The organism is Kitasatospora sp. NPDC050543 (genome assembly GCF_044457565.1).
Classification (GTDB): domain Bacteria; phylum Actinomycetota; class Actinomycetes; order Streptomycetales; family Streptomycetaceae; genus Kitasatospora.
Window position 1 is genome coordinate 6919 of record NZ_JBITGZ010000016.1, and the last position, 57671, is coordinate 64589.

Genomic DNA, 57671 nt, shown 5'->3' on the forward strand with positions numbered 1-57671 from the left:
CGTCCCGTGGGCGCGCAGGCGCCGGGGTGGGGTGGGGGGGGGGGGCCCGCCCCGCCCCCCCCCCCGCCCGGCCCCGCGGCGGGCCCCCCCCCCCCCCCCCCCCCCCCCCGCTCCGATGTGTGCCGGGGGGTGGGGCCGGGTAGGGTCGCGCCGGGCCGGCCGCACTCTCGGGTGGGATCGCTCTTCGGCCGCCGCGACACTTACAACCTGCTTATGGATCCATTACCTGGATGAGGGAGCGTCAGCCACCAGCGTCGGTGGGGTAGCCGGTCCAGCCAGGTTGGTGAGCGTGAGTCAGATGGGCAGCGGGGAGTTCAGGATCGACCTCCAGGAGGTCGAGGCGGCCGCGAGGAAGATCCGGAGCCTGGTCGCGGAACTCGAACCGCACACGGCCGAGGTCGAGGCCGCGGTGCAGGGGGTCTCCCGATCCGCGTACGGCACCGATCCGGTGGGCGCCGCCCTGCTGGGCGGCGGGTCCGGGGCCGGCGGTCTGGTCGAGCACCAGCAGCAGGCCGTCGAGGGCATCCGCCGCTACCTCCGGAACTCCGCCGCGATGGCGGACAATCTGCTGCTGATGTGCCGTCACTACCGCGAGGCCGACGACGGCCATGCCGCCGAGCTGCTGGGCATCCTCGGGGAGTCCGGCGGGCAGTCTCCGGGGGGCGAGGTTCCGGGTGGGCAAGTCCCGGACGGGCGGGTCCCAGGTGTTCAGGCTCTGCCGCTCGCGCAGCCCGCGCGGCCCGTGTCCGGGAATCCGGCGGTCTAGCCCGGTTCGGTGCCGATCGGCACGGCCTTCGCCTGCCCGTACCCTCCTCTGTCTCTCCATGGCCGGATGTCCCGGTTCACCCCAGAAAGTGACCAGTCATGATCGAGCTGCCCGCCGACCTGGCCGAGGTGCTCAAGACCGTCCAGAGCAGCCCCAACGGATCGGGCATCGCCTTCCCGGACGCCGACGAGGCCCGACTCGCCGAACTCGCCGCGGCCTGGGAGGCGTGGAACACCGCGGCCGACCCCCGGGTGCGGAGCATCGTGGCGAGCGCGCAGCAGGCGATGGCCCACATGTCCGGGGCGGCCGCCGACAACTTCCAGCAGTACCTGGAGAAGTACGCCGGCCGCGACGACGCCCACGCCGTCACCACGCTGGAGGCCGGACTGACCATGGCCCGGTGCCTGCGGGGAGCGGCGGAGACCGTCACCCAGGCGAAGACGGCGATGGTGCAGCAGCTCAGCTCCACCAAGGAGTACCTGGACGCCGGCCTGCCCGGCGCCCTGCCCGAGGTCGCGGCCCGGTCCGAGGGCGTGCGGAAGACCGCCGACTCCTGCAAGGAGTACGCCGGACAGGTCGGCGCCGATGTCGATTCGATGCTTCGTCAGAGTGCGGGCCAGGTCGAGCGTATGACGGGTGCCGGCAAGGTCTGCCTGCTCGGCGGGGTGGGCACGGCCTACTCGGCGACGGCCGCCGCCGGCGAGGACAGCCCGGTTGACGGCGCCGCGGGCGGGGCCTCGGCCGTCGCGGCCCGGCCCGTGCTCGCCGGGCTGGGTGGGCCCGGCACGTTGCGGTCCGAGTTCGCCTCGGCGGAGGTGCCCGGGGCTGCTGCCTGCCGGCCGGGCACCGGCGCTCCGCCCGGGCTGAACCTGGCGGGCTTCTCCGGTGCCGCCGGCGGTGTGGGGCCGGGCTCGGGAGTGCCGGGGCCGACCGCCGGAGGTGTCGGTGAGGCGCCCGGCGTCGGGGTGTCGGCCGCGGGCACTCCGGGAGCAGTTGCGGCCAGGGCGGGCGGCGGGGCGCACGGCGTCGGAGGGTCCGGTGGGCTTGGCGGGGGCCGGGCCCGGGCGGGTGTGCCGTCGTTCAGCGGGTCCGGGGCGTTCGGTGGTGCGTCCGGCGCGTCCGCGCTCGCCGGGGCCGCGGGCGCGGCGGCCCGGGCCGGGACGGTGGGGCAGGCGGCCGGTGCCGGCTCGACCCGGCAGAGCATGGCCGCCGGCGCGGGGACGGGGACGGGCGCGAAGGCCGGGCCGGGCATCGGTGCGGGCGCGGCCGGCCGTAGCGGCATGGGCGGCATGCCCGGCGGCGGACACGGGCCGGCCGGCATGGGCGGTTCGCACGGCAAGGGCAAGCGCGCAGGCGGGCGCGGCTCGGCCCGCTCCAACCGATTCGGCCAGGAAGTCCCCGAGGACGAGGACGAGATCCTCACCGACGCGGGCGTCCAGGGCCTGGCGGCGCAGGCACCCGCCGGCGACCGCGAGGCGCAGCGGGCGCGCCGGCGCTGGCTGGACGAGGCCCGTGCCGACGCGGCCGGCGGGCGGCACTGGACGGCCGATGCCGCGCCTGCGGCGGCGCAGGAGGAGCGGCCGCCCGCGGCGGGCAGTGACCTGCTCACCCAGCTGACGAGTGTGGTGCTCGGTCCCCAGGCGGCGGGGGCGGCGGGGGCGGCGGGGGCGGCTGGGGCGGCTGGGTCCTCGGGGGCGTCGGGGGGCGGGCCGGGAGGTGGTGAGCGGTCGGCGGAGGCCGCCTACCTGGCCCAGCTCCAGGCCTCGGCCGGCCGTGGTCGCGGCGAGCCCGAACCGGGCGTGGGCGCTGCGGCCTCGGCGAAGGCGCCCGGCGGTGCGGCGGAGTCAGGTCAGCGGGCCCCGATCCGGGAGGAGGGCGGCTACCAGGTGCCGAGCCCCACCCTGCGGGCGGCACTGGCGAAGCTGGCGGCCTCCGGCGAGCTGGACAAGCCGCTGCCGGCCCCGGCGCCAGGAGCGGGGTCGAGGCCGGCACCGGCGGCGGGGGACGCGCCCCGGTCGTGATCGGCCGTACGGAGAACAGGTAACGGGCGCCGTCGGCCGTAGGCCGCCACCCGCGCAATTCCCGCCCGCCGGTCGTCCGACCGGTCCGCGGCTCAAGTCGGTAGGGAAAGTCGAGTCATGGAAGATCAATTCCGTACGAAGGTGCATGAGTTCGGCCGGACGGGGACGCCGGTCCAGCCGCGGGGGCTGGACACGGCGACGGCGGTGGTCGGTGGGGGACCGGGGCCCGGGATGGCGACGTTGACCGAGGTTGCGGGTCCGCCGGGGCCCGGGATGGCGACGGCGGTGGTCGGCGGGACGGCGAGGGGTGCGGCCACCCCTGCGGCCCAGGCTGCGGCCCAGGCTGCGGCCGCTGCCGAGGCCGCGAGTGCGAAGGCCAACGCCGGGACGGGCTTCGAGGTCACCCCCGAGCAGTACCGGGCGGCCGTCTCCCCGATGCTCGCCGCCTCGGACCGGGTCTCCACCGCGTACCTCGCCCTTGACAGCTTCCTGACCAGCATGAACGCCACCCACCCCTGGGGCAACGATCACGCGGGGCACCAGTTCGCCGAGGGCGGGAAGGGCTACCTCGCGTACAGCGCCGGCACGCTCAAGGGCCTCAAGGGCCTCCCGGCCGCGCTGCGCCGGGTGGCGGACGGTCTGAAGCTGATGGCGGAGAACTACGAGACCACCGAGCGGCGCGTCGTGGGGACCCTCAAGGGCCGCAAGGAGGAGCTCGACACGTACCGTCCCATGAACCCGCTCCCGGCGGCGGACGCGCTGCCGCAGGCGCCCGTACCGGTGGCACCGACCCTGCCCGCCCCCCACGTCGGCCCGATCGTGCACACCGGCGGGAGGCGCTGACCGATGGCTACCGAGCTTCCCGAGTCCCTCCAGTGGGTCCTGCTGCTGCTGGCCGGTACGCGTTGGCCCGAGGCCGACGAGGACAACCTGCGGAGCATGGCCGAGCACTGGCGCACCATGGCCCAGACCCTCAAGGACGTCGAGGAGTCGGCCGACGCCGCCGTCAAGCGCGCGTTGGTCGGCCAGGTCGGCGTGGCGGCCACCGGACTGTCCCGGTACTGGGACAAGTTCACCGTCGGCAAGGGCGAGGCCGAGCCGGGCGTCCTCCCCGGCCTGGCCAAGGCCTGCGAGGGCATGGGCGACATGCTGGAGTCGATGGCCAACTCCGCCGAGACGGCGAAGATCCAGATCATCGCCCAGCTGGGCATTCTCGCGGTCGAGATCGCCACCGCCGAGGTGGAGGCGCCGTTCACCGCGGGCCTGTCGCTGGCCCAGATCCCGGTCATGGTCGGCATCAGCCGGACGGTCGTCCAGCAGATCCTGAAGAAGCTGGCCATGGAGGCGATGAAGTTCGCCGCCAAGCAGGCCGTCCAGATGGCGGCCATCAACCTGCTCGCGCAGAGCATCCAGGTCCTGGAGGGGCACCGCAAGGGCCTCGACCTGAAGGAGCTCGGCCAGAACGCGGCGGGCGGCGCCGTGGCGGGCGCCTCCGGCAACCTGCTGGGCAAGGGCATCGGCGCGGCCGGTTCCAAGCTGGGCGTCGGCAAGGCGCTGGGGACCGTCCCGGGCAAGATGGCTACCGGCGCGGCGGTCGGCGTGGGCGCGGACGTCATCACCCAGGCCGTCACCACCGGGACGGTGGACAGCCACAGCCTGCTCGGCTCCGGTCTCAGCGGAGCGAGCGCCGCCGGTCTGCACGCCGCGGGCGCCGCGGTCAACGAGCACTTCAAGGCACCGGTGGTGGACGTCCCGCACGGCGGGAGTCCGGGTGCCGGAGGCCCGGAGATCGCCGCCGGGGCGCACGGGCCGGAGCAGTCGCCGTCGGCGGCCTCGGGCAACTCGGCCGGCGCGGCCGGGGCGGAGGGCGGTGCGGGCACCGGTGGCAGCCGTGCAATGCCTGCGGCGTCCGAGCACGCGGCCGGGGCGGAGGCTCCTGCGGCGGCGGCCCATAACGCACCTGCGGGCGGTACGCACGAGGGCGTGCCCGCGGGCGGCGGTCAGCACCCGGCGGCGGGTGAGGGGACGGGCCCCGCTGCTGCGGGTGGTGCGCACGCGTCGGCGGCGGAGCCGGCCGGCGGCGCGGGTCATCCGGCGCAGCACGCGGCCTCGGGCGGCGGGGGCGCCGCACAGTCCCAGGCCCCGTCCCAGGCCCATCCGACGGCTCCGACGTCGGAGCACGGCGGTACGGGCAGTGGCTCGCCGGCGGCGGCTGCGGGCCACGGCGGTGAGGGCAGCACACCCGCGCATGCTCCGGCGGTTGCGGCGGACGGCGCGCCCCCCGCGCACGCCGGGGCCTCGCCTGGCCACGACGGTGGCACGCACACCCCGGTGGCGGAGGCGACGCCGTCGGGATCGCACGCGCCGGTGTCCGAGGGGACGCCTGCGCAGCATGCCGGCCCGGGCCCGTCGCACGAGGGCTCTCCGGCGCCCGTGGCGAACCACTCCTCGCTGCCGCCGCTCCACGAGGCCGCTGCGGTCAGCGCGCCGACGATCGCGGCGCACGAGACTCCCCTCCCGGCCGGTGGCGGCCACCACGGGGGCGATGTGCCGCAGTTGCACGTTCCGCAGGGGGAAGCCGTGCCGGTGCACCCGACTGCCGAAGGTGTGCCGCCGGTTCATCATGTGGCCGACGTGCCGCAGTTGCACATGCCGGTGGCGGAGGCGGCGCCGGTTCATCCGGTGGCGGAGGTTGCCCCGCCGGTTCATCATGTGGCCGACGTACCGCAGTTGCATGTGCCGGTGGCGGAGCCTGGCCCGATTCGTCCGGTGGCGGAGGTTGCTCCGTCGGCCCGTCATGTGGCCGACGTGCCGCCGCTGCATGTGCCGCAGACGGAGGTCACGGCACTTGCCGCTCCGGAGGCGCCGGTCCGCCCGGTCGGGTCCGGGGCCGACGAGATCCGGCTCGCGAGTCCGGCCGAGAGCTCGTCCTCCGGTGCGGGCCGTCCGGTGGGCGGTATGCCGGACATTCACGCGACGCCGGTGCTGCCCGGCAGTACTACCGCGCCCGTCGCGAGTGCGTCGGCGTCGGCGGCTGCACATCCCACCGCGCAGCCGGGCCGGCCGAGCACTCATGCCCTGCAGTCCCTGGAGGGGTTCAGTACAGGCCCCGTCCACGCGGAGCCGGCGCGCCTTCCGGGGGTCCGCACCGAGCCGGCGCCCGGTCGGGGCGAGGCGGCAAGGCCGGGCCGCTCCCTGCACGAGCATCCGACGGGGATGACTGCGCTGGCCTTCCCGCTTCAGTCGTCCGCGACGCAGAAGGCGCTTCACAAGGTGCGCACGCTGCTGAAGCCGACCGCTGTGCCGGAGGGCATGAAGAACCTCCTGACATATTCCCTGCCGCACCCGAGCTCCGGGGGCAAGTACCTGCACCCGCAGACCCACACGCTGGTACCCGTCCCGGCGATGCATTTCAACAAGCGTACGAACACGCTGAAGACCCATCTCGACCCGACAACGCTCAACGACCTCGCGCCGTCGGCGTTCGGCGAGATCAGGAACCTGGCGGCCGAGCCCGTTGCACGCTGGGCCCCTGAGAAGCTGGTTGCGAAGACTCAGGAGCGGGTCGAGGCGATGGCACGCATGGACTACCGGACGGCCGACTACTGGGCGGCCCAGGACGCCCGTCGTGACCTGCTCGACTCCATGGTGGTGGCCAACACCCAGCGCAGGCCCGCAGGGCTGTCCGAGGAGGCCGTGGCCCACGTGGACTCGGTGCTGAGGGACGCTCCGGACGCCATCGCCGCCACTCGCCGGATTCTTCGGGACCACCCGGGGATCGTCCTGGGCGAGAAGCACGGGGAACCGCAGAGCTTCGACTTCCTGAAGAACAACATGGCTGCCCTCCGGCAGGAGGGGGTCAGCACCGTCTACCTGGAAGCGCTGCGCGGTGACTCCTTCCAGTCGCACGTGGACACCCATATGCGGACTCCGGTGGGGGCGGAGATGCCGCCGCTGCTGGACGCGATGGTCTCGCGCTACGAGGCCAAGCACGGCGAGGGCCTGCGGGCGACGATCGAGGCCGCCAAGGCCGAAGGAGTCGGAATCCGGGCGGTCGACGGGCACCCCGCCCGCCGCGAGGGCGATGGACCCTGGACGCTCTACGACCGTGCCGCGCGGTTCAACACCTACGTGGCCGACGCTGTCGGACTGGGTCAGGCCGGGTCCGACGGGAAGTTCGTGCTGCTGGTCGGCAGGGCGCACGTCGGCCTGCATGATGCCCCCACCATGCCCGATCCGGCTAACCCGAACCAGGTCATAACCTCGCCCCTCGAGCACAGGATTCACTCCGAGCTGCCGGCACCCGGACTCTCCCAGTTGCTGAACGCTCCCGGGCTGGAGGTGAAGAACACGCCCGACGGCGAGCATTCCCTGCACCGGGTGTAGCCGGGGCAGGCGCCGGTCGGCGTCGGCCGGTAGCGCTACCTCCCGCCCGACGCCGGACGGCTGACCGATTCCTCTCTCCACCCCTGACCGCCCGGTCGCGCGCGTCCCCACGCCGCGCGCGACCGGGCTCCGGCCCCCGGCCGCGTACACCCTCCCCCGGGCGCGGCCGGGGACCGACCCGTCCGCTCGGCTCCCCCGCGGGCGAGCGTGGGCCGAGACCCGCCGAGGCCGGGCGCCGTCGGCCGGCGGGCTCGGCACTCCTCGTCCGCGGGGCCCAGGATCTGCTCCAGCGGGCAGGTGGCAAGCAGCAGGCCGGTCAGGCGGGGCGGTGTCGGCGCGGGCGCCGGGGCCGGGCCCCTGCCGGGGGCGCCCTTATGGGGCGCCTACTCGACGGGCGCATACGATCACTGTTCATGAAGCTCGCAGGAGCATGGCGCCGCTGGCGCGCAACGTCCACGCCCCGAAGACTGGCGGCGGCCGTCCTCGCGCTGGCGGTACTCGCCGGGGCGGGCACCTGGACGGCGGTCGCCACCGGCGGTGAGCAGCCGGTCCGCGAGGAGAACCGGTTCCTGTCGATGCCCGAGACCCCGGGCAGCGAGCAGCGGATCGATCTCGACACCGCCTTCTTCACCACCGGATCGAGCCCGCGCCCCGCGATCCTGCTCGCGCACGGTTTCGGCGGCAGCAAGGAGGGCGAGCGGGAGCGGGCCGAGCAGCTGGCCCGCTCCGGGTACGCGGTGCTCACCTGGTCCGCGCGCGGCTTCGGCCACTCCGGCGGCAGGATCGGCCTCAACGCGCCCGACCGCGAGGTCGAGGACGTCAGGCACCTGGTCGACTGGCTCGCCCAGCGCCCCGAGGTCCGCCTGGACGGCCCGAACGACCCCAGGGTCGGCATCACCGGCGCCTCGTACGGCGGTGCGATCGCGCTGCTCGGCTCGGCGTACGACCACCGGATCGACGTTGTGGCCGGCCAGATCACCTGGTGGAACCTGGCGGACGCGCTCTTCCCACAGGGTGTGCGGGGCGGTACGGCGGCGGACGGGGTGTTCAAGAAGCTCTGGGCCGGCATCTTCTTCACCACCGGCTCGGCCGGCGCCCTCGGCCCGGCAGGCGAACCGACGAGGCCGAGCGGCGCGCCGACGGGCGGCGACCGGCCGCAGGACGGCCCGGTGGGCTGCGGGCGGTTCACCGACGAACTCTGCGCGATGTACGACCGGGTCGCCACCGCGGGCCACGCCGACGCCGACGCCGTCGCGCTGCTGGAACGCTCCAGCCCCTCCTCCGTCGCCGGGCAGCTCAAGGCGCCGACCCTGGTCGTCCAGGGCCAGCAGGACTCGCTCTTCCCGCTCGACCAGGGCGACGCCATCGCCAGGGCCGTCGCCGCGAACGGCGCACCGGTGAGCATGGACTGGTTCGCGGGCGGCCACGACGGCGGCACCGACACCAGCGCGCGGGTCGACGCCCGCGTCACCGGCTGGTTCGACCACTACCTGCGGGACGCGGGCAACGACACCGGCCCCGCGTTCCGGGTGACCCGCACCGGCGGCGTCGACTCCACCGGCTTCCAGGCCGTGCTGCGCGGTGCCTCCGCACAGATGTACCCGGGCCTGGCCGGCACCGGCGCCCGGGGCGTGGCGCTCTCCGGCGCCGAGCAGAGCTTCGCCAACCCGCCCGGTGGCGCCCCGCCGAACATCTCCACCGTGCCCGGCGTCGGCGCGCTCGCCCAGGCCGCCTCACTCGGCGGCGGGCTCTCGCTGGACTTCCCCGGCCAGAATGCGGCCTTCGACTCCGCCCCGCTGGACACCGCCCTGCACCTGACCGGGCAGCCCTCCGTGCCCGTCCGGGTCCGGGCCGACCGGCCCGAGGCCGTGCTCTTCGCCAAGCTCTACGACCTCGGCCCGGACGGCAGGCAGAGCCTGCCGCAGCAGCTGGTCGCCCCGCTGCGGGTGACCGGCGCCGAGGCGCCCGGCGGACGGACGGTCGAGGTCGTGCTGCCGGCCGTGGACCACACCTTCGCCGCCGGGCACCGGCTGCGCCTGGTGCTGGCCAGTACCGACCTCGCGTACGCGTCCCCGGCCGAGCCGGCCACCTACCGGGTGGCCGTCGCGGGCGGGCTCACCGTGCCGACGGTCGACGCCCTGGTGACCGAGGCCGCGCCGCTGCCCTCGCGGACCTGGCTGCTGCCGCTGATCGCCCTCGCCGTGGCCGCCGCGCTGTTGCTCGGCGGGCGCGTGCGGCGCGGGGCGGCGTCCGGCAGGCAGCACCGCGCCCCCGACCCGGCGCTGGCCGGCGTCCCGCTCCAGATCACCGGCCTGAGCAAGCGCTACCGGGGCGCCACCGACCGGTACGCCGTCCGGGACCTCGGCTTCCGGGTGGAGCAAGGCCAGGTGCTCGGGCTGCTCGGCCCCAACGGCGCCGGCAAGACCACCACGCTGCGGATGCTGATGGGCCTGATCCGGCCCGACGAGGGCGAGATCCGGATCTTCGGCCACGCGGTACGGCCCGGCGCGCCGGTGCTCTCCCGGGTCGGCTCCTTCGTCGAGGGCGCCGGCTTCCTGCCGCACCTGACCGGCCGGGCCAACCTGCGGCTGTACTGGCAGGCCACCGGCCGCCCCACCGAGGACGCCCACCTGGAGGAGGCGCTCGCCATCGCCGACCTGGGCGAGGCGCTGGACCGCGCCGTGCGGACGTACTCCCAGGGGATGCGCCAGCGCCTGGCCATCGCTCAGGCCATGCTCGGCCTGCCGGACCTGCTGATCCTCGACGAGCCGACCAACGGGCTCGACCCGCCGCAGATCCGCGAGATGCGCGAGGTGATGATCCGCTACGCGGCCGCCGGACGGACCGTCATCGTCTCCAGCCACCTGCTGTCCGAGGTCGAGCAGTCCTGCACCCACCTGGTGGTGATGCACCGCGGCCGGCTGGTCAGCGTGGGCGCCGTCGACGAGATCGTCGGCGAGGGGGACCTGCTGCTGGTCGGCACCCCCGCCGGGTACGGCCCGGACGAGCTGGCGGTGGCCGCCGACAAGGCGGCCGCGCTGGTGGGCGTCGGCTCGGCGCAGGCCGTGGACGGCGGGGTGCTGGTCCGGCTGGACGGGATGACGGCCGGGCAGCTGATCGCCGAACTGGTGCGCCTCGGCGTGCCCGTGGAGCGTGCCGGGCCGCACCGCCGGCTGGAGGACGCCTTCCTGTCCCTGATCGGGGGCCCGGCATGACGCCCGGGCCACCGATCCCGTGCCCGTGTGCGGCCGCGCACGTGCGCCCGTATCCGCGAGCGGCCGCCCGCCGCAGCCCGACCGGAGGTCACCCGTGAGCACCCCCGAAGCGCCCGGCGCCGCCCCGGACCACGCCGCCCCGGACCACGCCGCCGGGTACCGGCCGGGCCGGACCCTGCCGCTGCGGATCGAGGCCATGCGCCAGCTGCGCAGGCGCCGGACGATGGTGATCGGCGGGGTGCTGGCGGCGCTGCCGTTCGTCATCCTGCTGGCGTTCAAGATCGGCGGGACACCCGGCCGCGCGGACCGGACCACCTTCATCGAGCTGGCCACCGCGTCGGGCCCCAACTTCGCCGTCACCATGCTGTTCATGGGCACCGGGTTCCTGCTGGTGATCCCGGTCGCGCTGTTCTGCGGCGACACGGTGGCGTCCGAGGCGAGCTGGTCCTCGCTGCGCTACCTGCTGGCGGCGCCGGTGCCCCGGGCCCGGCTGCTGGCCCGCAAGTTCGCTGTCGGGCTGGCCTTCTCGGGCGCGGCCATCCTGCTGCTCCCGGCGATCGGGCTGGTGGTCGGCACGGCGGCGTACGGCTGGGGTGACCTCAGGTTGCCCGCGGGCGCCGGCCTGCCCGCCGCCGAGGCGCTGCCCCGGATCGCGATCGCGGTGGCGTTCGTCTTCCTCGCCGAACTCGTCATCGCCGCACTGGCGTTCTGGCTCTCCACGGCCACCGACGCGCCGCTCGGTGCGGTCGGCGGCGCGGTGTTCGTCTCCATCATCACCGGCGTCCTGGACGCCGTCACCGCGCTCGGTGACCTGCGCGAGTGGCTCCCCGCGCACTGGCAGTACGCCTGGGCGGACGCCCTCCAGCCCCAGTTGGAGTGGGGCGGCATGCTCCAGGGCGTCTCGCTGTCGCTCTCGTACGCGGTGGTGCTGCTGGCGCTGGCGTTCCGCGGCTTCGCCCGCAAGGACGTGGTGTCCTGACGGGCGGCCGGGCCCGCGGTGCGCGTCCTGGCCGAGGACGGGCACCCCGGGCCCGGCGGGGTCGCCGCACCGGGGTCGGTGCGGCCGGGTCACCGCACCCGGTTCACTTCACCGGGGAGTAGACCCGCTCCAGGGACTGGGTGCCCGAGCGGGTGCGGTAGGAACGGGCCCACTTGGTGGTGGCGTCCTTCCTGGTGCGGTCGGAGAGGACGTAGTAGTCCATCTGGACCGCGTCCTTGGTGACGTCCAGGACCCCGTAGCCGTGCGAGTCCAGGTCGATCCACTTCACGTGCCGGTTGGCGGCCTGGAGGGCGCCGGTGGCCAGCAGCGAGACGGTGTGCGGGGCGACGTGCAGGATGTCGTCGATGTTGTCCGAGGTCACCGAGGTGACCACGAACTCCGTCGCCACGCTGGCGGAGGCGGGGTAGGTGGCCGCCTCCTCGGGCACGTCGCTCGCCCACGCGGAGTGGATGTCACCGGTCAGGAAGACGGTGTTGCGGATGCCCTGCGACTTGAGGTGGCCGAGCAGTTCGCGCCGGTCGTGGGTGTAGCCGTCCCACTGGTCGGTGTTGACGGCCAGGCCCTCGCCCGGCAGGCCGAGCAGCTTGGCCAGCGGGCGCAGCAGGTAGTCCGGGAGGGAGAAGAAGGCGACCGGCGAGATCATCACCGAGTTGCCGACCAGCCGCCAGGTGGTGTCCGAGGCGGAGAGGCCGGCCTTCAGCCAGTCCAGCTGGGCGCGGCCGGTGATGGTGCGGTCGGCCGAGTCGACGCTGCCGTCGCCGACCTTGACCTGCGCGGAGCGGAACGAGCGCAGGTCGAGCAGGTTGATGTCGGCCAGCTTGCCGTAGCGCAGGCGGCGGTAGGTGGTGCCGGCGATCGAGGGGCGGACCGGCATCCACTCGAAGTAGGCCTTCTTGGCGGCGGCGACGCGGTCGGCCCAGTCGCCCTCGGTGCCCGGGGTGTGGTTCTCGGCACCGACCGAGGAGGCGTCGTTGGCGAACTCGTGGTCGTCCCAGATCGCGATCACCGGGATGATCGCGTGCAGGCCCTGGAGGTCCTGGTCGGTCTTGTAACGGCCGTGCCTGGCACGGTAGTCGGCGAGGTTCAGGATCTCGTGGGCCGGCTCGTGCGCGCGCACCACCTTGCCGGCGGCGCAGAACTCGCCGCTCTTGTACTCGTAGATGTAGTCGCCGAGGAACAGGAACACGTCCAGGTCGCCGCGCGCCGCCAGGTGCCGGTACGCGGAGAAGTAGCCCGCCTCCCAGTTGGCGCAGGAGGCGACGCCCAGGCGCAGCCGGTCCAGCCCCGCGTCGTACGCGGGGGTGGTGCGGGTGCGGCCGACGGGCGAGGTGACGCCGCCGGCGGTGAAGCGGTACCAGTACGTGGTGTCGGCTCTCAGGCCGCGGGCGTCCACCTTGACGGTGTGGTCGCCGGAGGCGGAGGCGACGACCGAGCCGGCGGCGGCCACCGCGGTGAAGGCGCGGTCGGTGGCGAGCTCCCAGCGGACCTCGGTGTCCGGGCCGAGGCCGGAGCCGGGTACGGCGTCGGGGGTCGGGGTGAGGCGGGTCCAGAGCACGATGCCGTCGGGCAGCGGGTCGCCGGAGGCGACGCCGTGCAGGAAGGCGGGGGCGGCGGGCCCGGTGTCGGCGAGGGCGCGGTCGCTGAGGGCCAGCGGGAGGGCGGCGGCGCCGGCGGCGATCGCGGTGGCCTTGAGCACCTGGCGGCGGTGCGGGCGGCCTTCGAGGGACGGCGTGGTCTTGGCAAGTATGGGGTCGGTCACGGCGGATAGGCTACCGGCCGGTAATGCGCTGTTCCATACTCGGGACTGACTGTTCGTCCGCTCTTCATCGGGTCTTGGGGGTCGGCACCGGTGCGCGGGCGGTGCGCCACCCGGCGGCCATGCGGGATCATGGAGGGGTACCGGCGCCGTCCCGGGCCGGTCCGGGCAGGCCCGGTGGCTGCCCCGCCCCGGCCGAAGCCCGGCCCTGCCCAGTCCCGCCCCCGTCCGCGAAGGAAGCCAGTCGTGGCCCAGATCGTCCTCTTCCACTCCGCCTACGGCCTGCGCCCCGCCGTCCACGCCGCCGCCGAGCGGCTGCGCGCCGCCGGCCACCAGGTCACCACCCCCGACCTGTACGACGGGCGCACCTTCGACACCGTCGAGGAGGGCATGGCGTACAAGGACGAGATCACCCAGGACGAGCTGCTGCGCCGCGCGATCAGCGCCGTCGCGCCGCTGCTCACCCCCGCCGCCGGCGCCACCGCGCCCGCCGACGGCCTGGTGTACGCGGGCTTCTCGCTCGGTGGCGCCCTCGCCCAGAACCTCGCGCTGGCCGACGAGCACGCCAAGGGCCTGCTGCTCCTGCACGGCACCTCCGACATCCGCGACGACGCCGCGACCGGGATCCCCGTCCAGCTGCACGTCGCCGAGCCCGACCCGTTCGAGCCGGAGGACTGGCTGAACGCCTGGTACCTGCGGATGCGCAAGGCCGGCGCCGACGTCGAGGTCCACCGCTACCGCGGCGCGGGTCACGTCTTCACCGACCCCGACCTGCCGGACCACGACGCCGAGGCCGCCGAGCGGACCTGGGCCGTCGCGCTGGACTTCCTGGCCGAGCTGGACGGCTGACGGCCCGTGGCCGGCGCCTCGGACCGCTACGCGGCCACGCCGCTGCCCCGGAAGCTGGGCATCAGGGCGGGCAGTGCGCTGCTGCTGGTCGGCGCGCCGCCGGGCTTCGCCGTCCCCGGTCTGCCGGACGGTGTCGTCCTGCTGCCCGCCGCCGACCCGGCCGCGCCCTTCGACACCGCCCTCTGGTTCCCGCCGGACCTCGCCGGGTACGAGGCCGGGCTGCCCGCCCTGCGCGCGGCGATGGCCCCGGCGGCCGGCCTCTGGGTCGCCTGGCGCAAGCGCTCCGCCGGTGGCACCGGCGACCTGGACGGCAACGTGATCCGTGAGGTGGCGCTGCCGACCGGGCTGGTCGACAACAAGGTCTGCGCGATCGACGAGCGCTGGTCGGGGCTGCGTCTGGTGGTGCGCCGCGACCTGCGGGGCGAGGCCGGGCGGGGCACGCCGGGACCGCCGTAGGGGCCGCCGGTCCTCGGGGGGCTTGCCGTTCGCACCGGATCCGGTCGTGCGTGGGACGGCCGACATTCCGGCGGCGGGGGCCACCGGGCCGTCCGCGCCCGCCCCTGCCCCGGCCGAGGCCGCGCCGCCCGGGTCCGAGGCCGCCGTCTTCGCCCCGCTGGAGCGCCGGGTGCTTCGGGTGCGCGGCCTGTCGGCCCGCGAGGAGCGGGCGGTCCGCCGGCCGGCCGGGTGGCCGACCGGCCGGGCCGGGTGACCGGACCACCGGCCCCGGCCATCCGTCCTGCGGTCAGAGCCCCGGGATGCGGCCGTTGCGGAAGAGGTCGACGAAGATCTGGTGGTCCTGGCGGGCCCGGGCGCCGTAGGCGTGGGCGAACTCGACCAGCATGGCCGTGAAGCCCTGCTCGTCGCGCCCGATCGCGGCGTCGATGGCCTGCTCGGTGGAGAACGGCACCAGGCTGTGGCCGCTGGCGGACTCGGCCGCGGCGGCGTGCATGGTGGCGGTGGCACGCCCGAGGTAGTCGATCACCGAGCGGAGGTCGGCCGGCTCGGTGAGGTCCGTCCAGTCCAGGTCGGTGGCGTACGGGGAGACCTCGGCGACCAGCTGGCCCCGGCCGCGCAGGGTGGCGTAGCCGAGCCAGGGGTCGCTGTGCGCCTGGAGCGCGCGCTGGGAGATGACCGTGCGGTGGCCCTCGTGCTCGAAGTAGCCGCGGATCGCCGGGTCGGTGACGTGCCGCGAGACGGCCGGCGTCTGGCCCTGCTTCATGTAGATGATGACGTCGTTCTCCAGGGCGTCGGTGTGCCCCTCCAGCAGCAGGTTGTACGAGGGCAGCCCGGCGCTGCCGATGCCGATGCCCCGCCGGCCGACCACGTCCTTGACCCGCAGCGCGTCGGGCCGGGTCCGGGATGCGGGCGGCAGGGTGGTCAGGTAGGCGTCGAAGGCGGCCAGCACCTCGGCCTTGGTGGCCTCGTCCAGCTCGATCGCGCCGCCGCCGGTGCGAAAGCGCCGCTCGTACCCGTCGATGACCGTCTCGTGGTCCAGCAGCTCGACCCGGGTCTGCAGCCTGGCTCGGCGCAGGGTGTCCAGGATCGGCCCGGTGGCGGTGTCCAGGGTGAAGGCGGCGGCCACGCCGTCGCGGGCGATATCGGCGATCTGGCCGCGGTAGGCGGCGGCGAACACCTGGACCAGCTCGGTGATGGTGTCGTCGGACAGCGCCTTGGCGTAGCCGATCAGCGCGAGGCTGGCGGCCAGCCGCTGGACGTCCCAGCTGAACGCGCCGACGTACGCCTCGTCGAAGTCGTTGACGTTGAAGACCAGCCGGCCCTCGGAGTTCAGGTAGGTGCCGAAGTTCTCCGCGTGCAGGTCGCCGTGGATCCAGACCCGGCTGGTCCGCTCGTCCAGGAAGGCGGCGCCGTAGCCGTCGTAGGGGGCGGTGGTGAGGTCCGCGTAGTAGAGGCCGGCGGTGCCGCGGTAGAACGCGAAGGCGGAGGCGGCCATCTTGCGGAACTTCACCCGGAAGGCGGCCGGGTCCTGGGCCAGCAGCTCGCCGAAGGCGCCGTCGAAGACCCGCAGGATCGTCTCGGCGCGCTCCGGCTCGCGGTCGGCGGCGGTGAGCTGGTCGGTCATGTGGCGGGTTCCTTTACGGGCGCGTGGGTGGCCTGAGACTGCTGCGACTGGAGGCTAGAGTAGGAGGGTGAACGTGTGAGACGTGGTCCGGGTCCCCTCAGGAGGCTCGGGCCTCAACTGTTTCAGGTCGGCTGATCACCCGCCGTGACCTGGGCGTTCGCCGGCCAATCGACAAGCACCGAGTCTCCGGAGGCCCCGCCTTGAGCGACCAGCCGTACGCGCACCTGCACGTCCACACCGAGTACTCGATGCTGGACGGCGCCGCCCGGCTGAAGCAGCTCTTCAAGGAGGTCGAGCGGCTGGGGCAGACCCATGTCGCGATGACCGACCACGGCAACATGTACGGCGCCGCCGAGTTCCACAAGCAGGCGACCGCAGCCGGCATCACCCCGGTGATCGGCATCGAGGCGTACGTCGCGCCGGAGTCGCGCTCCAACACCAAGCGCGTCCTGTGGGGCCAGCCGCACCAGAAGAAGGACGACGTCTCGGCGTCCGGCGCCTACACCCACAAGACCATCTGGGCCCGCGACAAGCAGGGCCTGCACAACCTCTTCAAACTGACCTCGCGCTCCTACGCGGAGGGCTGGCTGGTGAAGTGGCCCCGGATGGACAAGGAGATCATCGCCGAGCACGCGGCCGGCCTGATGGCGACCACCGGCTGCCCCTCCGGGGAGGTGCAGACCCGGCTGCGGCTCGGCCAGTTCGACGAGGCGCTCCGGTCCGCCTCCGACTACCAGGACATCTTCGGCAAGGAGAACTACTTCCTGGAGCTGATGGACCACGGCCTGGACATCGAGAAGCGGGTCCGCGACGGGCTGATCGAGATCAGCAGGAAGCTGAACATCCCGCCGGTGGTCACCAACGACTCGCACTACACCACCGAGGGCGACGCCGGCGCGCACGACCTGCTGCTCTGCGTCCAGACCGGCAAGAACCTCTCCGACCCGGACCGCTTCCGCTTCGACGGCACCGGCTACTACATCAAGTCGGCCGCCGAGATGTACGCCCTGGACTCCTCCGACGCCTGGCAGCAGGGCTGCCGCAACAGCCAGCTGCTGGTCGCCCAGCGGGTGGACACCAGCGGCATGTTCGAGTTCAAGAACCTGATGCCGCGCTTCCCCATCCCGGAGGGCTTCGAGTCCGAGGCGGACTTCTTCCGGGCCCAGGTGTGGAAGGGCATGGACTGGCGCTTCCCGAACGGGTACGACGAGGAGCACAAGAAGCTCGCCGAGTACGAGATGGACACCATCGTCCAGATGGGGTTCCCGGCGTACTTCCTCGTCGTCGCCGACTTCATCATGTGGGCCAAGAGCCAGGGCATCGCGGTCGGCCCCGGCCGTGGTTCGGCGGCCGGCTCGCTGGTCGCGTACGCGATGGGCATCACCGACCTCGACCCGATCCCGCACGGCCTGATCTTCGAGCGCTTCCTCAACCCCGAGCGCATCTCGATGCCCGATGTCGACATCGACTTCGACGAGCGCCGGCGCGGTGACGTGATCCGGTACGTGACCGACAAGTGGGGCGCCGACAAGGTCGCCATGATCGTCACGTACGGCACCATCAAGGCGAAGGCCGCCATCAAGGACTCCTCCCGGGTCCTGGGCTACCCGTACGCGATGGGCGACCGGATCACCAAGGCGATGCCGCCGGACGTGATGGGCAAGGGCATCCCGCTCTCGGGCATCACCGACTCCGCGCACCCCCGCTACGGCGAGGCGGGCGAGATCCGCGGCCTGTACGAGAACGACCCGGACGTGCGCAAGGTGATCGACACCGCGCGCGGCATCGAGGGCCTGATCCGCCAGCCCGGCGTGCACGCGGCCGGCGTGATCATGTCCGCCGAGCCGCTGACCGACCACATCCCGGTCTGGACCCGGCACACCGACGGCGTCACCATCACCCAGTTCGACTACCCCACCTGTGAGGGCCTCGGCCTTCTCAAGATGGACTTCCTGGGCCTGCGCAACCTCACGATCATGGACGACGCCGTCAAGGCGATCGAGAAGAACAAGGGCATCAAGATCGAGCTCCTCGATCTGCCCCTGGACGACAAGCCCACCTACGAACTCCTCGCCCGCGGCGACACGCTCGGCGTCTTCCAGCTCGACGGCGGCCCGATGCGCTCGCTGCTGCGCCTGATGAAGCCCGACAACTTCGAGGACATCTCCGCCGTCCTGGCGCTCTACCGGCCGGGCCCGATGGGCGTCAACTCGCACACCAACTACGCGCTGCGCAAGAACGGCCAGCAGGAGATCACCCCGATCCACCCGGAGCTGGAGAAGCCCCTGGAGGAGATCCTCAAGCCGACCTACGGCCTGATCGTCTACCAGGAGCAGGTCCAGAAGGCCGCGCAGATCCTGGCCGGCTACTCGCTCGGCCAGGCCGACCTGCTGCGCCGCGCCATGGGCAAGAAGAAGAAGGAGATCCTGGAGGCGGAGTTCGTCCCCTTCCGGAAGGGCTGCCGCGAGCACGGCTACTCCGACGCCGCCATCCAGGCGGTCTGGGACGTCCTGGTCCCCTTCTCCGGCTACGCCTTCAACAAGGCGCACACCGCCGGGTACGGGCTGGTCTCGTACTGGACGGCCTACCTCAAGGCCAACTACCCGGCCGAGTACATGTCCGGCCTGCTCACCTCGGTCAAGGACGACAAGGACAAGTCCGCCGTCTACCTCAACGAGTGCCGCAAGATGGGTATCCAGGTGCTCCCGCCGGACGTGAACGAGTCGGACTCCGACTTCACCCCGCACGGCAACGACCTGGTGCGCTTCGGCCTCACCGCGATCCGCAACGTCGGCGGGCCGGTCGTGGACTCGATGATCCGCACCCGCAGGGCCAAGGGGAAGTACACCTCCTTCCCCGACTTCCTGGACAAGGTCGAGTCGGTGGTCTGCAACAAGCGGACCGTGGAATCCCTCATCAAGGCGGGCGCGTTCGACTCGCTCGGGCACACCCGCAAGGGCCTGACCGCGCAGTTCGAGCCGATGATCGACAACGTGGTCGGCGTCAAGCGCAAGGAGGCCGAGGGCCAGTTCGACCTCTTCGGCGGCGACACCGTCTCCGACGAGCCGAGCTTCGGCCTGGACGTCGTCTTCGCCGAGGACGAGTGGGAGAAGTCCTTCCTGCTCACCCAGGAGCGGGAGATGCTCGGCCTCTACGTCTCCTCGCATCCGCTGCACGGCATCGAGCACGTCCTCGCCGACAAGGCCGACTGCGCCATCGCCGACCTCGCCGAGCGCCCGGACGGCTCGATCCTGCAGATCGGCGGCATCATCTCCGGCCTCCAGCGGAAGATGACCAAGCAGGGCAACGCCTGGGCCATCGCCACCGTCGAGGACCTGGCCGGCTCCATCGACTGCATGTTCTTCCCCGCCAGCTACCAGCTGGTCTCCTCCCAACTCGTCGAGGACGCCGTGGTGTTCGTCCGCGGCAAGCTCGACAAGCGGGAGGACGTGCCCCGGCTGATGGGCATGGAGCTGTCCGTGCCGGACCTCTCCAACTCGCACGCGGACGCGCCGATCGTCATCAACATCCCGACCGGGAAGATCACCCCGCCGCTGGTCGCCCGCCTCGGCGAGGTGCTCACCCACCACCGCGGCAACACCGAGGTCAGGCTCCGGCTGGAGGGCGCCCGCCGGACCACCGTGCTGCGCCTGGACCGCCACCGGGTCAAGTCCGACCCGGCGCTGTTCGGCGACCTCAAGCAGCTGCTCGGCCCGAGCTGCCTGGCCGGCTGACCCGGGCGCCCTCGCGCGGGGCCCACGTCGGGCGCCGCGCGAGGGAGCGGGCTCAGCTCCAGCGGTAGCGCAGCCGCAGGTGGTCGATCACCAGGTTGAAGCGGGCCCGGTCCAGCGCGCAGGCCTCGCGGCGCATCCCGTCCGGGTGCACGCGCAGCACCCGCTCGGTGGAGACCCAGGAGTCGCGCCCGGTGCGGTCCCACGGGCCCGAGCCCAGCGGCACCCAGTCGCGGTCGCCGTCGTGGTGGCCCTTGCTGGAGAGCATCACCGCCAGCAGCGTGCCGCCCGGCTCGCGGGCGACCACCAGCACCGGCCGGTCCTTGCCGCGCCCGTCGTTCTCCTCGTACGGCACCCACGTCCAGACGATCTCGCCCGGATCGGGATCGCCGTCGTGGTCGGGCGCGTACTCGGTGCGGACCGCCCCGATCCGGTGCGGTTCGACCTCCGCGGTGGCGCCGGGGCCGAGGCGGCCCGGGGTGTTCTGGCTCTGATCGGTCAGCTCGCTCATGGGCGCAGGCTAGAGGGCGGGCTGAGGGTGGATCAAGGTCTGCGGGAGTACCGCGTGCAGGGCCGAGGTGAGCGCCGAGACCGCCGGGTGGACGGCGGAGCCCGCCCGGAAGGCCGTCCGGGTACGACGCGACATCGTCAGCCGGGTGAGGTCGACCCCGGGCGGCGGGTCACCGGCGCCGAGCTGGGGCACCAGCGCCACCCCCTGCCCGGCCGCGACCAGCGCCAGCACCGTCGCGAAGTCGTCCACCTGGTGGCGGATCCGCGGCGCGAAGCCGGCCGCCTGGCAGGCCCGGACGGCCATCGCGTGGCAGAGGGTGCTGGGTGTGGCGACGATCCACGGCGCCGCCCGCCAGTGCCGCAGGACCTCATCGTCGGGCCCGGTGGGCGCCGTGCGCGCGCCAGGCCCCGCCGCCAGGTACATCGCCTCGGTGAACAGCGGCTCGGTCTGCACCCCGGGCTCCTGCGGGGCGGGCGCGAAGTCGTGGTCGTGGACGAGCGCGACGTCCAGTTCGCCCGCCCGCAGCGCGTCCGCCACGCTCACCGAGTCCATCTCGGCGACCATCGGTTCCAGCCTCGGGTGCTCACGGGCCAGGGCGGCCAGCGCGGCCGGGACGATCGCCCGCGCGGCGGAGGGGAAGGTGCCGATCCGCAGCGGGCCGGCCAGGCCCTGGCGGGCGTCCACGAGCTCGGCGGAGGCCAGCTCCAGGCGCTCCAGCACCGCCTCCGTGTGCCGGACCAGGTTCAGCCCCGCGGGCGTCAGCGCGACCCGCCGGCCGGTGCGCTCCAGCAGCGGCACCCCCGCCTCCCGCTCCAGCACCGACAGCTGCTGGGAGACGGCGGACGGGCTGAACGCCAGGGCCTCGGCCACGGCGGCGATGGTGCCCCGGTGGGCGAGTTCCCTCAGCAGACGGAGGCGGCGAACATCGAGCATCGGACCAGCTTACGGTTCACGTCACAAATGCGAACTGGACCCGCACAGCGAGCATGCGCCAGGCTCGACGGCATGGACCAGTGCACCGCCCTGAACGGCATCTTCGTGCCCCTCGTCACCCCCTTCGACGCCGACGGCGCGCTCGCCGCGCAGGCCCTGGAGGCCCTCGCCCACGGGTTGCTGGACGACGGCGCCGCCGGGCTGGTCGCGCTCGGCACCACCGCCGAGACGGCCACCCTCGACGAGGACGAGCGCCGGGCCGTCGTGCGGATCTGCGCCCGGGTCTGCCGCGAGCGGGGTGCCACCCTGATCGTCGGCGCCGGCGGCAGCGACACCCGCCGCAGCGCCGAGGCCCTGCGCGCGCTCGGCCGGGACGTCCCCGAGGCGGCCGCCGCGCTGGTGACCGTGCCGTCCTTCAGCAGGGCGGGGGAGGCCGGGACGCTCGCGCACTTCCGGCACCTGGCGGCCGTCAGCCCCGTCCCACTGATCGTGTACCACATCCCGTACCGCACCGGGCAGCCGCTGAGCGCGGCCGCGCTGCTCGAACTCGCCGCGGTGCCGGGCGTGGCCGGGATCAAGCACGCGGTGGGCGGCATCGACGCGGACACCGTCGAACTGCTCGGCTCGGCGCCGGCCGGCTTCGCGGTGCTGGCGGGGGACGACGTCTTCCTGCCCCCGCTGCTGGCGCTCGGCGCCCACGGCGGCATCCTGGCCGCCTCCCACCTGGCCACCGCCCGCTTCGTCGAGCTGGCCGAGGCCTGGCGCACCGGGGACGTGCCCAGGGCGAGGGCCCTGGGCCACGCCCTCGCGGCGCTGGCCGGCGCGGCCTTCGCCGCCCCCAACCCGACCGTGGTCAAGGGCGTCCTGCACGCCCAGGGCCGCATCCCCACCCCCGCCGTCCGGCTGCCGCTGCTGCCCGCCGCGCCCGCGTTGGTCGAGGCCGCGCTGGCCCGGCTCACGGCCGTACGGGCGCCGGAGCCCATGGCCACCGCGGCGGCGGGGTGAGCGCGGCCGCCGTGGGCCGCGCGCCGGACAGCCGCCGCCCACAGCGTGGAACGCCCGGCGGCCCCGGCCCGGGGACAGGGCATGATGGGCAGAGTGCGGCTGTGATCAGCAGGAACACCAGAGGAGGAGTACTCGGATGAGGATCGGCATTGTTGGGGCCACCGGCCAGGTCGGCGGCGTGGTGCGGAGCATTCTGGCGGAGCGCGGGTTCCCGGTGGAGCAGCTGCGGCTGTTCGCCTCGGCCCGCTCGGCCGGCCGGACGCTGCCCTGGCAGGACACCGAGATCACCATCGAGGACGCGGCCACGGCCGACTACACCGGCCTGGACATCGTGATCTTCTCGGCCGGCGGCTCGACCTCCAAGGAGCTCGCCCCCAAGGTGGCCGCGGCCGGCGCCGTCGTGATCGACAACTCCTCGGCCTGGCGCCGCGACCCCGAGGTCCCGCTGGTGGTCTCCGAGGTCAACCCGGAGGCGATCGCGGACCGCCCCAAGGGCATCATCGCCAACCCCAACTGCACCACCATGGCCGCCATGCCGGTGCTGCGCCCGCTGCACGAGGAGGCGGGGCTGACCGCGCTGGTCGCCACCACCTACCAGGCCGTCTCCGGCTCGGGCCTCGCCGGCGTCGCCGAGCTGCACTCGCAGGCCCTCAAGGTGGTGGAGAGCGCCGACCGGCTCACCCACGACGGCGAGGCCGTCGAGTTCCCCGAGCCCGCCGTGTACAAGCGTCCGATCGCCTTCAACGTGGTGCCGCTGGCCGGCAACCTGGTCGACGACGGCAGCTTCGAGACCGACGAGGAGCAGAAGCTCCGCCACGAGTCCCGCAAGATCCTCGGCATCCCGGAGCTGAAGGTCTCCGGCACCTGCGTGCGCGTGCCGGTCTTCTCCGGCCACTCGCTCCAGGTCAACGCCCGCTTCACCGGCCCGATCAGCGTCGAGCGCGCGTACGAGCTGCTGAAGGACGCCCCCGGCGTCGAGCTCTCCGAGATCCCCACCCCGCTCCAGGCCGCCGGCAAGGACGCCTCGTACGTCGGCCGGATCCGGGTGGACGAGACCGTCGAGCACGGGCTGTCGCTGTTCCTCTCCAACGACAACCTGCGCAAGGGCGCGGCCCTGAACGCCGTGCAGATCGCCGAGCTGGTCGCGGCCGAGCTCGGCTGAGCGTCCTGCCCGCCACGCGTACGTCCAGGCCCCGCCCACCAGGGCGGGGCCTCGGTGCACTCCGGGCGGAACCATCGCTCGCCGACCGCCCGAGGTTCACCGCCCGGAGCGGGGGTAAAGGAGCCCCAACGATCGGGCGGGCCGGGCGCGGCCGGTTGCGGCGATCGGCGTGGTTCGGACCACCGGACCCCGGCCGGTCGGGCAGACTGCTCCCTACGCCGAGCGCCGGGCCACCGCGCCCGGGCCGCTGGGCTGACCGCGCCCACCAGGCGCCGCCGGCCGGTGGCGCCGTACCCGGGGCCGACCGGAAAGAGGTGCGGAAGTGGACCGCTGTGTCGTTCTGGTGGACGCCGGATACCTGCTGGGGGCAGCCGCCAGTCTGCTCGCCGGAGACCCCTCCCGCTCCCGGGTGACGGTCGACCACACCGCGCTGATCGCCGCCCTGCGCGAACGCGCCGAGGACGAGACCGGCCTGCCCCTGCTGCGCATCTACTGGTTCGACGCCGCCCCCGACCGCCGCCCGATGCCCGAGCACCGCCGCCTGCGGGTGCTGCCCAGAGTCACCGTACGGCTCGGCGCGCTCACCCGGGCCGAGGGCCGCTGGGTGCAGAAGGGCGTGGACGCCGCCATGCACGCCGAACTCTCCGAGCTCGCCCGCAACCGGGCCTGCGCCGACGTGGTGCTCGTCACCGGGGACGGCGACCTGCTGCCCGGCATGATGTCCGCCAAGGAGCACGGCGTGGTCGTCCACCTGTGGGCGCTCCAGGCGGCCGACGGCGACTTCAACCAGTCCGAGGACCTGGTCGGCGAGGCCGACGAGCGGCGGGTGCTGGACCGCGAGTGGATCGAGCGCTGGGTCGGCCCGCGCGAGGCGCCGACGGCCTTCTCCACGCCCGGGCCACGCCCGGAGATCGCCAAGATCCTCTCCGCCCCGCCCGCCGCCGTCCGGCCCGCCGCCGCAGCCGCGCCCCCGCCGCCCCGGCCGCAGCCGGCCGCCGCCGCGCTCAAGGTCGTGCCGACGCCCAAGGACCTCGCCGGCCGTGCCCCGCTCACCGTCACCACCCCCGCCACCGTCAACGGCGGCCCGGTCCTGCGCTGGTCCTCCGACCGCGGCTGGGTCGACCGTCCCGCCGCCGAGACCCCCACCGCCGGGGACGGCCTGCCAACCCTCGCCCAGCTCACCACCGCCGAGCAGCGCTGGGCCGACCGCGAGGAGGACATCACCACCATCGGCGGGGACGCCCACGAGGTCGGGCAGGTCTTCGCCCGCCGCTGGATGGACCGTCTCGGCGAGGTCGAACGCCTCACCGCCCTGTGGGCCGACTACCCACGCATCCCGCACCGCGTCGACGGGGAACTGCTGCGCTACGCGGCCCGCTTCGGCCTGCTGGCGCACAAGGACGACCAGATCGACGAGCACGACCGGTACGCGATCCGGGCCGGCTTCTGGAAGGAGCTCGCCGTCCGCGTCCCCGGCGGCGACCTCGTCGTCGTCGACGACTGACGAGCGCATTTCGGGCGATCAGGCCCCCTTGTCCGGTTCTGCGCGCCCAGCGCGTAGAGTCTTCGCTCGTGAGCGAGACCGACCGGCGGGCACCACAGGCGGGGCAGTGCTGCACCGTGCGCGACCTGGTCAAGACGTACCGGGCCGGCCGCGGCGGCGCCGCCACCGAGATCCGCGCCAACGACGGCATCAGCCTGGACATCCGCCGGGGCGAGGTGTTCGGCCTGCTCGGCCCCAACGGTGCCGGCAAGTCCACCCTGGTCCGCCAGCTCACCGGCCTGCTGCGCCCGGACAGCGGCGGCATCGAGATCCTCGGCCACGACGTGGTCCGCCACCCCGAGCGGGCCGCCCGGCTGCTCGGCTACCTCGGTCAGGAGTCCACCGCGCTCGACGAGCTGACGGTCGCCCTCGCCGCCGAGACCACCGGGCGGCTGCGCGGCCTGAGCCGGGCCGCCGCCAGGTCCGCGGCCGCCGACGTGATCACCGAGCTCGGCCTGGAGCCGATCGCCGCCCGCCCGCTCGCCAAGCTCTCCGGCGGCCAGCGCCGGCTGGCCTGCTTCGCCGCCACCCTGGTGGGCGAGCGCCCGCTGCTGGTGCTGGACGAGCCGACCACCGGCCTGGACCCGGTCGCCCGCCGCGCCGTCTGGTCCGCGCTGGACCGCCGCCGCGTCGAGCGGGGCACGACCGTCCTGCTGGTCACCCACAATGTCATCGAGGCGGAGACCGTGCTCGACCGGGTCGCGGTGGTGGACGAGGGGCGGATCATCGCCTGCGACACCCCCGGCGGCCTGAAGGCGCTGGTCGACGGGGACGTCCGGCTCGACCTGGTCTGGCGCGGCGAGGCGCCGCTGGACCTGCCCGCCGTCGCCCTGCTCGCCGAGCGCGCCGAGCGCGCCGGCCGCCGCTGGACCCTGCGGACCAGCCCCGAGCAGGCCCGCGAGCTGATCGCCGCCGTCACCACCGGCCCCGCCCTGGCGGCCCTGGACGACTTCACCCTGGCCACCCCCAGCCTTGAGGACGCCTACCTCAAGCTGGGCGGCCGCCACGAAGGGCTGGCGAAGTGACCCTGCTCTCCGTCCCCCCGCAGACCGCGCCGCCGGCCGCCGCCCCCGCGCCGCTGGCACCCGCCGCCAGGCTGCTGCCGGCGCTCGCCGCCGTCTACCGGGCGCAGCTCGCCCGGGCCAGGGTGGCGCGGATCCCGCTGCTGTTCGTGGCGACCTTCCAGTCGCTCGGCATCCTGGTGATGATGCGCGGGGTCGTCGACCCCGGTGACAACGCCTCGGCGCACTACGTGGTCGCGGGCTCCAGCGTGCTGGTGGTGGCGTTCGTCGCGCTGAACCTGCTGGCACAGTACTTCGGGCGGCTGCGGGCCACCGGCGGGCTGGACCACTACGCGACGCTGCCCGTCCCGGCGGCCTCCGTGGTGCTCGGGGCCGCCGCCGCGTTCGCCTCCTTCACGCTGCCGGGCGCGCTGGTCACCGCCCTCGCCGGGGCCTGGATGTTCGCCCTCCCGCTGGCGCACCTGTGGGTGCTGCTCGCCGTCGTCCCGCTGGCCGGAGCCGCACTGGCCGGGCTCGGCGCGGCCTGCGGCCTGCTGGCGCCCCGCCAGGAGATCGCGACGATGCTCGGCCAGCTCGGGATGTCGGCGGCGCTGCTGCTGGGTGTGCTGCCGGTCAGCCACCTGCCGCAGCCGGTGCGGTGGCTGCGCGACCTGCTGCCGTCCACGTACGGGGTCGAGGCCTTCGCCCGGACCTTCACGGCGAGCCCGGACTGGGCGGCCGTGCTGGGTGACCTCGGGGTGTGCGCGGGGGTCGGGCTGGCCTCGCTGGCCATGGCGACCTGGGCGTATCGCCGGGCGACGACCCGGTAGCCGCGCCGCCCGCAGGGGTGCGGCGGACGGGTGCGGATGGCGGGCGGTAGCCCCTCGACCGGGCCGGTCGTGAAACGATGGGCCGGTGACCGTACCGAACACACCTCCGGATCCGGGACAGATCCCTGCGGCCGAGCCCGTCGCGGCCGCCGGGCACGCTCCCGCTCCTGGCGACGCCGACCCTGCTCCGTACCCGTACGGTCCGCCGTCGGCCCTGGATCCAGCGGCCTTCGATCCAGCGGCGCTCGCACCGGCGGCCAAGGGCCGGCGCCCGCTGCTGCCCGAGGCGCGGATCGGGGTGCTGGTGGTGCTGGTGTGTCTGCTGCTCGGCTTGGTGATGGCCGCGCTCTGGGCCTGGCTGGCGCCGCAGGTGCCGCTGGTGGTCAAGGGCAACAAGATCCTCTACGCCGACCCCGAGGGTGAGCAGCGGGCCGGGGCCGACAGCGTCTTCGCGCTGCTGGGCCTCGGCGCGGGCGTGCTGACCGCACTGGCGGCGTTCCTGTTCACGCGCCGACGCGGCGGCGGTATCGCGGTCGCGGTCGGGCTCGCGGTCGGCGGGCTGGCCGGCTCGCTGGCCGCCTGGCGCGTGGGTATGCACTTCGGCCCGACCGCGGACGTCGTCGGGCACGCCAAGCGGCTCGGCGACGGCGGGGCGTTCTCCGACGCCCTGGAGCTCGGCGCCAAGGGCGCCCTGCTGGTGTGGCCGATGGCCGCGATGGTGGTGCTGCTGGCGCTGTCGGCCGCCTTCGGCAAGCGCGAGCAGGACCCGCCGCCGTACTGGGCCGGCCCCTGGCCGGCCCCGGCGGCCACCGGCACGCCCCCGGCCCCCGCCCTGGCCGACACCCCGCCCCAGCCGGCCGACCACCGGCCCGACACCCCCGGCCGGGGCCCGTCCGGCGACCACCTCTCGGCCTGAGCTCTCGTCTGAGCTCTCCGCCTGAGCGGGCGGCGCGCCCGCGGCCCGCTGCGCCGAGCGCCGGGCCGCGCCGGCGCTAGCGGGAGACGGGCGCCGGGAGGGCGCGGGTGAGCGCGACCAGGTCGGCGGGCGAGAGCTCGACCTCCAGGCCGCGGCGGCCCGCGGAGACGTAGACCGTGGGGTGCGCGAGAGCGCTGTCGTCCAGGACGGTGCGCAGCGGGCGGCGCTGGCCCAGCGGCGAGATGCCGCCGACCACGTAGCCGCTGCTGCGCTCAGCTGCCGCCGGGTCGGCCATCACCGCGCGCTTGCCGCCGACCGCGGCGGCCAGCGCCTTGAGGTCCAGCCGGCCGGAGACCGGCACCACGGCGACCGTGAGGGCGCCGTCCACCTCGGCGACCAGCGTCTTGAACACCCGCGCCGCCGGGATGCCCAGCGCCTGGGCCGCCTCGCCGCCGTACGAGGCCGCCGCCGGGTCGTGCGGGTAGGCATGGACGGTGAAGGCGATCCCGGCCTTCTCCAGGGCCACCGTCGCGGGTGTGCCCTGGCCGCCCTTCTTCGTGCTCCTGGCCATCCGGTGTGCCTCCAAGCGGCTGCGATACGGCTGCGGTGCGGTTGTGCTGTTGGCTGTTGGCTGTGCTGGGGTCCCGGGCCGGGGTCAGTTGGGGCTGAACGCCTGCCGGGTCAGCTCCACGGCGGGCAGCGAGGGCAGCCAGGAGAGCACCGCCGTCTCGCGGCGCAGCAGCTCCAGCTCGGCGGTCAGCCGCTGGGCGGTGTCCGGGCAGGCGAGCAGCCGCTGCTTGACCGGGGTGTCCAGGACGGCCGCGGCCGCGACCAGGTACGAGAGCACCTGCGGGTCGGCGGGCAGCTCCTGCTCGCCGGCGAGGCTGGCCTCCTGCGCACCGGCCAGCCGCTTCTGGTAGGCCCGGAAGGCCCGTTCGACGCCCGCCGCCAGCACGCCCGCGCCCTCGCCGGGCTCCTCCTCGATCGGCTCGATCTCGCCGGTCAGGTACGGACCGCCGGTGTCCACGGACCGCAGCCAGAACCGGGTGGTGCCGGTGACCAGCAGCTCGTACCGGCCGTCCGGCTGCTCCTGCACCGAGGCGATGTCGGCCACGCAGCCGATGTGGTGCAGGGCCTCCAGCGGGTCGCCGGTGACGGTGCCGAGGCCGTCCAGCGGCCCGGCGGGCCCCTCGTGCTCCCGGACGGGGGCGACCTCCCGGCCGTCCTTGATCGCGAGCACCCCGAACCGGCGCGGCCGGTCCTCCGGCTGGGCCAGCAGATCGGCGACGAGCTTGCGGTACCGCTCCTCGAAGACGTTCAGGGGCAGCACGAGGCCCGGGTAGAGGACCGTGTTGAGCGGGAAGAGCGGCAGCCGTTCTGTCACGGCGCACAGCGTAGTTGCCAGGAGGGCACCGGCGCGCCCGGGTTCCCGGCGATCCTCGCCCCGGCGCCCTGTCGTCGCCGGGTGCGGGGGGCCCGGCCCGCTCAGCCGCGTTGCAGCAGCCGCGTCGCGCCCGCGACCACCGTGGTGGCCAGCACCCACCCCACGATCACCAGCGCGGCGGTCACCCACTGCCCGGCGCCGGCCGGGTTCCAGCCGCCCTGGCCGAGGTCGACCACCGGCAGCAGGTGGCCCAGGGTGTACAGCCAGGGACTCCAGTGCGGCCGCTCGTCGGCCTTCAGCGGCTGCGGCGGATGCTGGGCGAAGAAGACGGTGCCCACGATCCAGGCGAGCAGCAGCCAGAGCGCCGCCCGCCCGGGCCGGTAGCCGTACCCGACGGTGACGTCCTGGATCCGTCCCCAGAGCCGGCTGGGCAGCGGCAGGGTGCGGTGGCGCCGGCGCTGCTTGGCGTACAGCACCTCGCGCGCGTCGTCGTCGGCGCCGTCCCTGCGCAGCGCGCTGGCCAGCTGCTCGTACGACTCGGGCTGGAACTCGACCGAGGCGCTCTCCAGCCACTCGATCCGCTGCCGCACGGTGAACGGCCCGATCGGGCGCAGGCACTCGTACGTGAAGCCGGTGAGCCCCAGGTGCTTGCCGCCGGGCCAGGCGGTCGGGGTGTCCACCAGGTTGCCGATCCTGGCACGGGAGAGCGAGACCATGCCGGTGGGCTGCTTGTGGCAGGCGAAGCGCAGCTCGGGGGTGTGGATGCGGCGCAGCGACAGGTCGTCGCCGGGGCCGAGGTGGAACTCGCCGGAGATCAGGCAGGCCGCCTCGAAGCGCGCGTCGGAGAGCCGGACCCGGCCGTAGGCGCGGAAGGGCGTGGTCGGCGCGCCGGGTGCCGGGTTCTCGCCGTAGCCGGAGCCGTAGTACGTCCGGGAGCCGTACCAGCCGCCGTCCGGCGAGCTGGTGAGGTACAGCGTGTGGCCGACGGTCAGGCGCACCGCGTTGAGGCAGGTGCTGGTCTGTGGGCCGCGGCGCAGCTGGGCGCCGCGCAGCGAGAGCCGGCCGCCGACCCGGGCGGTGCGCAGGCTCAGCTCGCCCAGCGACTCCAGCCGGTCGGCCTCGAAGTCCTGGTTGACGTTCATGCCGTCGGCCGACAGCGAACGGCCGAACCGGTCGCTGCCGACGACGGCCTGGTTGAGCAGCAGGTCCGTGCCGATCCTGGCGTCGGTGAGCCGGATGCCGTCGGGGATGTGGCAGCGGGCGAGGTGCAGGTCGCCGTCGGTGGCCAGCCGGGAGGCCTCGATCCGGGGGATCAGGCAGGTGACGAAGCGCAGGGTGCCGGCCTGCGCCTCGGACATCAGCAGCTTGTTCTCGAACCGGCAGTCGTGCAGTTCCAGGTAGTGCGAGATGGTGCCGCCGGCCAGGACCAGCGGCCCGGATATCAGCGCGCCGGTCAGCTTCAGCGCGGCGACCCGCCCGGGCACCGCCGACGGACCGTCCAGCAGCAGCAGGGCGAGCGCCTCGGCGCGGATCGTCCGCTCGGGGCCCCAGACGGTGCCGGTGAACGGGTCGTCCTGCTCGGCGTCGCCGGTCGCCAGGTCGTACACGCGGCCGTGGCGGAACGCCTCCCACAGGCCCTGCTCGGCCGGCGACCAGTCCTCCGGTGCCCGCTCCACCACGTATCCCCCCAAGATCGCCGGTCGTCTCGCCCTTCGTATCACGGACTGAAATGCGCGGCCGTCGATTCCGGCCACTCCCTACACTGGGTGGCGTGATCTCTCGAATCGACCTGCGCGGCTCGCTCGGCGACCCGCGTGACCTGCTGCCCCGTGCCGAGTTCGACGTCGAGGCCGCCCTGGAGAAGGTGCGGCCGATCTGCGAGGACGTACGCCATCGCGGGGTCGCGGCGCTGATCGAGATCACGGAGCGCTTCGACGGCGTGCGGCTGGCCTCCACCCGGGTGCCCGAGGCGCGGATCACCGCCGCCCTGGAGACTCTGGACCCGAAGGTCCGCGCCGCGCTGGAGGAGTCCATCCGCCGCGCCCGGATCGTGCACCGCGAGCAGCGCCGCACCGACCACACCACCCAGGTGGTGCCCGGCGGCGCCGTCTCCGAGCGCTGGGTGCCGGTGGACCGGGTCGGCCTGTACGTGCCGGGCGGCCTCGCCGTCTACCCGTCCTCCGTGGTGATGAACGTCGTCCCCGCGCAGGAGGCCGGCGTCGCGGGCATCGCCGTCACCTCTCCGCCGCAGAAGGACCTCGACGGCTCCGTCCACCCGACCATCCTGGCGGCCTGCGCGCTGCTCGGCGTCACCGAGGTGTACGCGGCCGGCGGCGCCCAGGCGATCGCGATGTTCGCGTACGGCACCGAGGAGTGCGCCCCCGTCAACCTGGTCACCGGCCCCGGCAACATCTACGTCGCCGCCGCCAAGCGCCTGCTCAAGGGCCGGATCGGGATCGACGCCGAGGCCGGGCCGACCGAGATCGCCGTCCTCGCGGACGACTCCGCCTCCCCCCGGGACGTCGCCGCCGACCTGATCAGCCAGGCCGAGCACGACCCGATGGCCGCCTCCGTCCTGGTCACCGACTCGCCCGCGCTGGCCGACGCCGTCGAGGCCGAGCTGGAGCAGCAGGTCGCCGCGACCAAGCACCGCGAGCGCGTCACCGAGGCGCTGAGCGGCCGGCAGTCCGGCATCGTCCTGGTCGACGACATCGAGCAGGGCCTGGCCGTGGTCAACGCCTACGCCGCCGAGCACCTGGAGATCCAGACCCGCGACGCCCGCGAGGTCGCCGCCAGGGTCCGCAACGCGGGCGCGATCTTCATCGGCCCGTACGCGCCGGTCTCGCTCGGCGACTACGCGGCGGGCTCCAACCACGTGCTGCCCACCGGCGGCTGCGCCTGCCACTCCTCCGGCCTGTCCGTGCAGTCCTTCCTGCGCGGCATCCACGTGGTCGACTACTCCCGCGAGGCCCTCGCCGAGGTGGCGGCGCACGTCGTCAACCTCGCCGACGCCGAGGACCTCCCCGGCCACGGTGACGCCATCCGCGCCCGCTTCGACTGGACGGTACCGAACCCTTGAACCTCGACGACCTGCCCGTCCGGGACGAGCTGCGCGGCCAGTCCCCGTACGGAGCACCGCAGTTGGACGTCCCCGTCCTGCTCAACACCAACGAGAACCCGTACCCGCTGCCCGAGCCGCTGGTGGCCCGGATCGCCGAGCGGGTGGCCGAGGCCGCCCGCGGCCTCAACCGCTACCCCGACCGGGACGCGATCGAGCTGCGCGAGGGCCTGGCCGCGTACCTGACCCGCACCGCCGGGCACCGCGTGGAGCGCGCGAACGTGTGGGCCGCGAACGGCTCCAACGAGGTGCTCCAGCAGCTGCTGCAGACCTTCGGCGGCCCCGGCCGCAGCGCGCTCGGCTTCGAGCCCTCCTACTCGATGCACGCCCTGATCTCGCGTGGCACCGGCACCCGGTGGATCTCCGGGCCGCGCCACGAGGACTTCACCATCGACGTGGACGCGGCACGCGCGGCCATCGCCGAGCACCGCCCCGACGTGGTGTTCATCTGCTCCCCGAACAACCCGACCGGCACCGCCGTCGCCGCCGACACCGTCCTCGCGCTGCACGACGCCGCGCAGGCGGTCAAGCCGACCATGGTGATCGTCGACGAGGCGTACGTGGAGTTCTCCCACCGCGCCTCGCTGCTGCCGCTGCTCCAGGGCCGCCCGCACCTGATCGTCACCCGCACGATGTCCAAGGCCTTCGGCGCCGCCGGGCTGCGCCTGGGGTACCTGGCCGCCGACCCGGCCGTGGTGGACGCGGTGCAGCTGGTCCGCCTGCCGTACCACCTGTCGGCCGTCACCCAGGCCACCGCCCTGGCCTGCCTGGAGCACACCGACACCCTGCTCGGCTATGTCGAGCGGCTCAAGTCCGAGCGGGACCGGCTGGTGGACGCGCTGCGCGGCCTCGGCCTGGAGGTCACCGACTCGGACTCCAACTTCGTCCAGTTCGGCCGCTTCGCCGACACCCACGCCGTCTGGCAGGCGATCCTCGACCGGGGCGTCCTGGTCCGCGACAACGGCGTCCCCGGATGGCTGCGCGTCACCGCCGGCACGCCCGCCGAGAACGACGCCTTCCTCGACGCCGTCCGCACCGCCCTCAAGGAGCTGTAACCCGTATGTCCCGCATCGGCCGCGTTGAGCGCACCACCAAGGAGACCTCGGTCCTCGTCGAGATCGACCTCGACGGCACCGGCAGGACCGACATCTCCACGGGCGTCGGGTTCTACGACCACATGCTCGACCAGCTGGGCCGCCACGGACTCTTCGACCTCACCGTCAAGACCGAGGGCGACCTGCACATCGACACCCACCACACCATCGAGGACACCGCCCTCGCCCTCGGCGCCGCCTTCCGCCAGGCGCTCGGCGACAAGGTCGGCATCTACCGCTTCGGCAACTGCACCGTCCCGCTGGACGAGTCACTCGCCCAGGTCACCGTCGACCTCTCCGGCCGCCCGTACCTGGTGCACAGCGAGCCCGAGGGCATGGCGCCGATGATCGGCAGCTACGACACCACGATGACCCGGCACATACTGGAGTCCTTCGTCGCCCAGGCCGCCGTCGCGCTGCACGTGCACGTACCGTACGGTCGCAACGCGCACCACATCGTCGAGTGCCAGTTCAAGGCTCTCGCGCGTGCTCTGCGCTACGCCTCCGAGCGCGACCCGCGCGCGGCGGGCATTCTCCCCTCGACCAAGGGTGCGCTGTGAGCAAGGCCGCAACACTGCTGATCATCGCCGGACTGTTCCTGTCCGGCGGCGTCTACTCGTTCTGGAAGCAGAAGCAGTCCAAGAGCGTGATCGCGGTCCTCGCGATCGGCGCGGTGATGTGCCTCGTTTCCGGCGTCATGCGCCTCTAGAGACTGGAAGACCAACCCTCATGGGCAAGAACGTCGTAGTCCTCGACTACGGGTCGGGCAACCTCCGCTCCGCGCAGCGGGCGGTGGAGCGCACCGGCGCCGACGTGACGGTGACCTCCGACTTCAGGACCGCCCTCGACGCGGACGGCCTGCTCGTCCCCGGCGTCGGCGCCTTCGAGGCCTGCATGCGCGGATTGAAGGGCGTGCGCGGCGACACCATCATCGGCCGCCGACTGGCCGGCGGGCGCCCGGTGCTGGGCATCTGCGTCGGCATGCAGATCCTCTTCGAGCGCGGCGTCGAGCACGGCGTCGAGACCGCCGGCTGCGACGAGTGGCCCGGCACGGTCGAGCCGCTGGACGCGCCGATCATCCCGCACATGGGCTGGAACACCGTCCAGGCGCCCGGGAACAGCCGCCTCTTCGCCGGCCTGGACGCCGACACCCGCTTCTACTTCGTGCACTCCTACGGGGTGCGCCGGTGGGAGCTCCAGGTGACCAACGAGAAGATCAACGCGCCGCTGGTCAGCTGGGCCACCCACGGGCAGCCCTTCGTCGCGGCCGTCGAGAACGGTCCGCTCTGGGCCACCCAGTTCCACCCCGAGAAGTCCGGCGACGCCGGCGCCGCACTGCTGACCAACTGGGTCAACACCCTCTGAGCCAGGAGCTTCACTACCGATGAGCCGCCTCGAACTCCTCCCCGCCGTCGACGTCCGCGACGGCCAGGCCGTGCGCCTGGTCAAGGGCGCCTCCGGCACCGAGACCTCCTTCGGCGAGCCGCTCGCCGCCGCCCTGGCCTGGCAGCACGCCGGCGCCGAGTGGCTGCACCTGGTCGACCTCGACGCCGCCTTCGGCACCGGCGACAACCGCGAGCTGCTGCGCGAGGTCACCGCCGCGCTGGACATCAAGGTCGAACTCTCCGGTGGCATCCGCGACGACGCCTCGCTGGCCGCCGCCCTGGCCACCGGCTGCCGCCGGGTCAACCTCGGCACCGCCGCGCTGGAGAGCCCCGAGTGGGTCGCCAAGGTCATCGCCGAGCACGGCGACAAGATCGCGGTCGGCCTGGACGTGGTCGGCACCACCCTGCGCGGACGCGGCTGGACCCGTGACGGCGGCGAGCTCTTCGAGGTGCTCGCCCGCCTGGACTCCGAGGGCTGCGCCCGCTACGTCGTCACCGACGTCAACCGGGACGGCACCCTGACCGGCCCCAACCTCCAGCTGCTGCGCGACGTCTGCGCCGCCACCGACCGCCCGGTGGTCGCCTCCGGCGGTGTCTCCTCGCTCGACGATCTGCGGGCCATCGCCACCCTCGTCCCCGAAGGTGTCGAGGGCGCCATCGTGGGCAAGGCACTCTACGAGCAGAAGTTCACCCTCGAAGAGGCCCTGGAGGCCGTGTCATGACAGATCGTCAGATCGTCCGCGGCAAGCTCGCCGGATTCTCCCCCTGGGAGGACGACTTCGGCTACTCGCGTGCCGTGGCGGCGGGGGACCACGTCCATGTGGCGGGTTCCACGGCCTGGGTCGACGGGAAGATCGAGCACGAGGGTGACCCGTACCACCAGACACTCGCCGCCTTCGGCGTGGGGCTCAGCGCCCTCGCCGCGTACGGTCTGACGGCGGACGACGTGGTCCGCACCCGGATGTACATCACGCACGTGCGCGACGCCGACGAGGTGGGCCGGGCGCACAAGGCGATCTTCGACACCGCCCGCCCGGTCGCCACCATGGTGGTGGTCGAGGGCCTGATCGACTCCCGGATGATGGTCGAGATCGAACTCGACGCCTACCGCGCCGGGCTCGCCAACACCCTGAACTCCCCGGAAGGCACCGCACCATGACGCTCGCCGTACGAGTCATCCCCTGTCTGGACGTGGACGCCGGCCGCGTGGTCAAGGGCGTCAACTTCCAGAACCTGCGGGACGCGGGCGACCCGGTCGAGATGGCCAAGCTCTACGACGCCGAGGGCGCCGACGAGCTGACCTTCCTCGACATCACCGCCTCCTCGGGGGACCGCGAGACCACCTACGACGTCGTCCGCCGCACCGCCGAGCAGGTCTTCATCCCGCTCACGGTCGGCGGTGGGATCCGCGCCGTCGAGGACGTCGACAAGCTGCTGCGGGCCGGCGCCGACAAGGTCGGCGTCAACACCGCCGCCATCGCCCGCCCGGAGCTGATCCGGGAGATCGCCACCCGCTTCGGCCGACAGGTGCTGGTGCTGTCCGTGGACACCCGGCGCTGCCCCGAGGGCACCGAGACGCCCTCCGGCTACGAGGTCACCACCCACGGCGGCCGCCGGGGCACCGGCCTGGACGCCGTCGAGTGGGCGGGCCGCGCGGCCGAGCTCGGCGCCGGCGAGATCCTGCTCAACTCGATGGATGCCGACGGCACCAAGGACGGCTACGACCTGGAGATGATCCGCGCCGTCCGCAAGAGCGTCGCCGTCCCGGTGATCGCCTCCGGCGGCGCCGGCAAGCTCGCCGACTTCGCCCCCGCCGTCGAGGCGGGCGCCGACGCGGTGCTCGCCGCCAGCGTCTTCCACTTCGGCGACCTGCGGATCGGCCAGGTCAAGGACGCCCTGCGCGAGGCCGGACACCCCGTCCGCTGACGCGCCCGTACCGCTGCCCGCCGCCGGAGACCTAGGGCCGGCGCTCGGGCAGCGGTACCGCCCGGGCCAGCGCCGTGAGCGCCTGCGGCGGGCCCTGGACGTCCACCAGCGACTGCGCCCCGCGCCCGAGCGCCCACAGCACCAACTCGCCCGGCTCACCGGTGACGCGGACCGTCGGGGCGTCGCGTCGCGGGCCCTCGGCGAGCTGCCCCTGCGGGTCCCGCAGCTCCAGCCGGACCGGCGCCCGGCCGGCCCCCTCCATCCGGACCGCCAGCGGCACCCGCCGCCACAGCAGCCGCGCCACGTCGTCCGGCACCGGCTGCGGCTCCCAGCCGGGCACCGCCCGCCGGACGTCCTCGGCGTGCACGAAGTACTCCAGGGTGTTGCCCAGTTCGTCCAGCCGGCTGGTCCCGAACGGCGACAGCCGCGGCGGCCCGGAGCGGAACAGTCGCAGCAGCTCCTCGTACGGCCGGGCCGCGAAGTCCGCCTGCACCCGGGCCGTCCACCCGGCCAGCGCCTTGATCCGGATTCCCGCCGCGGCGTCCACCCGCCGCTCCCGCAGCACCAGATGCGCGGCCAGATCCCGGGTGGTCCAGCCCGCGCACAGGGTCGGGGCGTCCGGGCCGGCGGCGGCCAGCAGCCGGGCGAGCCGCTCCCGCTCACCCCGGGCAAGATTCGACATGCCGCCCACCCTACGCCGCGTCACCGGGCCCGCCCCGGACCGCCCCGGCCGACCGCCACCCGCCGGGCGCCGGCCCGGCGTGGCGTCAGCGCAGGTGCCCGGTGAGCTTGGCGGCGCCCGGCTTGTTGCTGATCATCAGCGTGCAGGTGGTGTCCCGGTTGCCCTGCTGGTACGAGCCGAGGTCCGGCCCGATCGGGTAGCTCTCGTACGGGCCGCCGCTCTGGCGCTTCGCGGTCTCCGCGTACACCGTCCTGCAGCCGTCGCGCAGTGCGGTGCTGATCTGGCTGTCACTGGTGAGGCCCTCGGGCAGTGTGACGTTCGCGATCGACTCGCCGTCGTGATCGCCCTCGCAGGGCCGGGCCTCGACCTTCGCGAGACTGCGGCTCGCGCGCGGGTGGTCGAAGCACGTCCCGGTGGCGAAGAACGGGTAGGGCAGGACCTTCGTCGGTGTGGGCGTCGGGGTCGGCGTCGGCGTGGCGGAGGGCGTGGTGGGCGTCGGCGAGGCCGCCGGCGGCGGGAGGGCCGCCGGGTGGTGCTCGGGCCAGAGGAGGACGGTCGCGACCACACCGAGCAGGACGGCCAGGACGGCGGCCACGGCGAGGACCAGGCCCCGGGGCGGGCGGGGGGCGGCGGGCGGCTGCTCGGTGGTCATGCCCCGAGGATGGCCCACCGGCCCGGTGCCCGGCAGGCAGTTCGGGCAAAATCCTGCGGGCCCGCCCCCGGGTGCGGGTGGCGGGTCGTGGCATAGGCTGCCCCCCGGCACGACACGTTCCCAGGAGTCATGGATGCGCGTCGCAATCACCGGGTACCACGGCCTGTCGGGGATCACCGAGATGCTGGTGCGCGGCGACCTCTGGAAGCTGGTCACCACCTACGGGCCGTACGAGCTGGTCGGCGTCACCTGCGCGGGGGAGGGGCCGGAGAGCTGGTTCGCCCACTGCGTGCTGGACCACGGCGGCAAGCTGGAGATCATCGTCCCGGCCGCCACGCCCGCCGTCGGGCGGGCGCAGGACCACCACCGGGCCGCCGGGCCGCGGCTGATGAACGAGGCCAACGCGGTGCACCGGCTGGCGCCCGCGGACCGCGGCGGTCTCGGGGACGACACCGCCACGGCGCTGGTCGGCATGGTCGACGAGGTGATCGCGGTCTGGGACGGTACGCCCGGCACCCGGCCCGCCAGGGTCGCCGAACTGGCGCAGCGCGCCGGGCTCCCGGTGCACCGGATCTGGCCCGAGGGCTGCGAGCCGCCCGGGTGAGACGTCCGGGTGAGACGTCCGGCCCGGCCGGCCCCGCCCCGGGCCGCCGGCCGCGCGCGGTGGCGCCGCACCGGCCGGCCGGCCGGGCCCGCCTGTCAGAATGGGCCCATGTCCACCACACCCGCCGCCCCCGGCAGCACCGCCCTGGCCGCCGACATCGCCGCCCGCCTCAAGCGCACCCGGGACGGGCTGCTGCCCGCCGTGGCGCAGCAGTACGACACCGGCGAGGTGCTGATGCTCGGCTGGATGGACGACGAGGCGCTGCACCGCACCCTCACCACCGGCCGTTGCACCTACTGGAGCCGCAGCCGCAACGAGTACTGGGTCAAGGGCGACACCTCCGGGCACCTCCAGCTGGTGAAGTCGGTCGCGCTGGACTGCGACGGCGACACCCTGCTGGTACGGGTCGACCAGGTCGGCGCCGCCTGCCACACCGGTGCGCGGACCTGCTTCGACGAGGACGTGCTGCTGCCGGCCGATCGGTAGTCTGTGCCCGGCGTGCCCCGGCCGCCCCGATCCCCCGTCACCACCCGCGCCACGCCCCACTCCACGACCTTCCGTCACACACGAACGGTGCCTTCCTCCATGGACCTTGAGGCCTTCCGCAAGCTCGCCGTCGACACACGGGTCATTCCGGTCACCCGCCGGCTCCTCGCGGACGGCCTCACCCCCATCGGCCTCTACCGCAGCCTCGCGGGCGAGCGCCCCGGCACCTTCCTGCTGGAGTCGGCCGAGCAGGGCCGCAGTTGGTCCCGCTACTCCTTCGTCGGCGTACGCAGTGCCGCCACGCTGACCACCGGCCCGGACGGCGACGCCCGCTGGCTGGGCACCCCGCCGGTCGGCATCCCCACCACCGGTGACCCGCTCGTGGTGCTGCGCGCGGCGCTGGAGAAGCTGCACACGCCCCGCTCCGCCGAGGACCTCCCGCCGCTCACCGGCGGCCTGGTCGGCTACCTGGGCTACGACGTGGTCCGCCGGCTGGAGAAGCTCCCCGACCTCACCCCGGACGACCTGCGGCTGCCCGAGCTGACCATGCTGCTGGCCACCGACCTCGCGGTGCTCGACCACGTGGACGGCACGGTGCTGCTGATCGCCAACGCCGTCAACCACAACGACCTGGCCAGCGGCGCGGACGAGGCCTACGCGGACGCGGTGGCCCGGCTGGACGCGATGGAGGCCGAACTGCTGAAGCCGGTCGACCCGGGCCTGGCCACTTTCACCCCGACCGCCGCCGCCGAGGCCCGCTCGCCGTTCGGCGGGGCGCCCTACCGGGCGGCCGTGGAGGAGATCAAGGAGCGGATCCGGGCCGGCGAGGCGTTCCAGGTGGTGCCCTCGCAGCGCTTCGAGGCGCCCTGCCCGGCCTCCGCCCTGGACGTCTACCGGGTGCTGCGCACCACCAACCCGAGCCCGTACATGTACCTGTTCCGCTTCCCCGGACCGGACGGCACCGCGCAGGGTGGCTTCGACGTGGTCGGCTCCAGCCCGGAGGCCCTGGTGAAGGTCACCGACGGCGAGGCGATGGTGCACCCGATCGCCGGCACCCGGCACCGCGGCGCCACCCCGCACGAGGACGCCGAGCTGGCCGCCGAGCTGCTGGCCGACCCCAAGGAGCGGGCCGAGCACCTGATGCTGGTCGACCTGGGCCGCAACGACCTCGGCCGGGTCTGCGAGCCGGGCAGTGTCGAGGTGGTCGACTTCATGTCGGTGGAGCGCTACAGCCATGTGATGCACATCGTCTCGACGGTGACCGGGCGGGTCGGCGAGGGGCGGACGGCCTTCGACGTGCTCACCGCCTGCTTCCCCGCGGGCACTCTGTCCGGGGCCCCCAAGCCGCGCGCGATGCGGATCATCGAGGAGCTGGAGCCCACCCGCCGAGGCCTGTACGGCGGCTGCGTCGGCTACCTGGACTTCGCGGGGGACTGCGACACCGCCATCGCGATCCGCACCGCGCTGCTGCGCGAGGGCACCGCGTACGTGCAGGCCGGCGCCGGTGTGGTCGCGGACTCCGATCCGCACAGCGAGGACACCGAGTGCCGTAACAAGGCGGCCGCGGTGCTGCGCGCCGTCGCGACGGCGGCCACCCTGAGGACGCCCCGGCTCTGAGCCGGCCGTGCCGGGGTGTGGAGCTGTGGCCGCCGCCACCACCCCGGCGGTCCCGGCGGGGGTGGGCGTCAGGGATAGTGGACGGGTGAGCGTACCCCCCGCATCCCGTACCGAAGAGCCGGCCGAGCAGGGCCCGGCGGCCGCCAGAGCCGCGGGCCGGCGCACCCTGGGCCTGATGCTGCTGCTGACGGTGCTCGGCGCCGTCCTGGTGCTGACGGCGGTCGGCCGGGTCTGGGCGCAGGGCCGGGTGGGCGGTGCGAGCGGCGGGACGCTGGAGGTCTCCGCGACCGGCAGCGGCATCTCCGGCCTGCCGGGCGGGCTGGCGCTGGTCGCGCTGGCGGCGGCGGTGGCGGTGTTCGCGGTGCGCGGCGCGGGCCGGACGGCGGTCGGGGTGCTGGTGGTGCTGGCCGGTCTCGCGGCGGCGGCCGGCGCGGCCGCGGGGGCGGGCGACGTGGCGGCGCTGCACGCGGAGGCGGCCCGCAAGCTGGCGCTGACCGGCGCGCAGGCCGGGCAGGTCACCCACACCGGGTGGCCGTGGGCGGCGTTGGCCGGTGGCCTGCTGCTGGCCATGGCGGGGCTGCTGACCGTACGCTTCGGCGCGGCCTGGCCCGCGATGGGCAGCCGGTACGAGGCCCCCACCCGCAAGGCCCCCGCGAGGGCCGCCGACACCCCCGCCGACCTGTGGAAGGCGCTGGACCGCGGCGAGGACCCGACCGAGCAGCCGGCCTGAGTGCCGACGCCGGGCCCGCCCGCCCGGGCGGCCGGCCGGGCACACGCCTACTGTGAGCCGATAGACGGCGGACCCCCTTTGGGGAACGCGGTGACGGCCCGGCACAATGGAACACGTCAACCCGCCAGGAGCCCGCAAGCCCGGCCGGGAACCTGAGATACCGAGGAGCACGTCAGATGTCGGCAGCAGCACACGGCCACACCCCCGCCGCCTGGACCGGCGTGAGCATCGCCTTCGTCGGCTTCACCATCAGCGGTGTGGCGATGATCATCCCGTCGGTGCTGCTGGTCTGGGCCGGCTTCGCGGTGGTCCTGGCCGCAGGTGTGGTCGGCAAGGCGATGTCGATGGCCGGCATGGGCAAGCAGCCCAGCCCGCACTACGAGACCACCACCGTCCCGGCCGCCGAGCAGCGGGCCGCCGTCGCCGCCCACTGAGGCCGCGCACACCTGGACGTACTCCGGAACGGCGGGCGCCACGCCCGCCGTTCCGCTTTTGGGCTTCACCGCGCCGCCCGGGGGCAGAATCGGCAGGGTGAACGTCGCCCCAGCCGCCCCGGCGCCCCGGCCCTCCGCAGCGCGCAGGCTCGGCCGCCCGCTGGCCGCCCTCGCCGCGGTGGCCGTGCCCACCCTGTACGTCGCCGTGGTGGACCCGAACGACCCTGGCCACTACCCGACCTGCCCGGTGCTCCGGGCGACGGGCTGGTGGTGCCCGGGCTGCGGCGGACTGCGCTGCGTCCACGCGCTCACCCACGGCGACCTGCTCACCGCCCTGCACGACAACCTGCTCGTGGTGGCGTTCGGTGCCGTCCTGGCGGTGCTGTGGCTGCGCTGGCTCTGGGCCGCGGTGACCGGCTCCCGCCCGCCCGCGGCGGCGCTCGGCGGACGACGGGCCGTCGCGGTGGCCGTGCTGCTGGTGCTCTTCATGGCCGTACGCAACCTGCCGATCGGAGCCGGGCTGGCACCGCCCTCGGTCTGAGACCCGCCCGCCCGGCGGTCCGCTCCGCGAGACGCGCGCCGGGTGGATGCGCCCTGCGCTCCCCGGTGCCGATACCATCGAAGTGCCAACGGGGGTGTACGACCACAGAATCCTCACCGATCTGTGTGAACACCTGCCGAGGGCTCGACTGGACTGCCAGGCCGGGAGGACCGCAGGTCACCCCGGCTCATAGCTAGCAGAACTAGCAGAATGATGGGGGCGCCCGCGTGAGTGTGCTCGACGAGATCATCGACGGGGTCCGCGAGGACCTCGCAGAGCGACAGGCCCGGGTATCCCTGGACGAGCTCAAGGAGCTCGCCGCCAGGGCCCCCGACGCCAAGGACGGCGTGGCCGCGCTGCGCGGCGACGGTGTGCGGGTGATCTGTGAGGTCAAGCGCTCCAGCCCGTCCAAGGGCGCGCTGGCCGCGATCGCCGACCCGGCCGCCCTGGCCCGGGACTACGCGGCCGGGGGCGCGGCCGCGATCAGCGTGCTGACCGAGCAGCGCCGCTTCGGCGGGTCGCTGGCCGACCTGGACACCGTCCGGGCCGCGGTGGACACCCCGCTGCTGCGCAAGGACTTCATCGTCACCGCCTACCAGCTCTGGGAGGCCCGCGCCCACGGCGCCGACCTCGCACTGCTGATCGTCGCGGCCCTCGACCAGCCGGCCCTGGTGTCGCTGATCGAGCGCGCCGAGTCGATCGGTCTCACCCCGCTGGTCGAGGTGCACGACGAGGAGGAGATCGCCCGCGCGGTCGACGCCGGCGCGAAGATCATCGGGGTGAACGCCCGTAACCTCAAGACCCTTGAGGTGGACCGCAACACCTTCGGCAACGTCGTCGACGCCATCCCCGCACACATCGTCAAGGTGGCGGAGTCCGGCGTACGCGGCCCGCACGACCTGATCGCCTACGCCAACCTCGGCGCCGACGCGGTGCTGGTCGGCGAGTCCCTGGTGACCGGCAAGGACCCCAAGGCGGCCGTGGCCGACCTGGTGGCCGCCGGCGCCCACCCCGCCCTGCGCAACACCGGACGGGGCTGAACCCGCGGCCATGTCGATCGCCACCCGCCTCGCCCCCGGCTGCCGCCCGCGCGGCTGCCGCGCGCCCGCACGCCGGGTGCTCGGGCGGCGGGTGCGGTACGTGATCGGCTGCGAGCCCGGCCAGGTGCAGGGCCGCCGATGGCGCAGGACGCACGGCTGAGAAGCCGTTCCACGTCACTGCAGTCATCTCTCAGAAGGACTTCACCATGTCCGACAAGGACTACCTGCCCGGCGCCCAGGTCCCGGACGCCCGTGGCTACTTCGGTGCGTACGGCGGTCGCTTCATCCCGGAGGCACTGGTCGCCGCCGTCGAGCAGGTCGCCGACGAGTACGAGAAGGCCAAGGCCGACCCGGCGTTCGCCGCCGAGCTGGACGCCCTGCTCAAGGACTACACCGGCCGGCCCAGCCCGCTCACCGACGTCCACCGCTTCTCGGCCGAGGCGGGCGGCGCGCGGATCCTGCTCAAGCGCGAGGACCTGAACCACACCGGCTCGCACAAGATCAACAACGTGCTGGGCCAGGCGCTGCTGACCCGCCGGATGGGCAAGACCCGGATCATCGCCGAGACCGGCGCCGGCCAGCACGGCGTGGCCACCGCCACCGCCTGCGCGCTCTTCGGCTTCGACTGCACCATCTACATGGGCGAGGTCGACACCGAGCGCCAGGCGCTGAACGTCGCCCGGATGCGGATGCTCGGCGCCGAGGTCGTCGCCGTGAAGTCCGGCAGCCGCACCCTCAAGGACGCCATCAACGAGGCCTTCCGCGACTGGGTGGCCAACGTCGACACCACGCACTACCTGTTCGGCACGGTGGCCGGCCCGCACCCCTTCCCCGCGATGGTCCGCGACTTCCACCGCGTGATCGGCGTCGAGGCCCGTGCGCAGGTCATCGAGCGCACCGGCAAGCTGCCCGACGCGGTCGTCGCCTGCGTCGGCGGCGGCTCCAACGCGATGGGCATCTTCCACGAGTTCATCCCGGACGCCGACGTGCGCCTGATCGGCTGCGAGGCCGCCGGCGAGGGCGTCGACACCCCCAGGCACGCGGCCACCCTCACCAAGGGCGACCCCGGCGTCCTGCACGGCTCGCGCACCTACGTCCTCCAGGACGAGGACGGCCAGACCATCGAGAGCCACTCCATCTCGGCCGGCCTGGACTACCCCGGCGTCGGCCCCGAGCACGCCTGGCTCAAGGACACCGGCCGCGCCGAGTACCGCCCGGTCACCGACGACCAGGCCATGCAGGCACTGCGTCTGCTCTCGCGCACCGAGGGCATCATCCCGGCCATCGAGAGCGCCCACGCGCTGGCCGGCGCCCTGGAGCTGGGCCGCGAGCTCGGCCCCGAGGCGACCATCCTGGTCTCGCTCTCCGGGCGCGGCGACAAGGACATGCACACGGCCGCCCAGTACTTCGGCCTGTACGACGGCAACGACGGCACCAGCGGCAACGGGGGCAACTGACCATGGCTTCGAAGCTCAGCGAGACCCTGGCCGCCGCCAAGGCGGACAACCGCGCCGCGCTGATCGGGTACCTCCCGGCCGGCTTCCCCAGCGTCGAGGGCGGCATCAAGGCCGTCCGCGCGCTGGTCGAGGGCGGCTGCGACATCGTCGAGGTCGGCCTGCCGCACTCCGACCCGGTGCTGGACGGTCCGACCATCCAGACCGCCGACGACATCGCGCTGCGCGGCGGCGTCAGGATCAAGGACGTGCTGCGCACCGTCGCCGAGGTGGCCGCCGAGACGGACGCCCCGGTCCTGGTGATGACCTACTGGAACCCGGTCGACCGCTACGGCGTCGCCCGGTTCGCCGCCGACCTGGCCGCCGCCGGGGGAGCGGGCTGCATCCTGCCGGACCTCCCGGTGGAGGAGTCCGAGGAGTGGCGCAAGGCTGCCGGTGAGCACGGCCTGGACACCGTCTTCGTGGTCGCCCCGAGCAGTACCGGCCCCCGCCTGGCCGAGGTCACGGCCGCCGGCACCGGCTTCGTCTACGCCGCCGCGGTGATGGGCGTCACCGGCACCCGCGCCCAGGTCGGCAACCTCGCCGAGGACCTGGTCGCCCGCACCCGCGCCACCACCGACCTGCCGGTCTGCGTCGGCCTCGGGGTCTCCACCGCCGCCCAGGCGGCCCAGGTCGCGGCCTTCGCCGACGGCGTCATCGTCGGCTCCGCGTTCGTCCAGCGGATCCTGGACGCGGACGGCGACGAGGACACCGCCCTCGCGGCCGTCCGCACCCTGGCCGGCGAACTCGCCGCGGGCGTCCGCCGCCGCTAGTTCCCGCTGCACCACCCGACGGCCCGCCCCTCCACCGGCTGGAGGGGCGGGCCGTCGCGTCGCCGCCCGCCCCGGGCGGTGCGTCGGCGAAGGCGGACTGCACCCGTACGGGTGAAGAGCGGGCGTGCGACACATCAGGGGCGGTTGACCGGCGTTGAGTGGAGGGATGACTCATCGGTGCCGACCGACACCCGTCGTTCGCGCACTCCTGCGCCGTCAACGCGATCGAAGGGCCCGCCCGTGCCGTGTCTTCGCCGAGCAGTCCTTCTCCGGGCCGCCGCTGCCGTACTGGCGTTGAGCGCCGCGGTGGGAGCGCACGCCACAGTCGGACACGCGCTGGTCAAGAGGGGTGCGGAGCGTGCCGAGCGGGACGCGTTCCGGTGCGCGGAGGCGGCCCGGGCGGTCGCGGCCACCCGGGCGCAGCGTTCTCTCGGGGAGGGGCGCACGAGCCTGCTGGAGCCGACCCGCCCCGCTTCCTGCGGGCTGGGCCGGCGGTAGCCGGGGGGACGGGCACGGTCAAATCCTCACTCTTTCGGCTTAATTCGCGAATGTGGAGGAACCAGCCCTCGTCCCCTACGGTTCCCCAGGAAGCGTGAGCCAGGTACCGAAGGGGGCATTCGATGCTCTATCAGCAGACTGCCGCTCCGCGCGCGGAGAGCGCGCTGCGGCGGGTGGTCGACGGGTCGGCGACCGACTGGATCGGCGTGGTCGTCCGTCTGGCCCTGGCGGTGGTCTGGGGCTGGGCGGGGCTGGCCAAGATCTCCGATCCGGCGGAGGCCGCCCAGGCGGTGCGAGCGTACGAGATCCTCCCCGAGTCCCTGGTCAAGCCGGTCGGCTACGCGCTGCCCTTCCTGGAGCTGGCACTCGCCCTGCTGCTGGTGATCGGGCTCGGGGTGCGGATCGTGGCCGGGGTCTCCGCGCTGCTGCTGCTCGCCTTCATCGCGGGGATCGCCTCCGCCTGGGCCCGAGGCATCTCGATCGACTGCGGCTGCTTCGGTGGCGGCGGCGCGGTCGACGCCTCGAAGACCGAGTACCTCCAGGAGATCTCCCGTGACACCGGCTTTCTGATCCTGGCCGCCTGGCTGGTGTACCGGCCCCGCACCAAGCTGTCCGCCGACGCCTGGCTGGCGAGCTGACCGCTCGTCGCCCGACCCCCTGGATGTCCAGAACATGAGCGAGTCCAGCACCATGAGTGAGAAGAACCGAGAAGGCAAGCGCACTGCCCGGGAGCGGATGCAGCAGGAGCGGGAGGCCGAGGAGGCCAGGTCCAAGCGGACCAGGAAGCTGGTGGTCGGCGGTGTCGTGCTCGCGGTGATCGCCGCCGCCGTGGTGGTCGGTGTGGTGGTGCAGAACCAGCGGTCCAAGCCCGAGACCCCGATGGCCGCCCCGGCCGGCGCGATCGGTGACAAGAACCTGGTCATCCCGGACGGGGCCGCCGACGCGCCGGCCGTCCTCACCGTCTACGAGGACCCGCGCTGCCCGGCCTGCGGCGCCTTCGAGCGCGAGTTCTCGCCGACCATCGACCAGCTCGAGGACCAGGGCAAGATCCGCGGCAACTACCACATCGTGTCGTTCATCGACCGTGCCGTGCCGGGCAAGGGCTCCAGGAACGGCGCCAACGCCCTGGCCTGCGCCCAGGACGCCGGGCACTTCCGGGACTACCACGACGTGCTGTACCGCAACCAGCCGAGCGAGGGCAACGACGCGTTCGGGGACAAGGCGGTGCTGATCAACCTCGCCAAGCAGGTCGACGGGCTGGACACACCCGCCTTCGAGGCGTGCGTCAACACCAACAAGTACGGCGGGTGGGTCTCGGCGGTGCAGCAGGACTTCGACAAGACCGGTTACAAGTCGACGCCGACCGTGCTGCTCAACGGCCAGCCGATCTACCCCAAGAACGACACCGAGGCGATCACCCCGACGAACCTGGTGAAGTGGGTCGACGCCGCAAACCAGGGCAAGACGCTCGGCAAGACCGGCTCGAACGGCCAGAGCCCGGCGCCCAGCACCACGGCCGCGGAGACCAACAACCCTTCGCCGACCGCAGGCTGACCGCCTCACCGACGGCCGTCGCGTCGGCTCCACCCCGCCTGGGGGTGGGGCCGGCGGCGCGGCCGGCGGCGCGAGAAATCCGGGTGCTGGCGGCTGAGCCCGGCGCCGGACACGGTAGCGTCGGACGTGCCATGGATATCGCTTACATTCCGAGCCCGTCGCGGGGCGTCCTGTACCTCGGGCCGATCCCGCTGCGCGCGTACGCCTTCTGCATCATCATCGGTGTCGTCGTGGCCGTCTGGCTCGGCAGCAAGCGCTGGGTCGCCCGGGGCGGCGCCAAGCACACGGTCGGCGACATCGCCGTCTGGGCCGTGCCGTTCGGCCTGGTCGGCGGCCGCCTCTACCACGTGATCACCGACAACCAGCTGTACTTCGGGGAGGGCAAGAACCCCTGGAACGCCTTCAAGATCTGGGAGGGGGGCCTGGGGATCTGGGGGGCGATCGCGCTCGGCGCGGTCGGTGCCTGGATCGGCTGCCGCCGCCGGGGCGTGCCACTGCCGGCGTACGCGGACGCCATCGCGCCGGGCATCGCGCTCGCGCAGGCCTGCGGCCGCTGGGGCAACTGGTTCAACCAGGAGCTGTACGGCCGGGAGACGACGCTCCCCTGGGGCCTGGAGATCGACAAGACCCTGCCGAACGGCCAGGTGGTCACCGGGATCTACCACCCGACCTTCCTGTACGAGTCGCTCTGGTGCGTAGGTGTCGCGCTGCTGGTGATCTGGGCCGACCGCCGCTTCACCCTCGGCCACGGCCGCGCCTTCGCGCTGTACGTCGCGGCGTACACGGTGGGCCGGTTCTGGACGGAGTGGCTGCGGATCGATGAGGCCCACACCTTCCTGGGCCTGCGGCTCAACGACTGGACGGCGATCTTCCTGTTCCTCGCCGCCGTCGCCTACCTGGTGATCGTCGGCCGTACGCGGCCGGGCCGTGAGGCCCCGGACTCCATCGACCCGGCGGCCAGGGCCGTGGACGGCCCGGCGGAGGAGGGCGCGGACGGCGCCGAGGCCGGCGCGAAGAGTGCTCCGGCCGCCGAGGGCGTGGCCGAACCCGATGCGCAGGCCCCGGCCGACGCTCCCGCCGACTCCACCGGGACGGACCTGAAGAACCCGTCCTGACCTGCGCTTTCACCAGGATCCGGCCGCTCCCACCGTCGAGGTGGCGGGCGGCCGGAGCGCTGTTCGGACAGCCTTACTTTGCTGGAATGTCCCGAATGATCGGACTACGTTCACCAGTATGAGAGCCCTGTGGGCGGCCCGATTCTCACGGCGCACCGCCGTGCCCGGCTGCGGACAGGGGGGGTCCCCGGCCATGGGCACGGGGAGTTCGAACGGAGGCCGAAAGACCGTGAGTGTGATCAGTGCCGAGCCCGTCACCGGTGACCAGCACCCCCGGCCGCGCATCCCGGAGGCGGGGCACCACCGTGACGTCAACGGCGGCTGGCTGCGGCCCGCGGTCTTCGGCGCGATGGACGGCCTGGTGTCCAACTTCGCCCTGATGACGGGCGTGGTCGGCGGCGCCGTCTCCAGCAGCACGGTGGTGCTGACCGGGCTCGCGGGCCTGGCGGCCGGTGCCTGTTCGATGGCGGCGGGGGAGTACACCTCGGTGGCCTCGCAGCGCGAGCTGGTGCAGGCCGAGATCGAGGCCGAGCGGCTGGAGCTGAGCCGCAACCCGCACGGGGAGCTGGCGGAGCTGGCCGAGCTGTACGTCTCACGCGGGGTGGACCCGGCGCTGGCCCGGGAGGTCGCCAGGCAGCTGTCGGCGGACCCGGCCCGGACACTGGAGATCCATGCCCGCGAGGAGCTGGGGATAGACCCGCACGACCTGCCCTCGCCGCTGGTGGCGGCGGGGTCCTCGTTCGTCTGCTTCGCGCTGGGCGCGGTGCTGCCGCTGCTGCCGTACCTGCTGGGGGCGACCACGCTGTGGCCGGCGCTGGTGCTGTCGATGCTGGGCCTGTTCGCCTGCGGCGCGGTGGTGGCCCGGGTGACGGCCCGCAGCTGGTGGTTCAGCGGGGTGCGCCAGCTGGTGCTGGGTGGCGCGGCGGCCGGCGTGACGTACCTGTTGGGCTGGCTGATCGGCGGGCACGTCGGCTGACCGTCGGCGGGTGCCTCGGCATCGGCCGGGGCGCCCGCCGGCGCGCCTCGGGGCACCCGCCGACGGGTTCGTGCGAAGACACAGCGGCCTGCATGGTTATGCCCGGTGATGCGTGACGTTCCGCACATGGGGCTCGGTATCCGGTTGTCCTAGCATCGCCTTCGGGGCCGCTGAGCCGAAGATTCCAATCTCGGCGTCGGCCGTGAGGGCTCGAATCGCAGGCCAGCTGGTGACGATCTTGTCCACGGAGCATTTCCGCTCTGTTTCAGCCCTGCGACCGCCGGGCACACTGGAGGGAGCGCGCGGACAAGTGTTCGCCTTCCCCAACCGACATTACCGACGGGTAACGGCCCCTGACCTGGGGCTGCGTCCGCAATGTGGACCGCATATTCCACTTCTCGGGATGTCCGGCATCATGTAACCTGCACGAAATCGCAGAGGGCCAACGTCGTCCCTGTTGCACAAGTACCTGCCAAAGACGACGACGGGAGAGCCGATGCTGTCTGCATCTATGCACTCCGCCAACGAGCCCCAGGCCGGCGCGACGCGCTCGCCCTACGCGCTCGTTCCGGATGCGCGACCTGCTGCTCAGGGCCTGTACGACCCGCGAAACGAGCACGACGCCTGCGGCGTCGGCTTCGTCGCCACGCTGACCGGCATCGCCGACCACAAGATCGTCGAGCAGGCACTCACCGTGCTGCGCAACCTGGAGCACCGCGGCGCCACCGGCGCCGAGCCGGACTCCGGTGACGGTGCGGGCATCCTGACGCAGATCCCGGACGCCTTCCTGCGCTCCAAGGTGGACTTCGAGCTCCCCGCCGCCGGCGCCTACGCCGTGGGCATCGCCTTCCTCCCCGACGAGGACGCCGCCGACACGGCCGCCGTCGCCCGGATCGAGGCCATCGCCGCCGAGGAGGGCCTGACCGTCCTCGGCTGGCGCGACGTGCCGGTCGCCCCCGACCTGCTGGGCGCCACCGCCCGCTCGGTGATGCCGCGCTTCCGTCAGCTCTTCCTGGCCGGCACCGGCGACCAGGCCGGCATCGGCCTGGACCGCCTCGCCTTCGTCGTGCGCAAGCGCTCCGAGCGTGAGGCCGGGGTGTACTTCCCCTCGCTCTCCGCCCGGACCATCGTCTACAAGGGCATGCTGACCACCGGCCAGCTGGAGCCCTTCTTCCCGGACCTGTCGGACCGGCTGTACGCCTCCGCACTCGGCCTGGTGCACTCGCGCTTCTCCACCAACACCTTCCCGAGCTGGCCGCTCGCCCACCCGTACCGCTTCGTCGCGCACAACGGCGAGATCAACACGGTCAAGGGCAACCGGAACTGGATGACGGCCCGCGAGTCCCAGCTCGCCACCGACGTCATCCCGGGCGACCTCAGCCGGATCTTCCCGATCTGCACCCCGGACCACTCCGACTCCGCGTCCTTCGACGAGGTCCTGGAGCTGCTCCACCTCGGCGGCCGCTCGCTGCCGCACTCGGTGCTGATGATGATCCCGGAGGCGTGGGAGAACCACGCCACGATGGACCCGGCCCGCCGCGCCTTCTACCAGTACCACTCCAACCTGATGGAGCCCTGGGACGGCCCGGCCTGCGTCACCTTCACCGACGGCACCCAGATCGGCGCCGTGCTGGACCGCAACGGCCTGCGCCCCGCCCGGTACTGGATCACCGAGGACGGCCTGGTCGTCCTCTCCTCCGAGGTCGGCGTGCTCGACCTCGACCAGGACACCATCGTCAAGAAGGGCCGCCTGCAGCCCGGCAAGATGTTCCTGATCGACACCGCGGAGCACCGCATCGTCGAGGACGAGGAGCTCAAGTCGGCCCTGGCCGCCGAGCACCCGTACCAGGAGTGGGTCGCCGCCGGCCAGATCCAGCTCGCCAAGCTCCCCGAGCGCGAGCACATCCACCACACCCACGCCTCGGTGACCCGCCGCCAGCAGACCTTCGGGTACACCGAGGAGGAGCTGCGGGTCATCCTCGCCCCGATGGCGCGCACCGGCGGTGAGGCGCTCGGCTCGATGGGCACCGACAGCCCGATCGCCGCGCTGTCCGAGAAGCCCCGCCTGCTGTTCGACTACTTCGTGCAGCTCTTCGCGCAGGTCACCAACCCGCCGCTGGACGCCATCCGCGAGGAGCTCGTCACCTCGCTGCTGAGCAACCTCGGCCCCGAGGGCAACCTGCTCGCCGCCGAGGCCGCGTCCTGCCGCTCGGTCGGCATCACCTTCCCGGTGATCGACAACGACGAGCTCGCCAAGCTGGTCCACATCAACGCCGACGGCGACCAGCAGGGCCTCAAGGCCGTCACCCTCTCCGGCCTGTACAAGGTCTCCGGCGGCGGCGAGGCACTGGCCACCCGCCTGAAGGCCATAGCGGCCGAGGCCGACGCGGCGATCGCCGACGGTGCCCGCATCGTGGTCCTCTCCGACCGCCACTCGGACGCCGAGCACGCGCCGATCCCCTCGCTGCTGCTCACCTCCGCCGTGCACCACCACCTGATCCGCACCAAGCAGCGCACCCAGGTGTCGCTGATCGTCGAGGCCGGTGACGTCCGCGAGGTCCACCACGTGGCCCTGCTGGTCGGCTACGGCGCCGGCGCGGTCAACCCGTACCTGGCGATGGAGTCCGTCGAGGACCTCGTCGCCCAGGGCACCTTCCTGACCGGCATCGAGCCGGAGAAGGCCATCAAGAACCTGATCAAGGCGCTCGGCAAGGGCGTCCTGAAGGTCATGTCGAAGATGGGCATCTCCACCGTCGCCTCCTACCGCGGCGCCCAGGTCTTCGAGGCCATCGGCCTCGACCAGGACACCGTGGACACCTACTTCGCCGGCACCACCACCAAGCTCGGCGGTATCGGCCTGGAGGAGATCGCCAAGGAGACGGCCGCCCGTCATGCCAAGGCCTACCCAGCCTCCGGCATCGCGGCCGCGCACCGCGCGCTGGACATCGGCGGCGAGTACCAGTGGCGCCGCGAGGGCGAACCGCACCTGTTCGACCCGGACACCGTCTTCCGCCTCCAGCACTCCACCCGCAGCCGCCGCTACGACATCTTCAAGCAGTACACCGAGCGGGTGAACGAGCAGTCCGAGCGGCTGATGACACTGCGCGGCCTGTTCAAGCTGGACGGCAAGGGCCGCGCCCCGATCTCGATCGACGAGGTCGAGCCGGTCTCCGAGATCGTCAAGCGCTTCTCCACCGGCGCCATGTCCTACGGCTCCATCTCGATGGAGGCGCACGAGACGCTCGCCATCGCGATGAACCAGCTGGGCGGCAAGTCCAACACCGGTGAGGGTGGCGAGGACCCGGAGCGCCTGTACGACCCGGCCCGCCGCTCGTCCATCAAGCAGGTCGCCTCCGGCCGCTTCGGCGTCACCAGCGAGTACCTGGTCAACGCGGACGACATCCAGATCAAGATGGCGCAGGGCGCCAAGCCCGGCGAGGGCGGCCAGCTGCCCGGCCACAAGGTCTACCCGTGGGTCGCCAAGACCCGGCACTCCACCCCGGGCGTCGGCCTGATCTCCCCGCCGCCGCACCACGACATCTACTCCATCGAGGACCTGGCTCAGCTGATCCACGACCTCAAGAACGCCAACCCGGCGGCCCGCATCCACGTGAAGCTGGTCTCCGAGGTCGGCGTGGGCACCGTCGCGGCCGGCGTCTCCAAGGCGCACGCGGACGTCGTCCTGGTCTCCGGCCACGACGGCGGTACCGGCGCCTCCCCGCTCACCTCGCTCAAGCACGCGGGCGGCCCCTGGGAGCTCGGCCTCGCCGAGACCCAGCAGACCCTGCTGCTCAACGGCCTGCGCGACCGCATCGTGGTGCAGACCGACGGCCAGCTGAAGACCGGCCGCGACGTCGTCATCGCCGCGCTGCTCGGCGCCGAGGAGTTCGGTTTCGCGACCGCGCCGCTCGTCGTCTCCGGCTGCATCATGATGCGCGTCTGCCACCTGGACACCTGCCCGGTCGGCGTCGCCACCCAGAACCCGGTGCTGCGCGAGCGCTTCACCGGCAAGCCCGAGTTCGTGGTGAACTTCTTCGAGTTCATCGCGGAGGAGGTCCGCGAGATCCTCGCCGAGCTGGGCTTCCGCACCATCGAGGAGGCCGTCGGCCACGCCGAGCACATCGACGCGGCCGAGGCGATCACGCACTGGAAGGCCGCCGGCCTCGACCTGGCGCCGCTGTTCCACGTCCCCGAGCTGCCCGAGGGCGCCGCCCGGCACAACACCACCACCCAGGACCACTCGCTCGACAAGGCCCTGGACAACCAGCTGATCACGCTGGCCGAGGACGCCCTGGAGCGCGGCGACGCCGTCCGCATCCAGCTGCCGATCCGCAACGTCAACCGCACCGTCGGCACCATGCTCGGCCACGAGGTGACCAAGCGGTACCGCGGTGAGGGCCTGCCCGAGGGCACCATCGACGTCACCCTCACCGGTAGCGCCGGCCAGTCCTTCGGCGCCTTCGTGCCGCGCGGCGTCACGCTGCGCCTGGAGGGCGACGCCAACGACTACGTCGGCAAGGGCCTCTCCGGCGGCGTGCTGATCGTCCGCCCGGCCCGGGACGCGGCCGCCATCGGCGCCGACGCCCAGAACCACGTGGTCGCCGGCAACACCATCGGGTACGGTGCCACCAGCGGCCGGATCCACCTGCGCGGCAAGGCCGGCGAGCGCTTCGCCGTCCGCAACTCCGGTGCCACCCTGGTCGTCGAGGGCGTGGGCGACCACGGCCTGGAGTACATGACCGGCGGACGGGTCGTCGTCCTCGGCGAGACCGGCCGTAACCTGGCAGCGGGCATGTCCGGCGGTATCGCCTACGTCCTGGACCTGCGCCCGGCCAACGTGAACGACGGCATGGTGGGCATCGAGGCCCCGACCGCCGCCGACCGCGAATGGCTGCGCGAGACCGTGCAGCAGCACTACGAGGAGACCGGCTCCACCGTGGCCGCCGAACTCCTGGCCGACTGGGCGAGCGGGGTCTCCCGCTTCTCCAAGATCATGCCGACCGACTACAAGGCTGTGCTCGCCGCCAAGGATGCCGCTGAGCGCGACGGGCTCTCCGAGTCCGAGACCACTCGCAAGATGATGGAGGCGGCAAATGGCTGACCCCAAGGGCTTCCTGACCACGCCCAAGCAGCTCGCCGAGCGCCGGCCGGTCGACGTCCGGATCCGGGACTGGAACGAGGTCTACGTCGAGCGCAGCCTCCTTCCGATCATCACCAAGCAGGCCGGCCGCTGCATGGACTGCGGCATCCCGTTCTGCCACAACGGCTGCCCGCTCGGGAACCTCATCCCCGAGTGGAACGACCTGGCATACCGGGACGACTGGTCCGGCGCGATCGAGCGCCTGCACGCGACCAACAACTTCCCGGAGTTCACCGGCCGCCTCTGCCCGGCTCCCTGCGAGTCGGCGTGCGTGCTCGGGATCAACCAGGACGCGGTGACCATCAAGAACGTCGAGGTCACCATCATCGACAAGGCCTGGGACAACGGCGGCGTCACGCCGCAGGTCCCGGAGCGCCTGTCCGGCAAGACCGTGGCCGTCGTCGGCTCCGGCCCGGCCGGCCTCGCCGTCGCCCAGCAGCTCACCCGGGCCGGGCACACGGTGGTGGTGTACGAGCGCGCCGACCGCATCGGCGGCCTGCTGCGCTACGGCATCCCCGAGTTCAAGATGGAGAAGCGCCACATCAACCGCCGCGTCGAGCAGATGCGCGCGGAGGGCACCCGCTTCCGTACCGGCGTCAGCGTCGGCGAGGACATCACCGGCCAGCAGCTGCGCGAGCGCTTCGACGCCGTCGTCGTCGCCGCCGGTGCCACCACCGCCCGCGACCTGCCCGTCCCCGGCCGGGAGCTCAAGGGCATCCACCAGGCGATGGAGTACCTGCCGCTGGCCAACAAGGTGCAGGAGGGCGACTTCGTCGAGACGCCCATCAGCGCCAAGGGCAAGCACGTCGTCGTCATCGGCGGCGGCGACACCGGCGCCGACTGCCTCGGCACCGCGCTGCGCCAGGGGGCGGCCTCGGTCACCCAGCTGGAGATCATGCCGCGCCCCGGCGACGACCGGCCCACGGGCCAGCCGTGGCCGACCATGCCGATGCTCTACAAGGTCACCTCCGCGCACGAGGAGGGCGGTGAGCGCGTGTACAGCGTGAACACCACCCACTTCACCGGCGACGAGGACGGCAACGTCCAGGAGCTCCACCTCGTCGAGGTCGAGTTCAAGGACGGCCGGTTCCAGCCGGTCGAGGGCACCGAGCGGTCCATCCCGGCCCAGCTCGTCACCCTCGCCATGGGCTTCACCGGCACCGACACCGCCAACGGCCTGGTCGAGCAGCTCGGCGTCGACCTCGACGCCCGCGGCAACGTCAACCGGGACAGTGCCTTCGCCACCAACGTGGACGGCGTCTACGTCTGCGGTGACGCCGGCCGCGGCCAGTCGCTGATCGTCTGGGCCATCGCCGAGGGCCGTTCGGCCGCCGCCGCGGTGGACCGGTACCTTGGTGGCAGGACCGCCCTGCCCGCCCCGATCCGCCCCACGGACCGGCCGCTGGTGGTCTGACCCGCTCGGACCGCCCCCCGGTGGTCCGAGCCGCACGGACCGCCCCCACGGTGGTCCGCCCCGAACGCCCGGCACCGCATTCGCCGGGTTGCACGAACCGCTGCCCCCGCCAGCGTCGCCGGGCCTACGCGGTACCAGGCGCCTGCCCTCTCCCCGACCAAGCTGAGGGCAGGCGCCAATCGCGTGTTCCGCCCCCGTGTTCTACCCCGCGGTAGGTACCGGATGTCAGCGCCAGGTGGCAGACTGCCGCCCGACGGCCGGGGGCGGCGGTACGGGTAGCGGCGGAGGTGCGCACGATGAGCACGACCCAGACGGGCGGCGGGACGACGGTGCGGAGGCTGGTGCTGGGATCCCAGCTCCGCCGGCTGCGCGAGGCCCGGGGGGTGACACGCGAACAGGCCGGGTACTCGATCCGGGCCTCCGAGTCCAAGATCAGCCGGATGGAGCTCGGCCGGGTCGGCTTCAAGGAACGCGACGTCGCCGACCTCCTCACCCTCTACGGCATACACGACGACACCGAGCGCGCCATCCTGCTCGCCCTCGTCCGCGAGGCCAACACCGCCTCCTGGTGGCACGGTTACGGCGCCATCCTGCCCTCCTGGTTCCAGACCTACCTGGGCCTGGAGGAGGCCGCCACCACCATCCAGAGCTACGAGGTGCAGCTCGTCCCCGGCCTGCTGCAGACCGCCGACTACGCCCGCGCCGTGATCACCCTCGGCAACCACGGCGCCACCCCCGACGAGGTCGAACGCCGGGTGGAGGTACGGCTGCGGCGCCAGCAACTGCTCACGGCCGAGCTACCGCCACGGGTGGTCGCCGTGATCGACGAGGCCGCGCTGCGCCGGCCCTGGGGCAGCGCCGAGGTGATGCGCGGACAGCTCGACCGGCTCGCCGCCCTGACCGAACTGCCCGCCGTGGAACTGCACATCCTGCCGCTGGGCGCCGGCGTGCAGACCGCCGAGACCGGCGCCTTCTCGATGCTCACCTTCGCCGAACCCGACCTGTCCGACGTCGTCTACCTGGAGCAGTTCACCAGCGCCCTCTACCTGGACAAGCCCGAGGACGTCGCCGAGTACGGCGAGGCGATGCGCCGGCTCACCGCCGACAGCCTGACGCCCGACCGGGCGGCCGCGCTGCTGGCCGCCATCCGCCGGGACCTCTGACGCCACGGCGGGCGCCGCCGCCTCACGGCGCGCCCGCCTCCAGCAACGCCTGCGCCAGCGCCGTCCGCACGTACAGCACCGTACGGCCCGAGCGGTGCCGCACCAGCAACCCCGCCGCGTGCAACGCCGACAGATGATGCGACACGT

At 73.5% G+C, this 57671-nt stretch carries 51 protein-coding genes (1 of these 51 running past the window's edge); 41 read left to right on the top strand and 10 right to left on the bottom strand.

The features are described 5' to 3' along the window. Window positions 1-283 precede the first annotated feature (283 nt). The 6 genes from ACIBH3_RS20435 to ACIBH3_RS20460 all read left to right on the top strand — a co-directional run bounded on the left by ACIBH3_RS20435 (window position 284) and on the right by ACIBH3_RS20460 (window position 11367). Window positions 284-766, top strand: coding sequence for a hypothetical protein (locus ACIBH3_RS20435; RefSeq protein ID WP_396313427.1), 483 nt, complete (start codon window positions 284-286; stop codon window positions 764-766). Between the two features lie 98 nt (window positions 767-864). After that, complete coding sequence (locus ACIBH3_RS20440) at window positions 865-2787, top strand: hypothetical protein (RefSeq protein ID WP_396313428.1); 1923 nt, start codon at window positions 865-867, stop codon at window positions 2785-2787. Between the two features lie 117 nt (window positions 2788-2904). Then, window positions 2905-3630 carry a WXG100 family type VII secretion target gene (locus ACIBH3_RS20445; protein WP_396313429.1) on the top strand — a complete coding sequence of 242 codons (726 nt, stop codon included), beginning with the start codon at window positions 2905-2907 and terminating at the stop codon, window positions 3628-3630. Window positions 3631-3633: 3 nt separating this feature from the next. Next, a complete protein-coding gene (locus ACIBH3_RS20450) occupies window positions 3634-7173 on the top strand; it encodes a hypothetical protein (protein WP_396313430.1) in 3540 nt (1179 codons plus the stop codon). A gap of 413 nt (window positions 7174-7586) precedes the next feature. After that, window positions 7587-10388: an alpha/beta fold hydrolase gene (locus ACIBH3_RS20455; RefSeq protein ID WP_396313431.1), complete on the top strand. Its 2802-nt coding sequence runs from the start codon at window positions 7587-7589 to the stop codon at window positions 10386-10388. 94 nt (window positions 10389-10482) lie between these two features. Next, window positions 10483-11367, top strand: a complete 885-nt coding sequence (locus tag ACIBH3_RS20460) for an ABC transporter permease (protein ID WP_396313432.1) — start codon at window positions 10483-10485, stop codon at window positions 11365-11367. A 103-nt stretch (window positions 11368-11470) separates the two neighbouring features. Here ACIBH3_RS20460 and ACIBH3_RS20465 read toward each other — a convergent pair whose 3' ends face one another. Continuing rightward, window positions 11471-13147 (bottom strand): alkaline phosphatase D family protein, encoded by a 1677-nt coding sequence (locus tag ACIBH3_RS20465; protein WP_396313433.1) that lies wholly within the window; start codon window positions 13145-13147, stop codon window positions 11471-11473. Between the two features lie 243 nt (window positions 13148-13390). Between ACIBH3_RS20465 and ACIBH3_RS20470 the strand changes: the two genes are divergently transcribed. From ACIBH3_RS20470 to ACIBH3_RS20480, 3 genes are read left to right on the top strand one after another with little or no spacing between them, the layout of a single operon-like run. Continuing rightward, window positions 13391-13993, top strand: coding sequence for a dienelactone hydrolase family protein (locus tag ACIBH3_RS20470; protein WP_396313434.1), 603 nt, complete (start codon window positions 13391-13393; stop codon window positions 13991-13993). A 6-nt stretch (window positions 13994-13999) separates the two neighbouring features. Beyond that, window positions 14000-14449, top strand: a complete 450-nt coding sequence (locus tag ACIBH3_RS20475) for a DUF3052 domain-containing protein (protein WP_396313435.1) — start codon at window positions 14000-14002, stop codon at window positions 14447-14449. Window positions 14450-14495: 46 nt separating this feature from the next. Next, on the top strand, window positions 14496-14702 hold the full coding sequence (locus ACIBH3_RS20480) for a hypothetical protein (RefSeq protein WP_396313436.1): 207 nt from the start codon (window positions 14496-14498) through the stop codon (window positions 14700-14702). Between the two features lie 33 nt (window positions 14703-14735). Here the strand turns inward: ACIBH3_RS20480 and ACIBH3_RS20485 are convergent, their stop codons facing one another. Further along, on the bottom strand, window positions 14736-16073 hold the full coding sequence (locus tag ACIBH3_RS20485) for a DUF2252 domain-containing protein (RefSeq protein WP_396313437.1): 1338 nt from the start codon (window positions 16071-16073) through the stop codon (window positions 14736-14738). A 200-nt stretch (window positions 16074-16273) separates the two neighbouring features. Between ACIBH3_RS20485 and dnaE the strand changes: the two genes are divergently transcribed. Further along, window positions 16274-19807, top strand: a complete 3534-nt coding sequence (dnaE, locus tag ACIBH3_RS20490) for a DNA polymerase III subunit alpha (protein WP_396313438.1) — start codon at window positions 16274-16276, stop codon at window positions 19805-19807. Between the two features lie 52 nt (window positions 19808-19859). Here dnaE and ACIBH3_RS20495 read toward each other — a convergent pair whose 3' ends face one another. Continuing rightward, complete coding sequence (locus ACIBH3_RS20495; RefSeq protein WP_396313439.1) at window positions 19860-20315, bottom strand: type II toxin-antitoxin system PemK/MazF family toxin; 456 nt, start codon at window positions 20313-20315, stop codon at window positions 19860-19862. 9 nt (window positions 20316-20324) lie between these two features. Then, window positions 20325-21248, bottom strand: coding sequence for a LysR family transcriptional regulator (locus ACIBH3_RS20500; RefSeq protein ID WP_396313440.1), 924 nt, complete (start codon window positions 21246-21248; stop codon window positions 20325-20327). A gap of 72 nt (window positions 21249-21320) precedes the next feature. On the opposite strand from ACIBH3_RS20500, the gene ACIBH3_RS20505 reads away from it, so the two are divergent. From ACIBH3_RS20505 to ACIBH3_RS20530, 6 genes are all read left to right on the top strand, one after another. Further along, entirely contained in the window at window positions 21321-22253 is a 933-nt protein-coding gene (locus ACIBH3_RS20505) for a dihydrodipicolinate synthase family protein (protein WP_396313441.1), read from the top strand. 136 nt (window positions 22254-22389) lie between these two features. Next, window positions 22390-23415, top strand: coding sequence for an aspartate-semialdehyde dehydrogenase (locus tag ACIBH3_RS20510; protein ID WP_396313442.1), 1026 nt, complete (start codon window positions 22390-22392; stop codon window positions 23413-23415). A gap of 322 nt (window positions 23416-23737) precedes the next feature. After that, the gene (locus tag ACIBH3_RS20515; RefSeq protein WP_396313443.1) at window positions 23738-24919 is read left to right on the top strand and encodes an NYN domain-containing protein; all 1182 of its coding nucleotides are present in this window, start codon (window positions 23738-23740) and stop codon (window positions 24917-24919) included. A gap of 68 nt (window positions 24920-24987) precedes the next feature. After that, window positions 24988-25983, top strand: coding sequence for an ABC transporter ATP-binding protein (locus ACIBH3_RS20520; protein ID WP_396313444.1), 996 nt, complete (start codon window positions 24988-24990; stop codon window positions 25981-25983). Continuing rightward, window positions 25980-26789 carry an ABC transporter permease gene (locus ACIBH3_RS20525; protein ID WP_396313445.1) on the top strand — a complete coding sequence of 270 codons (810 nt, stop codon included), beginning with the start codon at window positions 25980-25982 and terminating at the stop codon, window positions 26787-26789. Before ACIBH3_RS20520 ends, ACIBH3_RS20525 begins: the two co-directional genes overlap by 4 nt. Window positions 26790-26874: 85 nt before the next feature. Continuing rightward, window positions 26875-27705 carry a hypothetical protein gene (locus ACIBH3_RS20530; RefSeq protein WP_396313446.1) on the top strand — a complete coding sequence of 277 codons (831 nt, stop codon included), beginning with the start codon at window positions 26875-26877 and terminating at the stop codon, window positions 27703-27705. A gap of 76 nt (window positions 27706-27781) precedes the next feature. Here ACIBH3_RS20530 and ybaK read toward each other — a convergent pair whose 3' ends face one another. The 3 genes from ybaK to ACIBH3_RS20545 form a co-directional block, all read right to left on the bottom strand. Continuing rightward, window positions 27782-28276: a Cys-tRNA(Pro) deacylase gene (gene ybaK / locus ACIBH3_RS20535; RefSeq protein ID WP_396313447.1), complete on the bottom strand. Its 495-nt coding sequence runs from the start codon at window positions 28274-28276 to the stop codon at window positions 27782-27784. An 84-nt stretch (window positions 28277-28360) separates the two neighbouring features. After that, entirely contained in the window at window positions 28361-29089 is a 729-nt protein-coding gene (locus ACIBH3_RS20540) for an LON peptidase substrate-binding domain-containing protein (RefSeq protein ID WP_396313448.1), read from the bottom strand. 101 nt (window positions 29090-29190) lie between these two features. Then, window positions 29191-30765 (bottom strand): oxidoreductase, encoded by a 1575-nt coding sequence (locus tag ACIBH3_RS20545; RefSeq protein WP_396313449.1) that lies wholly within the window; start codon window positions 30763-30765, stop codon window positions 29191-29193. Window positions 30766-30860: 95 nt separating this feature from the next. Here ACIBH3_RS20545 and hisD point away from each other — a divergent pair, with 95 nt between their 5' ends. The 8 genes from hisD to hisF are packed head-to-tail and all read left to right on the top strand — an operon-like array spanning window position 30861 to window position 36612. Further along, window positions 30861-32168 (top strand): histidinol dehydrogenase, encoded by a 1308-nt coding sequence (gene hisD, locus ACIBH3_RS20550; protein WP_396313450.1) that lies wholly within the window; start codon window positions 30861-30863, stop codon window positions 32166-32168. After that, entirely contained in the window at window positions 32165-33262 is a 1098-nt protein-coding gene (locus tag ACIBH3_RS20555) for a histidinol-phosphate transaminase (RefSeq protein WP_396313451.1), read from the top strand. The genes hisD and ACIBH3_RS20555 overlap by 4 nt, the downstream gene beginning before the upstream one ends. Window positions 33263-33267: 5 nt before the next feature. Then, window positions 33268-33861, top strand: a complete 594-nt coding sequence (gene hisB, locus ACIBH3_RS20560; protein ID WP_396313452.1) for an imidazoleglycerol-phosphate dehydratase HisB — start codon at window positions 33268-33270, stop codon at window positions 33859-33861. Then, the gene (locus ACIBH3_RS20565) at window positions 33858-34010 is read left to right on the top strand and encodes a hypothetical protein (protein WP_396313453.1); all 153 of its coding nucleotides are present in this window, start codon (window positions 33858-33860) and stop codon (window positions 34008-34010) included. Before hisB ends, ACIBH3_RS20565 begins: the two co-directional genes overlap by 4 nt. Before the next feature lie 20 nt (window positions 34011-34030). Next, entirely contained in the window at window positions 34031-34666 is a 636-nt protein-coding gene (hisH, locus tag ACIBH3_RS20570) for an imidazole glycerol phosphate synthase subunit HisH (RefSeq protein ID WP_396313454.1), read from the top strand. Between the two features lie 19 nt (window positions 34667-34685). Beyond that, window positions 34686-35408 carry a bifunctional 1-(5-phosphoribosyl)-5-((5-phosphoribosylamino)methylideneamino)imidazole-4-carboxamide isomerase/phosphoribosylanthranilate isomerase PriA gene (priA, locus tag ACIBH3_RS20575; protein WP_396313455.1) on the top strand — a complete coding sequence of 241 codons (723 nt, stop codon included), beginning with the start codon at window positions 34686-34688 and terminating at the stop codon, window positions 35406-35408. Further along, entirely contained in the window at window positions 35405-35845 is a 441-nt protein-coding gene (locus tag ACIBH3_RS20580; protein ID WP_396313456.1) for a RidA family protein, read from the top strand. The genes priA and ACIBH3_RS20580 overlap by 4 nt, the downstream gene beginning before the upstream one ends. Then, window positions 35842-36612: an imidazole glycerol phosphate synthase subunit HisF gene (gene hisF / locus ACIBH3_RS20585; protein ID WP_396313457.1), complete on the top strand. Its 771-nt coding sequence runs from the start codon at window positions 35842-35844 to the stop codon at window positions 36610-36612. Before ACIBH3_RS20580 ends, hisF begins: the two co-directional genes overlap by 4 nt. A gap of 31 nt (window positions 36613-36643) precedes the next feature. Here the strand turns inward: hisF and ACIBH3_RS20590 are convergent, their stop codons facing one another. After that, window positions 36644-37294, bottom strand: a complete 651-nt coding sequence (locus ACIBH3_RS20590) for a TIGR03085 family metal-binding protein (protein WP_396313458.1) — start codon at window positions 37292-37294, stop codon at window positions 36644-36646. Between the two features lie 85 nt (window positions 37295-37379). Continuing rightward, on the bottom strand, window positions 37380-37946 hold the full coding sequence (locus ACIBH3_RS20595) for a hypothetical protein (protein WP_396313459.1): 567 nt from the start codon (window positions 37944-37946) through the stop codon (window positions 37380-37382). A gap of 133 nt (window positions 37947-38079) precedes the next feature. Between ACIBH3_RS20595 and ACIBH3_RS20600 the strand changes: the two genes are divergently transcribed. The 17 genes from ACIBH3_RS20600 to ACIBH3_RS20680 all read left to right on the top strand — a co-directional run bounded on the left by ACIBH3_RS20600 (window position 38080) and on the right by ACIBH3_RS20680 (window position 57524). Beyond that, a complete protein-coding gene (locus ACIBH3_RS20600) occupies window positions 38080-38550 on the top strand; it encodes a hypothetical protein (RefSeq protein ID WP_396313460.1) in 471 nt (156 codons plus the stop codon). A 108-nt stretch (window positions 38551-38658) separates the two neighbouring features. Further along, window positions 38659-39036 (top strand): phosphoribosyl-AMP cyclohydrolase, encoded by a 378-nt coding sequence (hisI, locus tag ACIBH3_RS20605; RefSeq protein WP_396313461.1) that lies wholly within the window; start codon window positions 38659-38661, stop codon window positions 39034-39036. Between the two features lie 99 nt (window positions 39037-39135). Continuing rightward, window positions 39136-40653 carry an anthranilate synthase component I gene (locus ACIBH3_RS20610; RefSeq protein WP_396313462.1) on the top strand — a complete coding sequence of 506 codons (1518 nt, stop codon included), beginning with the start codon at window positions 39136-39138 and terminating at the stop codon, window positions 40651-40653. An 85-nt stretch (window positions 40654-40738) separates the two neighbouring features. Further along, on the top strand, window positions 40739-41383 hold the full coding sequence (locus tag ACIBH3_RS20615; RefSeq protein WP_396313463.1) for a TIGR02234 family membrane protein: 645 nt from the start codon (window positions 40739-40741) through the stop codon (window positions 41381-41383). Between the two features lie 176 nt (window positions 41384-41559). Beyond that, window positions 41560-41817 carry an HGxxPAAW family protein gene (locus ACIBH3_RS20620; RefSeq protein ID WP_396313464.1) on the top strand — a complete coding sequence of 86 codons (258 nt, stop codon included), beginning with the start codon at window positions 41560-41562 and terminating at the stop codon, window positions 41815-41817. A gap of 97 nt (window positions 41818-41914) precedes the next feature. After that, window positions 41915-42358, top strand: a complete 444-nt coding sequence (locus tag ACIBH3_RS20625) for a DUF2752 domain-containing protein (RefSeq protein WP_396313465.1) — start codon at window positions 41915-41917, stop codon at window positions 42356-42358. A gap of 227 nt (window positions 42359-42585) precedes the next feature. Then, entirely contained in the window at window positions 42586-43398 is an 813-nt protein-coding gene (trpC, locus tag ACIBH3_RS20630; RefSeq protein WP_396313466.1) for an indole-3-glycerol phosphate synthase TrpC, read from the top strand. Between the two features lie 10 nt (window positions 43399-43408). Next, window positions 43409-43558: a tryptophan biosynthesis modulator TrpM gene (gene trpM, locus ACIBH3_RS20635; RefSeq protein ID WP_396313467.1), complete on the top strand. Its 150-nt coding sequence runs from the start codon at window positions 43409-43411 to the stop codon at window positions 43556-43558. Between the two features lie 46 nt (window positions 43559-43604). Further along, the gene (trpB, locus tag ACIBH3_RS20640; RefSeq protein WP_396313468.1) at window positions 43605-44855 is read left to right on the top strand and encodes a tryptophan synthase subunit beta; all 1251 of its coding nucleotides are present in this window, start codon (window positions 43605-43607) and stop codon (window positions 44853-44855) included. A gap of 2 nt (window positions 44856-44857) precedes the next feature. Next, window positions 44858-45664, top strand: a complete 807-nt coding sequence (gene trpA / locus ACIBH3_RS20645) for a tryptophan synthase subunit alpha (RefSeq protein ID WP_396313469.1) — start codon at window positions 44858-44860, stop codon at window positions 45662-45664. 620 nt (window positions 45665-46284) lie between these two features. After that, window positions 46285-46800 carry a MauE/DoxX family redox-associated membrane protein gene (locus ACIBH3_RS20650; protein WP_396313470.1) on the top strand — a complete coding sequence of 172 codons (516 nt, stop codon included), beginning with the start codon at window positions 46285-46287 and terminating at the stop codon, window positions 46798-46800. Window positions 46801-46834: 34 nt separating this feature from the next. Beyond that, on the top strand, window positions 46835-47716 hold the full coding sequence (locus ACIBH3_RS20655) for a DsbA family protein (protein WP_396313471.1): 882 nt from the start codon (window positions 46835-46837) through the stop codon (window positions 47714-47716). Between the two features lie 131 nt (window positions 47717-47847). Beyond that, window positions 47848-48831 carry a prolipoprotein diacylglyceryl transferase gene (gene lgt, locus ACIBH3_RS20660; RefSeq protein WP_396313472.1) on the top strand — a complete coding sequence of 328 codons (984 nt, stop codon included), beginning with the start codon at window positions 47848-47850 and terminating at the stop codon, window positions 48829-48831. A 229-nt stretch (window positions 48832-49060) separates the two neighbouring features. Further along, window positions 49061-49807, top strand: coding sequence for a VIT1/CCC1 transporter family protein (locus ACIBH3_RS20665; RefSeq protein ID WP_396313473.1), 747 nt, complete (start codon window positions 49061-49063; stop codon window positions 49805-49807). Window positions 49808-50318: 511 nt separating this feature from the next. After that, complete coding sequence (gene gltB / locus ACIBH3_RS20670; RefSeq protein ID WP_396313567.1) at window positions 50319-54908, top strand: glutamate synthase large subunit; 4590 nt, start codon at window positions 50319-50321, stop codon at window positions 54906-54908. Further along, window positions 54901-56361, top strand: a complete 1461-nt coding sequence (locus tag ACIBH3_RS20675; protein ID WP_396313474.1) for a glutamate synthase subunit beta — start codon at window positions 54901-54903, stop codon at window positions 56359-56361. Before gltB ends, ACIBH3_RS20675 begins: the two co-directional genes overlap by 8 nt. 296 nt (window positions 56362-56657) lie before the next feature. Next, window positions 56658-57524, top strand: a complete 867-nt coding sequence (locus ACIBH3_RS20680; RefSeq protein WP_396313475.1) for a helix-turn-helix domain-containing protein — start codon at window positions 56658-56660, stop codon at window positions 57522-57524. 22 nt (window positions 57525-57546) lie between these two features. Here the strand turns inward: ACIBH3_RS20680 and ACIBH3_RS20685 are convergent, their stop codons facing one another. Further along, a protein-coding gene (locus ACIBH3_RS20685) for an ArsR/SmtB family transcription factor (protein ID WP_396313476.1) crosses the window boundary here: on the bottom strand, window positions 57547-57671 show its final stretch. The gene runs 871 nt beyond the window's last position; 125 of the gene's 996 nt are visible here — the last part of the coding sequence; the start codon falls outside the window, past its right edge; the stop codon is at window positions 57547-57549.

Excerpts from the sequence above, each read along its gene's own strand:
- ACIBH3_RS20440 (WP_396313428.1), top strand. The coding sequence starts at position 865 with ATGATCGAGCTGCCCGCCGACCTGGCCGAGGTGCTCAAGACCGTCCAG.
- ACIBH3_RS20445 (WP_396313429.1), top strand. The coding sequence starts at position 2,905 with ATGGAAGATCAATTCCGTACGAAGGTGCATGAGTTCGGCCGGACGGGG.
- ACIBH3_RS20450 (WP_396313430.1), top strand. The coding sequence starts at position 3,634 with ATGGCTACCGAGCTTCCCGAGTCCCTCCAGTGGGTCCTGCTGCTGCTG.
- ACIBH3_RS20455 (WP_396313431.1), top strand. The coding sequence starts at position 7,587 with ATGAAGCTCGCAGGAGCATGGCGCCGCTGGCGCGCAACGTCCACGCCC.
- ACIBH3_RS20485 (WP_396313437.1), bottom strand. The coding sequence starts at position 16,073 with ATGACCGACCAGCTCACCGCCGCCGACCGCGAGCCGGAGCGCGCCGAG.
- ACIBH3_RS20495 (WP_396313439.1), bottom strand. The coding sequence starts at position 20,315 with ATGAGCGAGCTGACCGATCAGAGCCAGAACACCCCGGGCCGCCTCGGC.
- ACIBH3_RS20500 (WP_396313440.1), bottom strand. The coding sequence starts at position 21,248 with ATGCTCGATGTTCGCCGCCTCCGTCTGCTGAGGGAACTCGCCCACCGG.
- ACIBH3_RS20505 (WP_396313441.1), top strand. The coding sequence starts at position 21,321 with ATGGACCAGTGCACCGCCCTGAACGGCATCTTCGTGCCCCTCGTCACC.
- ACIBH3_RS20510 (WP_396313442.1), top strand. The coding sequence starts at position 22,390 with ATGAGGATCGGCATTGTTGGGGCCACCGGCCAGGTCGGCGGCGTGGTG.
- ybaK (WP_396313447.1), bottom strand. The coding sequence starts at position 28,276 with ATGGCCAGGAGCACGAAGAAGGGCGGCCAGGGCACACCCGCGACGGTG.
- hisB (WP_396313452.1), top strand. The coding sequence starts at position 33,268 with ATGTCCCGCATCGGCCGCGTTGAGCGCACCACCAAGGAGACCTCGGTC.
- hisH (WP_396313454.1), top strand. The coding sequence starts at position 34,031 with ATGGGCAAGAACGTCGTAGTCCTCGACTACGGGTCGGGCAACCTCCGC.
- priA (WP_396313455.1), top strand. The coding sequence starts at position 34,686 with ATGAGCCGCCTCGAACTCCTCCCCGCCGTCGACGTCCGCGACGGCCAG.
- ACIBH3_RS20580 (WP_396313456.1), top strand. The coding sequence starts at position 35,405 with ATGACAGATCGTCAGATCGTCCGCGGCAAGCTCGCCGGATTCTCCCCC.
- hisF (WP_396313457.1), top strand. The coding sequence starts at position 35,842 with ATGACGCTCGCCGTACGAGTCATCCCCTGTCTGGACGTGGACGCCGGC.
- ACIBH3_RS20590 (WP_396313458.1), bottom strand. The coding sequence starts at position 37,294 with ATGTCGAATCTTGCCCGGGGTGAGCGGGAGCGGCTCGCCCGGCTGCTG.
- ACIBH3_RS20595 (WP_396313459.1), bottom strand. The coding sequence starts at position 37,946 with ATGACCACCGAGCAGCCGCCCGCCGCCCCCCGCCCGCCCCGGGGCCTG.
- ACIBH3_RS20600 (WP_396313460.1), top strand. The coding sequence starts at position 38,080 with ATGCGCGTCGCAATCACCGGGTACCACGGCCTGTCGGGGATCACCGAG.
- hisI (WP_396313461.1), top strand. The coding sequence starts at position 38,659 with ATGTCCACCACACCCGCCGCCCCCGGCAGCACCGCCCTGGCCGCCGAC.
- ACIBH3_RS20610 (WP_396313462.1), top strand. The coding sequence starts at position 39,136 with ATGGACCTTGAGGCCTTCCGCAAGCTCGCCGTCGACACACGGGTCATT.
- ACIBH3_RS20620 (WP_396313464.1), top strand. The coding sequence starts at position 41,560 with ATGTCGGCAGCAGCACACGGCCACACCCCCGCCGCCTGGACCGGCGTG.
- trpM (WP_396313467.1), top strand. The coding sequence starts at position 43,409 with ATGTCGATCGCCACCCGCCTCGCCCCCGGCTGCCGCCCGCGCGGCTGC.
- trpB (WP_396313468.1), top strand. The coding sequence starts at position 43,605 with ATGTCCGACAAGGACTACCTGCCCGGCGCCCAGGTCCCGGACGCCCGT.
- trpA (WP_396313469.1), top strand. The coding sequence starts at position 44,858 with ATGGCTTCGAAGCTCAGCGAGACCCTGGCCGCCGCCAAGGCGGACAAC.
- ACIBH3_RS20650 (WP_396313470.1), top strand. The coding sequence starts at position 46,285 with ATGCTCTATCAGCAGACTGCCGCTCCGCGCGCGGAGAGCGCGCTGCGG.
- ACIBH3_RS20655 (WP_396313471.1), top strand. The coding sequence starts at position 46,835 with ATGAGCGAGTCCAGCACCATGAGTGAGAAGAACCGAGAAGGCAAGCGC.
- lgt (WP_396313472.1), top strand. The coding sequence starts at position 47,848 with ATGGATATCGCTTACATTCCGAGCCCGTCGCGGGGCGTCCTGTACCTC.
- gltB (WP_396313567.1), top strand. The coding sequence starts at position 50,319 with ATGCACTCCGCCAACGAGCCCCAGGCCGGCGCGACGCGCTCGCCCTAC.
- ACIBH3_RS20675 (WP_396313474.1), top strand. The coding sequence starts at position 54,901 with ATGGCTGACCCCAAGGGCTTCCTGACCACGCCCAAGCAGCTCGCCGAG.
- ACIBH3_RS20680 (WP_396313475.1), top strand. The coding sequence starts at position 56,658 with ATGAGCACGACCCAGACGGGCGGCGGGACGACGGTGCGGAGGCTGGTG.